This is a genomic window from Pseudomonas sp. I2, from assembly GCF_040984075.1.
Classification (GTDB): Bacteria; Pseudomonadota; Gammaproteobacteria; order Pseudomonadales; family Pseudomonadaceae; genus Aquipseudomonas; species Aquipseudomonas guariconensis_B.
Window position 1 is genome coordinate 1 of the sequence record NZ_JBCGFQ010000026.1, and the last position, 55,332, is coordinate 55,332.

General features: G+C 64.4%; 55 protein-coding genes (1 of these 55 only partly in view). 29 read left to right on the forward strand and 26 right to left on the reverse strand.

Translation table 11 applies throughout. The annotated features are described in order from the left end of the window. The first annotated feature begins 153 nt into the window (after positions 1–153). The gene (locus WCE05_RS14810) at positions 154–399 is read left to right on the forward strand and encodes a hypothetical protein (protein WP_368816110.1); all 246 of its coding nucleotides are present in this window, start codon (positions 154–156) and stop codon (positions 397–399) included. A 264-nt stretch (positions 400–663) separates the two neighbouring features. On the opposite strand, the gene WCE05_RS14815 is transcribed toward WCE05_RS14810, so the two are convergent. Further along, a complete protein-coding gene (locus WCE05_RS14815; RefSeq protein WP_368816111.1) occupies positions 664–1,461 on the reverse strand; it encodes a thiazole synthase in 798 nt (265 codons plus the stop codon). A gap of 28 nt (positions 1,462–1,489) precedes the next feature. Continuing rightward, entirely contained in the window at positions 1,490–1,690 is a 201-nt protein-coding gene (thiS, locus tag WCE05_RS14820) for a sulfur carrier protein ThiS (RefSeq protein WP_253079914.1), read from the reverse strand. Between the two features lie 299 nt (positions 1,691–1,989). On the opposite strand from thiS, the gene WCE05_RS14825 reads away from it, so the two are divergent. From WCE05_RS14825 to WCE05_RS14845, 5 genes are all read left to right on the forward strand, one after another. Continuing rightward, the gene (locus WCE05_RS14825; RefSeq protein ID WP_253091533.1) at positions 1,990–3,372 is read left to right on the forward strand and encodes an aspartate aminotransferase family protein; all 1,383 of its coding nucleotides are present in this window, start codon (positions 1,990–1,992) and stop codon (positions 3,370–3,372) included. Positions 3,373–3,598: 226 nt separating this feature from the next. Beyond that, complete coding sequence (locus WCE05_RS14830; protein ID WP_225788754.1) at positions 3,599–5,065, forward strand: PLP-dependent aminotransferase family protein; 1,467 nt, start codon at positions 3,599–3,601, stop codon at positions 5,063–5,065. A 372-nt stretch (positions 5,066–5,437) separates the two neighbouring features. Then, the gene (xsc, locus tag WCE05_RS14835; RefSeq protein WP_225788753.1) at positions 5,438–7,198 is read left to right on the forward strand and encodes a sulfoacetaldehyde acetyltransferase; all 1,761 of its coding nucleotides are present in this window, start codon (positions 5,438–5,440) and stop codon (positions 7,196–7,198) included. 118 nt (positions 7,199–7,316) lie between these two features. Continuing rightward, entirely contained in the window at positions 7,317–8,261 is a 945-nt protein-coding gene (locus tag WCE05_RS14840; protein ID WP_253079889.1) for a bifunctional enoyl-CoA hydratase/phosphate acetyltransferase, read from the forward strand. A gap of 37 nt (positions 8,262–8,298) precedes the next feature. After that, positions 8,299–8,598: a DUF6506 family protein gene (locus WCE05_RS14845; protein ID WP_225788751.1), complete on the forward strand. Its 300-nt coding sequence runs from the start codon at positions 8,299–8,301 to the stop codon at positions 8,596–8,598. Between the two features lie 230 nt (positions 8,599–8,828). Here WCE05_RS14845 and WCE05_RS14850 read toward each other — a convergent pair whose 3' ends face one another. Next, a complete protein-coding gene (locus tag WCE05_RS14850) occupies positions 8,829–9,494 on the reverse strand; it encodes a hypothetical protein (protein WP_368816112.1) in 666 nt (221 codons plus the stop codon). Between the two features lie 231 nt (positions 9,495–9,725). On the opposite strand from WCE05_RS14850, the gene WCE05_RS14855 reads away from it, so the two are divergent. Together WCE05_RS14855 and WCE05_RS14860 are read left to right on the forward strand one after the other, a co-directional pair. After that, a complete protein-coding gene (locus WCE05_RS14855; protein ID WP_368816113.1) occupies positions 9,726–10,796 on the forward strand; it encodes a YeiH family protein in 1,071 nt (356 codons plus the stop codon). Positions 10,797–10,913: 117 nt separating this feature from the next. Continuing rightward, positions 10,914–11,675 (forward strand): TSUP family transporter, encoded by a 762-nt coding sequence (locus WCE05_RS14860; protein WP_253102398.1) that lies wholly within the window; start codon positions 10,914–10,916, stop codon positions 11,673–11,675. A 19-nt stretch (positions 11,676–11,694) separates the two neighbouring features. On the opposite strand, the gene WCE05_RS14865 is transcribed toward WCE05_RS14860, so the two are convergent. The 4 genes from WCE05_RS14865 to WCE05_RS14880 all read right to left on the reverse strand — a co-directional run bounded on the left by WCE05_RS14865 (position 11,695) and on the right by WCE05_RS14880 (position 16,588). After that, positions 11,695–12,333 (reverse strand): c-type cytochrome, encoded by a 639-nt coding sequence (locus WCE05_RS14865; RefSeq protein WP_253102396.1) that lies wholly within the window; start codon positions 12,331–12,333, stop codon positions 11,695–11,697. Positions 12,334–12,342: 9 nt separating this feature from the next. Beyond that, entirely contained in the window at positions 12,343–13,602 is a 1,260-nt protein-coding gene (locus WCE05_RS14870) for a molybdopterin-dependent oxidoreductase (protein ID WP_225788746.1), read from the reverse strand. A gap of 262 nt (positions 13,603–13,864) precedes the next feature. Then, positions 13,865–14,752: a copper resistance protein B gene (locus WCE05_RS14875; RefSeq protein ID WP_368816114.1), complete on the reverse strand. Its 888-nt coding sequence runs from the start codon at positions 14,750–14,752 to the stop codon at positions 13,865–13,867. Between the two features lie 126 nt (positions 14,753–14,878). Then, positions 14,879–16,588 (reverse strand): copper resistance system multicopper oxidase, encoded by a 1,710-nt coding sequence (locus tag WCE05_RS14880; RefSeq protein ID WP_368816115.1) that lies wholly within the window; start codon positions 16,586–16,588, stop codon positions 14,879–14,881. Between the two features lie 301 nt (positions 16,589–16,889). On the opposite strand from WCE05_RS14880, the gene WCE05_RS14885 reads away from it, so the two are divergent. Next, entirely contained in the window at positions 16,890–17,159 is a 270-nt protein-coding gene (locus WCE05_RS14885; RefSeq protein WP_225788823.1) for a type II toxin-antitoxin system mRNA interferase toxin, RelE/StbE family, read from the forward strand. Positions 17,160–17,384: 225 nt separating this feature from the next. Here WCE05_RS14885 and WCE05_RS14890 read toward each other — a convergent pair whose 3' ends face one another. From WCE05_RS14890 to WCE05_RS14930, 9 genes are all read right to left on the reverse strand, one after another. Continuing rightward, positions 17,385–18,071, reverse strand: coding sequence for a helix-turn-helix transcriptional regulator (locus WCE05_RS14890; RefSeq protein ID WP_225788723.1), 687 nt, complete (start codon positions 18,069–18,071; stop codon positions 17,385–17,387). A 180-nt stretch (positions 18,072–18,251) separates the two neighbouring features. Then, a complete protein-coding gene (ppa, locus tag WCE05_RS14895) occupies positions 18,252–18,779 on the reverse strand; it encodes an inorganic diphosphatase (RefSeq protein ID WP_225788722.1) in 528 nt (175 codons plus the stop codon). A 93-nt stretch (positions 18,780–18,872) separates the two neighbouring features. Further along, positions 18,873–19,688, reverse strand: a complete 816-nt coding sequence (locus WCE05_RS14900; protein WP_225788721.1) for a zinc-dependent peptidase — start codon at positions 19,686–19,688, stop codon at positions 18,873–18,875. 8 nt (positions 19,689–19,696) lie between these two features. Further along, entirely contained in the window at positions 19,697–20,344 is a 648-nt protein-coding gene (locus WCE05_RS14905) for a DedA family protein (RefSeq protein ID WP_225788720.1), read from the reverse strand. Between the two features lie 330 nt (positions 20,345–20,674). Further along, positions 20,675–21,133 carry a GNAT family N-acetyltransferase gene (locus tag WCE05_RS14910; protein WP_225788719.1) on the reverse strand — a complete coding sequence of 153 codons (459 nt, stop codon included), beginning with the start codon at positions 21,131–21,133 and terminating at the stop codon, positions 20,675–20,677. 103 nt (positions 21,134–21,236) lie between these two features. Further along, complete coding sequence (gene eutC / locus WCE05_RS14915) at positions 21,237–22,055, reverse strand: ethanolamine ammonia-lyase subunit EutC (protein WP_225788718.1); 819 nt, start codon at positions 22,053–22,055, stop codon at positions 21,237–21,239. Positions 22,056–22,064: 9 nt separating this feature from the next. Beyond that, positions 22,065–23,459 carry an ethanolamine ammonia-lyase subunit EutB gene (locus WCE05_RS14920; protein WP_368816116.1) on the reverse strand — a complete coding sequence of 465 codons (1,395 nt, stop codon included), beginning with the start codon at positions 23,457–23,459 and terminating at the stop codon, positions 22,065–22,067. A gap of 49 nt (positions 23,460–23,508) precedes the next feature. Further along, positions 23,509–24,960 (reverse strand): ethanolamine permease, encoded by a 1,452-nt coding sequence (eat, locus tag WCE05_RS14925; protein ID WP_225788716.1) that lies wholly within the window; start codon positions 24,958–24,960, stop codon positions 23,509–23,511. Between the two features lie 183 nt (positions 24,961–25,143). Further along, positions 25,144–26,664, reverse strand: a complete 1,521-nt coding sequence (locus tag WCE05_RS14930) for an aldehyde dehydrogenase family protein (protein WP_225788715.1) — start codon at positions 26,662–26,664, stop codon at positions 25,144–25,146. A gap of 267 nt (positions 26,665–26,931) precedes the next feature. Between WCE05_RS14930 and WCE05_RS14935 the strand changes: the two genes are divergently transcribed. The 4 genes from WCE05_RS14935 to WCE05_RS14950 all read left to right on the forward strand — a co-directional run bounded on the left by WCE05_RS14935 (position 26,932) and on the right by WCE05_RS14950 (position 31,210). Continuing rightward, positions 26,932–28,884, forward strand: a complete 1,953-nt coding sequence (locus tag WCE05_RS14935) for a sigma-54-dependent Fis family transcriptional regulator (RefSeq protein ID WP_368816117.1) — start codon at positions 26,932–26,934, stop codon at positions 28,882–28,884. Positions 28,885–28,950: 66 nt separating this feature from the next. Continuing rightward, on the forward strand, positions 28,951–30,300 hold the full coding sequence (gene mpl, locus WCE05_RS14940; RefSeq protein ID WP_225788713.1) for a UDP-N-acetylmuramate:L-alanyl-gamma-D-glutamyl-meso-diaminopimelate ligase: 1,350 nt from the start codon (positions 28,951–28,953) through the stop codon (positions 30,298–30,300). Continuing rightward, positions 30,297–30,926 (forward strand): flavin prenyltransferase UbiX, encoded by a 630-nt coding sequence (gene ubiX, locus WCE05_RS14945; protein ID WP_225788712.1) that lies wholly within the window; start codon positions 30,297–30,299, stop codon positions 30,924–30,926. Before mpl ends, ubiX begins: the two co-directional genes overlap by 4 nt. Beyond that, positions 30,923–31,210, forward strand: coding sequence for a YceK/YidQ family lipoprotein (locus WCE05_RS14950; protein WP_225788711.1), 288 nt, complete (start codon positions 30,923–30,925; stop codon positions 31,208–31,210). The genes ubiX and WCE05_RS14950 overlap by 4 nt, the downstream gene beginning before the upstream one ends. Positions 31,211–31,376: 166 nt before the next feature. On the opposite strand, the gene WCE05_RS14955 is transcribed toward WCE05_RS14950, so the two are convergent. The 3 genes from WCE05_RS14955 to WCE05_RS14965 all read right to left on the reverse strand — a co-directional run bounded on the left by WCE05_RS14955 (position 31,377) and on the right by WCE05_RS14965 (position 34,376). Next, entirely contained in the window at positions 31,377–32,021 is a 645-nt protein-coding gene (locus WCE05_RS14955) for an oxidoreductase (RefSeq protein WP_225788710.1), read from the reverse strand. A 26-nt stretch (positions 32,022–32,047) separates the two neighbouring features. Continuing rightward, positions 32,048–33,781, reverse strand: coding sequence for a C13 family peptidase (locus tag WCE05_RS14960; RefSeq protein WP_368816118.1), 1,734 nt, complete (start codon positions 33,779–33,781; stop codon positions 32,048–32,050). A 139-nt stretch (positions 33,782–33,920) separates the two neighbouring features. Further along, on the reverse strand, positions 33,921–34,376 hold the full coding sequence (locus WCE05_RS14965; RefSeq protein WP_225788708.1) for a MaoC family dehydratase: 456 nt from the start codon (positions 34,374–34,376) through the stop codon (positions 33,921–33,923). Positions 34,377–34,543: 167 nt separating this feature from the next. Here WCE05_RS14965 and WCE05_RS14970 point away from each other — a divergent pair, with 167 nt between their 5' ends. From WCE05_RS14970 to WCE05_RS14980, 3 genes are read left to right on the forward strand one after another with little or no spacing between them, the layout of a single operon-like run. After that, positions 34,544–34,906: a CidA/LrgA family protein gene (locus WCE05_RS14970; protein ID WP_225788707.1), complete on the forward strand. Its 363-nt coding sequence runs from the start codon at positions 34,544–34,546 to the stop codon at positions 34,904–34,906. Further along, positions 34,903–35,619, forward strand: coding sequence for an LrgB family protein (locus WCE05_RS14975; protein WP_225788706.1), 717 nt, complete (start codon positions 34,903–34,905; stop codon positions 35,617–35,619). The genes WCE05_RS14970 and WCE05_RS14975 overlap by 4 nt, the downstream gene beginning before the upstream one ends. A gap of 9 nt (positions 35,620–35,628) precedes the next feature. After that, positions 35,629–36,219, forward strand: coding sequence for an LON peptidase substrate-binding domain-containing protein (locus tag WCE05_RS14980; RefSeq protein WP_225788705.1), 591 nt, complete (start codon positions 35,629–35,631; stop codon positions 36,217–36,219). 117 nt (positions 36,220–36,336) lie between these two features. On the opposite strand, the gene WCE05_RS14985 is transcribed toward WCE05_RS14980, so the two are convergent. Both WCE05_RS14985 and WCE05_RS14990 read right to left on the reverse strand, forming a co-directional pair. Then, on the reverse strand, positions 36,337–37,653 hold the full coding sequence (locus WCE05_RS14985; RefSeq protein ID WP_225788704.1) for a bifunctional DedA family/phosphatase PAP2 family protein: 1,317 nt from the start codon (positions 37,651–37,653) through the stop codon (positions 36,337–36,339). A 4-nt stretch (positions 37,654–37,657) separates the two neighbouring features. Beyond that, positions 37,658–38,350: a DNA-3-methyladenine glycosylase gene (locus WCE05_RS14990; RefSeq protein WP_225788703.1), complete on the reverse strand. Its 693-nt coding sequence runs from the start codon at positions 38,348–38,350 to the stop codon at positions 37,658–37,660. Between the two features lie 260 nt (positions 38,351–38,610). Between WCE05_RS14990 and WCE05_RS14995 the strand changes: the two genes are divergently transcribed. The 13 genes from WCE05_RS14995 to WCE05_RS15055 all read left to right on the forward strand — a co-directional run bounded on the left by WCE05_RS14995 (position 38,611) and on the right by WCE05_RS15055 (position 51,004). Continuing rightward, positions 38,611–39,882 (forward strand): glutamate-5-semialdehyde dehydrogenase, encoded by a 1,272-nt coding sequence (locus WCE05_RS14995; RefSeq protein WP_368816119.1) that lies wholly within the window; start codon positions 38,611–38,613, stop codon positions 39,880–39,882. A gap of 1 nt (position 39,883) precedes the next feature. Then, on the forward strand, positions 39,884–40,543 hold the full coding sequence (nadD, locus tag WCE05_RS15000; protein ID WP_225788701.1) for a nicotinate-nucleotide adenylyltransferase: 660 nt from the start codon (positions 39,884–39,886) through the stop codon (positions 40,541–40,543). 42 nt (positions 40,544–40,585) lie between these two features. Further along, entirely contained in the window at positions 40,586–41,005 is a 420-nt protein-coding gene (rsfS, locus tag WCE05_RS15005; protein WP_225788700.1) for a ribosome silencing factor, read from the forward strand. Positions 41,006–41,014: 9 nt separating this feature from the next. Further along, entirely contained in the window at positions 41,015–41,482 is a 468-nt protein-coding gene (rlmH, locus tag WCE05_RS15010; protein ID WP_368816120.1) for a 23S rRNA (pseudouridine(1915)-N(3))-methyltransferase RlmH, read from the forward strand. 17 nt (positions 41,483–41,499) lie between these two features. Continuing rightward, positions 41,500–43,389 (forward strand): penicillin-binding protein 2, encoded by a 1,890-nt coding sequence (gene mrdA, locus WCE05_RS15015; protein WP_225788698.1) that lies wholly within the window; start codon positions 41,500–41,502, stop codon positions 43,387–43,389. A 38-nt stretch (positions 43,390–43,427) separates the two neighbouring features. After that, positions 43,428–44,531, forward strand: coding sequence for a rod shape-determining protein RodA (gene rodA, locus WCE05_RS15020; protein WP_225788822.1), 1,104 nt, complete (start codon positions 43,428–43,430; stop codon positions 44,529–44,531). 17 nt (positions 44,532–44,548) lie between these two features. Beyond that, positions 44,549–45,559: a lytic murein transglycosylase B gene (gene mltB, locus WCE05_RS15025; protein WP_225788697.1), complete on the forward strand. Its 1,011-nt coding sequence runs from the start codon at positions 44,549–44,551 to the stop codon at positions 45,557–45,559. After that, a complete protein-coding gene (locus WCE05_RS15030) occupies positions 45,559–46,557 on the forward strand; it encodes a septal ring lytic transglycosylase RlpA family protein (RefSeq protein WP_368816133.1) in 999 nt (332 codons plus the stop codon). The genes mltB and WCE05_RS15030 overlap by 1 nt, the downstream gene beginning before the upstream one ends. A gap of 219 nt (positions 46,558–46,776) precedes the next feature. Then, entirely contained in the window at positions 46,777–47,937 is a 1,161-nt protein-coding gene (locus WCE05_RS15035) for a D-alanyl-D-alanine carboxypeptidase family protein (RefSeq protein WP_225788696.1), read from the forward strand. Positions 47,938–48,011: 74 nt separating this feature from the next. After that, a complete protein-coding gene (locus tag WCE05_RS15040) occupies positions 48,012–48,290 on the forward strand; it encodes a DUF493 domain-containing protein (RefSeq protein WP_225788695.1) in 279 nt (92 codons plus the stop codon). After that, entirely contained in the window at positions 48,290–48,937 is a 648-nt protein-coding gene (gene lipB, locus WCE05_RS15045; RefSeq protein ID WP_368816121.1) for a lipoyl(octanoyl) transferase LipB, read from the forward strand. Before WCE05_RS15040 ends, lipB begins: the two co-directional genes overlap by 1 nt. Positions 48,938–48,939: 2 nt before the next feature. Continuing rightward, positions 48,940–49,956: a lipoyl synthase gene (gene lipA / locus WCE05_RS15050; protein WP_225788693.1), complete on the forward strand. Its 1,017-nt coding sequence runs from the start codon at positions 48,940–48,942 to the stop codon at positions 49,954–49,956. Positions 49,957–50,065: 109 nt separating this feature from the next. Then, entirely contained in the window at positions 50,066–51,004 is a 939-nt protein-coding gene (locus tag WCE05_RS15055; protein WP_368816122.1) for an LD-carboxypeptidase, read from the forward strand. A gap of 48 nt (positions 51,005–51,052) precedes the next feature. Here the strand turns inward: WCE05_RS15055 and WCE05_RS15060 are convergent, their stop codons facing one another. The 5 genes from WCE05_RS15060 to leuS all read right to left on the reverse strand — a co-directional run. After that, entirely contained in the window at positions 51,053–52,369 is a 1,317-nt protein-coding gene (locus WCE05_RS15060; protein WP_368816123.1) for a lytic murein transglycosylase, read from the reverse strand. 60 nt (positions 52,370–52,429) lie between these two features. Further along, positions 52,430–52,594, reverse strand: a complete 165-nt coding sequence (gene arfA, locus WCE05_RS15065) for an alternative ribosome rescue factor ArfA (protein ID WP_196146209.1) — start codon at positions 52,592–52,594, stop codon at positions 52,430–52,432. 126 nt (positions 52,595–52,720) lie between these two features. After that, complete coding sequence (gene holA / locus WCE05_RS15070; protein WP_368816124.1) at positions 52,721–53,758, reverse strand: DNA polymerase III subunit delta; 1,038 nt, start codon at positions 53,756–53,758, stop codon at positions 52,721–52,723. A 38-nt stretch (positions 53,759–53,796) separates the two neighbouring features. After that, positions 53,797–54,402, reverse strand: coding sequence for an LPS assembly lipoprotein LptE (gene lptE, locus WCE05_RS15075; RefSeq protein WP_368816125.1), 606 nt, complete (start codon positions 54,400–54,402; stop codon positions 53,797–53,799). A 61-nt stretch (positions 54,403–54,463) separates the two neighbouring features. Further along, positions 54,464–55,332, reverse strand: partial view of a leucine--tRNA ligase gene (leuS, locus tag WCE05_RS15080; RefSeq protein ID WP_253091417.1) — the 3' portion only. Its footprint extends 1,738 nt past the window's final position; 869 of the gene's 2,607 nt are visible here — the last part of the coding sequence; its start codon lies off the right edge, out of view; it ends in the stop codon at positions 54,464–54,466.

Genomic DNA, 55,332 nt, shown 5'->3' on the forward strand with positions numbered 1-55,332 from the left:
GGCCAGTTACGGGGGGGCGATGCGGCCAGTGGCGGCTGGCACTACGCTCGGGCGAAAACTGGCTCTATGGCCTGGAAGCGATGGCGACCAAGGATGGCCAGGCTGGTAAAACGCCTGGCGATTGCCGCCGAACAACCTTGAGAGGTCAATCAGATGTCCGCCGATACCCTGACGATCACGCTGGACCCGGAGCTCCTTGCGCTCTTTAGCCGCTACGAGAAACATACGCAGGTCACTGCGGCGTATTACATCGACGAATTGCTGGCCAAGACCCGGCCGACCCTGCAGGCCGTGGTCGAGGCGCTGGACGAAGCCGCAGGCGACCCCGAGGCGCTGGCCCGGCTGTTCGGCAACAAGATGGCCAGCCTGATGCAGCCGACCGCTAAGGCCACGGCCTGAGTCCATCTGTTGGACAGTGAGCTGCGCCGATACTCTGTGTGAGCGGGCTTGCCCGCGAAGAATACGACGCGGTGCATGGCACCGGCTTCGCCGGTGTTCGCGGCGGTTCGACGCCTCGACAAGCCCGCTCCCACAGGGACCCTGCTAAATCCAGGAGATGTCCTGCCGGCGATGAGCTGCGTAGCAGCCCCAGCAAAGCCTGTAGAAACCTTACTGCCTGCCATTACGGCTGGCCGCGTCTTGGCTCTGCTGCAGGCCCATCATCTACAAGAACATGCCACCCAACGGCGAGGAGGCATCGGCGCTCAATCGGCGCGGCATGCGCCCTGCCAGGTAGGCTTGGCGACCGGCCTCGACCGCTTTGCGCATTGCCGTGGCCATGCGGATCGGCTCGCGGGCGCGGGCAATCGCGGTGTTCATCAGCACGCCGTCGCAGCCCAGCTCCATGGCGATGGCCGCATCGGAGGCGGTGCCGACACCGGCATCGACGATCACCGGAACCTTGGCGTTTTCCACGATCAAGCGGATGTTGTAGGGGTTGCGGATGCCCAGCCCGGAACCGATCGGCGCGCCCAAGGGCATCACCGCCACGCAGCCAAGCGCCTCCAGGCGTCGGGCCACCAGCGGGTCGTCGCTGGTGTAGGCCATCACCTTGAAGCCCAGCTCGACCAGTTGCTGGGCGGCAACCAGGGTTTCGCCGATGTCTGGGTAGAGGGTCTGGCTGTCCCCGAGCACTTCGAGCTTGACCAGGTCATGGCCATCCAGCAGTTCGCGTGCCAGCAGGCAGGTGCGCACGGCATCCTTGGCCGTGTAGCAGCCTGCGGTATTGGGCAGCAAGGTGTAGCGCTGCGGGGTGATCACCTCGAGCAGGTTGGGCTGGAGGGTATCCTGCCCAAGGTTGCTGCGGCGCACCGCAAAGGTGACGATCTGCGCCAGGCTGGCCTCCACTGCCGCGCCCGTCTCGGCCAGGTCGGCGTAGTGCCCGGTGCCGACCAGCAGGTGTGAGTCATAGGCTTGGCCAGCAATGATGAGCGGGTCGCAGGTTGTGTTCGCGATGGTCATAGGGGCTCCGGTGAGAGGGGCAGGGCGATCAGCCGCCGCCGATGGCATGCACGATTTCCAGGCGGTCGCCCTGCTGCAGGCGCAGCCCGGCATACTCGCTGCGCGGCACGATGCCGAGGTTGTGTTCGATGGCCACGCGCCGCGTTTGCAGCTGTAGCCGGGCGAGCAATTGCGCCAGGTCGATACCTGCCGGCAACAGCTGGGCCTCCCCGTTGATCGTGACTTCAATCATTCAGGTTCTCCTGTCGGTGGCGGCTTCGTGTTCGCAGGGTGAGGGCGCCGGCGCTGCGCTTGAAGAGCCAGTCGCGGCTGTGGCGTTAGTCCAGTGTGGCGATTGCACGGCTGGCATCATCCATGGGCGATAACTGGTTCTAACTGCGCGCGCTGCTTGTTCTTAGTTTCATCTCCAGGGGTGGATCGGGGAGTGCTGCATTGCGATGCCGAGTACTGCTCCTTCATGTATCGGCGCCTGGCGTTCGTCTCCTGCCCGGTGACCCATAACAAAAATGCACCAGTCGAGAGGTAAGCATGAAAACAACTGCGCACGAGTACGATGCAGCCCAGGCGTTGGCCAGCGACCGCGCCCACGTGTGGCATCACCTGTCCCAGCACAAACCGCTGGAGCAGAGCGATCCGTTGATGATCGTCGAAGGCAAGGGCATGCGGGTCTGGGATGCCAAGGGCAACGAATACCTGGATGCGGTCTCTGGCGGGGTATGGACCGTCAACGTCGGTTACGGCCGCGAGAGTATCGCTGACGCGGTGCGCGACCAGCTGGTGAAGGTGAACTTTTTCGCCAACTCCGCAGGCAACATTCCCGCGGCCTTGTTCGCCCAGAAACTGATCGAGAAGATGCCTGGCCTGAGCCGGGTGTACTACTCCAACTCCGGTTCCGAGGCCAACGAGAAGGCCTACAAGATCGTGCGACAGATTGCGCACAAGAAGTACGGTGGCAAGAAGCACAAGATCTTGTTCCGCGAGCGGGACTATCACGGCACGACCATCACCGCGTTGAGTTCGACCGGCCAGTTCGAGCGCAAGAACCAGTACGGCCCCTTCACCCCGGGGTTCGTCGAGTTTGCGCATTGCTGCCAATACCGCTCGCAGTTCGGTGACGTGCCTGACTATGGCGTGCGCGCCGCCATGGAGATGGAGCGTGTAATCCTCGCGGAAGGGCCGGATACCGTGGGTGCGGTGGTGCTCGAGCCGATTACCGCGGGCGGGGGCGTGATCACGCCGCCGGAGGGGTATTGGGAGACCATTCAGGCAATCTGCAAGAAGTACGACATCCTCCTGCACATCGACGAGGTGGTGTGTGGCCTGGGCCGCACTGGCAAGTGGTTCGGCTATCAGCACTACGGCATCAAGCCGGACATCGTCACCATGGCCAAGGGGGTGGCCAGCGGTTATGCGGCGATCTCCTGCACCGTGACCACCGAGGAGGTGTTCGAAGCGTTCAAGGGGGAGGCCGATGACCGCATGGGTTACTTCCGCGATATCAGCACCTTCGGCGGCTGCACCGCAGGCCCAGCGGCGGCGCTGGAGAACATGCGCATCATCGAGGACGAGGGCTTGCTGGAGAACGTCACCCACATGGGCGAGTACTTCATGGGCCGCCTGCGCGAGCTGCAGGACAAGTACCCAGTGATTGGCGATGTACGCGGCAAAGGCCTGTTCTGTGGCATGGAACTGGTCAAGGACCGCAAGACCAAGGAGCCGGTGCCGGAGAGCGTGGCGATTGCCATCGTCGCTGACTGCATGCGCCAAGGGGTGATGATCGGGCGCACCAACCGAAGCTTCGAGCAGTTCAACAACACGCTGTGCTTCAGCCCGGCGCTGATCGCCACGCAAAAGGAACTGGACGAGATCATCGTCGCCCTGGATGGCGCACTGGGTCGCGTTGCAATCTGATCGATAGGTTTCACCAGGGTTGACCGGTCCTTTGGCTTTGTCGAGGGTCCGGTCTTTTGTGTCTCTGCGACGTTAATATGTCGAGCGCTGGATAGTCTTGCCGAGGGGTTGTTGCTAGTCTGCTCGACGATCGCCGCGCTGGTGCTGGGCTGGCGAGAGCATTCTTGAGCGACTGGCCGAGTGCTGTGCGGTACCAGCGCTTATCGTTCGTTCAGTCGAGGCCGCTATGTTCCAGCTGTTCCATTTGTCTGCCGATAAATCCACCAATCTGCAACAGCAGCTGCGCGAGCAAATCGCCCAAGTGATACTCAACGGCAATATACCGCCGGACAGCCCGTTACCTTCCAGCCGCAAGCTGGCCAAGCAGCTCAACATCGCACGCAATACCGTGGTCCTGGCCTACGAGCACCTGCTCGACGATGGCTACCTGATCGCGCGTGAGCGCAGCGGCTACTACGTCAATCCCGATATCCTGGCACACAAGGTCGACGCGCCGCGTGCTGACCAGGACGAGGCCGTCGCCACCACGTTGGACTGGTCGCAACGGCTGGTGATGCAGCCCTCGCAGCAACGCAACATGAGAAAACCACGGGATTGGCAGAGCTACAAATACCCCTTTATCTACGGGCAATTCGACCCAGCCCTGTTTCCGACCGCCAACTGGCGTGGATGCTGTCGCGATGCGGTGAGCATCCCGGCGATCCGTGACTGGGCTTCGGACCGTTTCGACAACGACGACCCCTTGTTGATGGAGCAGATCAGGACGCGCCTGTTACCGCGTCGCGGTGTCTGGGCTTCGCCTGAACAGATCCTGGTCACGGTGGGTGCGCAGCATGCGTTGTACATGCTGGCGCGCCTGTTGTTGCGCCCCGACAGCCTGATGGGCATCGAAGAGCCGGGCTATGTCGATATCCGCAATATCGCCATGCTCAACCCTTCGCGCATTCAGCCGCTGCCGGTGGACAACCAGGGCCTGATACTGAGCGAGAAACTCAATGACTGCGACCTTATCTACACCACGCCCAGCCATCAGTGCCCGAGCACCGTGACCATGCCCCTGGAGCGCCGCTACGAACTGTTGCGGCGGGCCAAGGAGCACGATTTTCTGATCATCGAGGACGACTACGAAAGCGAGACCAACTTCAAGGGCAACCCGATCCCGGCGCTCAAGAGCCTGGACAAGAACGACCGGGTGCTTTACGTCGGCAGCCTGTCAAAGACCCTGGCTCCTGGCTTGCGAGTTGGCTACCTGGTCGGCCCCGAAGCCTTGATCCGTGAGGCACGGGCGTTGCGTCGACTGATGGTGCGTCATCCTGCGGCGAACAATCAGCGTTCGGTAGCGCTGTTCCTCGAGCGCGGTTACCACGATGCGTTGATCCTGAGCCTGATGCGCGCCTACGAGGAGCGTCATCAGCAGATGGGCGATGCCCTGCGCGAGTACCTGCCGGAGTCCTCCAGGGAGCCGAGCTTCGGCGGCTCCTGCTACTGGGTGAAGGGGCCGGATGGCCTGGATGCGCGTCGCTTGCAGGAGGAGGCCGCCAACCACGGCATCCTGATCGAGCCCGGCGATATTCATTTCTTCGGTGAGCAGCCACCGCTCAACTACTTCCGTCTGGGCTACTCGTCCATTCCGGCCGAGCGTATCCGTCCGGGAATCAAATTGCTTGCCGAGCTCATCGAGCGGCTTTGCTGACCACGCCCATCGAAAATCACCCCCTCGGGCAGGCAGTGTCGAGCACGCATTTCGGCGCTGCCTGCTGGCTTAACAGGTAGTCCCCAACTGGTTCTATCGGCCACTTCCCCCGCCCTCCTACTCTAGCCCCAAGGCAGCCAGCCCTCGCTTGCAAATGAACGAGGGACGGCTCGCTCGACTTGCCCCAAGACTCCATCAAAACAACAACAGGAGAGTTCGGCATGCGTAAAGACGCCGCACAGAGCAAGCACCACAAGTCCCCGCTCCGCCTCCCTGTACCTGTCCTGATGCGTATCCCCCTGTGCCCATGCTGCTGAAAGGCTGAGCCCGAGTAGTTGGCGGCATACCTTAAGTAACGAGAGGAGTATCGATATGCCACGCATGACCCCCAGCGAAGCAATGGTTGAAACACTGGTTGCCAATGGCGTGACCGACATCTTTGGCATCATGGGTTCGGCCTTCATGGATGCGATGGATATCTTCGCTCCGGCGGGTATCCGTTTTATCCCGGTGGTCCACGAGCAGGGCGCCGGCCACATGGCCGATGGTTACGCACGGGTCAGCGGCCGTCATGGCGTGTGCATCGCGCAGAATGGCCCTGGCATCACCAACTTCGTCACCGCCATCGCCGCTGCCTACTGGGCACACAGCCCGGTGGTGGTGATCACGCCGGAAACCGGCTCGATGAGCCAGGGCCTGGGTGGTTTCCAGGAAGCCCAGCAACTGCCGTTCTTCGAGACCATCACCAAGTACCAGGCCCATGTGCCTAACCCGGCGCGGATGGCCGAGCTGACCGGCCGTTGTTTCGACCGGGCGATGCAGGAAAACGGCCCGACCCAGTTGAACGTCCCGCGTGACTTCTTCTATGGCGATATCAACGTCGAGATTCCTGCACCGATTCGCATCGAGCGCAGCGCCGGTGGTGAGCAGAGCCTGGCCGAAGCCGCCCAGATCCTGGCGGCAGCGAAGAACCCGGTGATCATCTCCGGCGGCGGCGTGGTCATGGGCGACGCCGTCGAGGCCTGTAAAGCGCTGGCCGAATACCTCGGCGCGCCAGTGGTCAACAGCTACCTGCACAACGACTCGTTCCCGGCCAGCCACCCGCTGTGGTGTGGCCCACTGGGCTACCAAGGCTCCAAGGCGGCCATGAAGCTGCTGTCGCGTGCCGACGTGGTCCTGGCCCTGGGCACCCGCCTGGGCCCATTCGGTACCTTGCCACAACACGGCCTCGACTACTGGCCGAAGCAGGCGAAGGTCATCCAGGTCGATTGCGACTCGAAGATGCTCGGCCTGGTGAAGAAAATCACCGTCGGTATCTGCGGCGATGCCAAGGCCGCGGCGCTCAACCTGCTCGGCCGCCTGGAGAACCTCGAGGTGCAGTGCCTGGCAAGCAAGGGGGCGCGTGCCGAGGAAATCGCCAAGGAAAAAGCCGACTGGGAAACCGAGCTGGACGCCTGGATCCACGAGAAGGACGAATACTCCCTGGAGATGATCGAGGAGCAGAGCGGCGAGCCTGGCAACTACCTGCACCCGCGCCAGGTCCTGCGGGAACTGGAAAAAGCCATGCCTGCCGATGCCATGGTCTCCACCGACATCGGCAACATCAACTCGGTCTCCAACAGCTACCTGCGCTTCGAGAAACCCCGCTCGTTCTTCGCTGCCATGAGCTTCGGCAACTGCGGCTACGCGCTGCCGACCATTATCGGTGCCAAGGTCGCCGCGCCACACCGCACCGCCATCTCCTATGCCGGTGATGGCGCCTGGGGCATGTCGATGATGGAAATCATGACCTGCGTGCGCGAAAACATCCCGGTCACCTCGATCGTCTTCCATAACCGTCAGTGGGGCGCGGAGAAGAAGAATCAGGTGGACTTCTACAACCGCCGCTTCGTCGCAGGCGACCTGGAGAACCAGAGTTTTGCCGGCATTGCCCGCGCGATGGGGGCCGAGGGCGTCACCGTCGATCGCCTGGAGGACGTCGGCCCGGCGCTCATGGCGGCTTGCGAGGCACAGAAGGCAGGCAAGACCACGGTGATCGAGATCATGTGCACCCGCGAACTGGGCGATCCGTTCCGCCGCGATGCGCTTTCCAAGCCTGTGCGCTTCCTCGAGAAGTACAGGGACTACGTCTGAGGCACCTGGCGTCAATGCCTGTGTGGCGGGCCCAGCTCGCTGCACAGGCCATCAGGAATACGGCGATGGCGTCTTCGGGCGCCGTTGCGGCTTCGACCGTGAATACAGGAATCCAAGCATGTTGAGCACCCTTGCACCGGAATGTCCGGCGTTTTTGCTCGATCGGGCCAAGGCCCTGCCACGTGTGGTCACGGCGGTGGTCAACCCGGTCAACCTGCTGAGCCTGAGCAGTGCCAAGCGGGCGTGTGACGAAGGGCTTATCGAGCCTGTGCTGGTCGGTGATCAGATGAAGATCCGCACCCTGGCCGAAGAACTCGACTGGGACCTGCGCGACCTGCGCGTGCTGCACGCCAGTGATGAGCAACAGTGCGCCGAAGTCGCTTGCATGCAGGCTGGAGACGGTAGCGCAGCGGCCATCATGAAGGGGCACCTGCACACCGATACCTTGTTGCGTGCGGTGCTCAAGCGCGAAGTGGGGCTGCGTACTGCCAGCCGTCTCAGTCATGTGTTCCACATGACGCTGCCGGGGAGCGACAAGGCCTTGTCGATCACCGATGCGGTGATCAACGTGCAGCCTACGATCATCGACAAGATCCATATCGCCCGCAATGCCATCGAGATGATGCATGCCTTGGGCTATGAGAGGCCGCGCATGGCGGTGCTGTCTGGTACCGAGGAAGTGACGCGCAGCATGCCCTCGAGCCAGGATGCCGCCGAGCTGACCAAGCTGGCGGTGCTCGGTGTCCTGGGAGAGGCCTGCATCGAAGGCCCGCTGGCCTTCGACAACGCGGTGTCGCTGGAGGCGGCGCGCATCAAGGGCATTGGCGGTGAGGTCGCGGGCAATGCCGATATCCTGCTGGTGCCCAACCTGGAGGCGGGTAATTTTCTGTTCAAGCAGATGGTGTATTTCATGGGCGCCACGGCTGCTGGCCTGGTGCTGGGCGCACGGGTGCCGATCATGCTCACCTCGCGTGCCGACCCGGTGCAGGCGCGTCTGGCATCCTGCGCGCTGGCGTCCATCGTCATCGACCATCACCGGCAATCGCGCGGGCGCTTTGCGTAAAAAACCAAGCAATCCCGAGACCCCAAGGAAAATCACGATGGCTGTGCAACGTTATGGCTTTATCTTCAAGGCGCCTGGTATGCAGTTCCTCACCCACAACGGTAGCCTTGAATCGGACACCTTCACCGCGACCGTGTGCGGCGTAGCGAACGTCGGGGAAGCGCAGATCGTGGCCCAGGAATTGTTGACCCGGCATGTGCAATTGATCGAGCTGTGCGGCGCTTTCACCGAGGCCGAAGTCGAGCTGGTTCGCAGCGCCATTGGCGACCGGATTCCCGTGGCCGCCGTGCAGTACAACCCTGAGACTCGCCAACGCCTGCAGCAGTTGAGCGACTGAGCGATTTGGGGCCGCTTTGCGGCCCTTCGCGGGCAAGCCCGCTCCCACAGGGGCCGCGTAAAGCCACTATCAGTTCTCTGCGTGACAGCGCAGCCCAAAGGCTAGGTGATCTCCCACAGGGATCGCGCATTTCCTGAACCTTGTGGGAGCGCACCTTGCCCGCGAAAAGCTGCAAAGCAGCCCCAGTAAAGTCTGTAGAAGCCTTAACTGACTGGCATTAGGGCCTGTCTTCAGGGGGCGCAGCGTGCAGGAGCCATTTCAGCCTGCCTGGCGGACAACACCCGCCGCCCCCACCAATCACTCCCTTCAACCAGTTGGCGGATCAGCACCTGTTGCTGCGTACTGCCGGCAAACTGCTGCGGACGCGGTAGCGTTGGAAGCGAGCAGACCAGGGCCTGGTACTGTTCTGCACCTTGCGCAAGTTCCCCGAAGCCGGGCAAGAACGGTAAGTGCGGGCACAGATAGAACAACACCTGGTGGGTTGCCGCTTGCAGGCGTTCGCTGGCGAACAACGCCCTGTTGCATGCATCGAGTAGCTCGGACGCCAACGGCAAGCCTTCGCTGCCGCCGCTTCCAATGATTTGCCCCCAGCGTGGAGCCAACGCCTGGCGAATGAAACCGTCCAGCCGGGCTGCCAGTTCATCCTCGGCAAAGCCATGAAAATCCAGGCCGAAGCAGTCCTTCAGAATGCGCAGGTACGTCTTGTCGACCAGGGTGCGCCCTGCGTTCTGCCAGCCCAGGCCGGCGGCTTTGACCAGGCTGCCGTGGAACTGCAGGAGCAGGGCATTCTCGCTGCTACGCGCGTCCATGCCCGAGGCAAATGCCGGGTGCGGCCGTGACCAGGCCTGGCGCAGCTGTTCTGCGAGCTGGACGAGGCGCAGGCGATCCTGGGTCATAGGTGTTCTCCGCAAAGCAGGTCTTAATGCACAGCAAGGGCTTGGCATGCGCGCATGACTATAGGCGGGAACATTCCGGCTCATTAGCACCAGCCAGTGATTGTGCCCTGGGCCAGCGCACCGCTGTCGTCTGGCCCCTAAGAACGCCTTGACGTGGTTCTAATGGGGGAGCGGCGCTTTCTCTAGCATCTCAGTCCAGTGATTCCCCAACCACAGGCTGGAGCTGAGAACATGACAATAAAACAGCACCACACCATTCCTCCCGTACCTGGCCAGTCGCTCGACACGGCCAAGCCGTCGTCCTCCTGGTTGATACGTCGCCAGCAGAAACTCAATCTATTGTTGCCGGGCATCATCGCCGCGATGGTCGTCGCCGCCAGTGCGTCTTTTCTTTCCGAGCATTACGGCGCACCGGTGATGTTGATGGCCTTGTTGCTGGGCATGGCATTGGGCTTTCTCTCCGAGGAGGGGCGAGCGGTCGCGGGCATTCGCTTCACCTCCAGCACCGTCTTGCGCTGCGGCGTGGCGCTGCTGGGCATGCGCATCACCGTCGAGCAGATTCTCTCGTTGGGGGGAACGCTGATGGCGGTGGTGATCGGTGCGGTGTTCCTGACCATCAGTTTTGGCATCGTCCTGTCGCGGCTACTCGGCCAGTCACGGGGTTTCGGCATTCTCAGCGGCGGCAGCGTGGGCATTTGCGGGGCGTCTGCGGCGCTGGCCATTTCCGCGGTCCTGCCGCAAGACAAGGACAGCGAGCGCAACATCATTTTCACGGTGATCAGTGTGACGGCGTTGAGCACCATCGCGATGATCGCCTATCCGCCGATCGCCCAATGGATCGGCCTGGATGCCCAGCAAGCAGGGATATTCCTTGGCGCGACCATTCACGATGTGGCGCAGGTGGTCGGTGCCGGCTACAGCATGTCGGATGAAACCGGCGATACCGCGACCGTGGTCAAGCTGCTGCGTGTGGCCATGCTGGTGCCGATTGTCTTCAGCCTGTCGTTGCTGCTGCGCAAGCGTAAGGAGGGAGGCCCGCGCACGGCACTGCCATTGCCCTTGTTCATCATCTTCTTCGTGTTGTTCGTTGCCATCAACAGCAGCGGCATAGCGCCGCCACAGGTGCAGGCGCTGGCCGGCGATGTGTCGCGCTGGTGCCTGGTTACCGCGATCGCCGCCCTGGGCATGAAAACCTCGTTGAAGGCGCTGCTGGAGGTGGGGTGGCGCCCGGCGACCCTGTTGGTCAGCGAGACGGTGTTTCTCGCCGCATTGATTCTGATCGCGGTGCAATGCCTGGGGTAAGCCAGCACCATGGGGTGAGTCGTATCGCTCCCGCCCGATCGACCGACGGCTGCCGACACCTGGCGTGTGCGGCGGCCGTCTGGTTTAACCCGTAGCCGAGGTGGTATGAGCCTACAAGTGCATCTGATCTTTCTGGGGTGCGTGGCATTGGCAAGCGTCGCCCAGAGCCTCACCGGCTTTGCCTTCGGCCTGATCCTGATGGGCTTGATCGCGTCCCTGCACATGGTGCCGCTGAGTGAGGTCGCGGTGGTGATCAGTATCCTTACCCTGGGCAACGCCATGGGGACCCTGGGCGGGCCGAAACCGCAGTTGGATCGCGCGGTGCTGATGCCGGTGTTGCTCAGCAGTCTGTTGGGGGTCAGCCTCGGCGTGTGGGGGCTCGATGCGTTGAGCGGCGGCCTGATCATCTGGCTGCGCCTGCTGCTTGGCGTACTGATCGTCGCCGCCAGCCTCATGCTGGTGGTGCAGAACAAACCGAAAGCGCAGCTCTCCCGGCAGCCATCATTCTGGCTGGCCGGTGGTCTTTGCGGGCTGCTCAACGGCTTGTTCTCCAGCGGCGGGCCGCCGATCGCGTATCACCTGTATCGCCAGCCTCTGGGCTACGAGATCATCCGCAACACCCTGATCACGGTGTTTTCCGCCAATGCGGCGGCGCGCCTTGGACTGGTCGTCGCGCAAGGGCAGATGCAAGTGTCCACCTTGTTGTTGAGTGCCGAAGCCTTGCCGTTGGTGCTGCTGGTCAGTTGGCTGGTCCGTCGTTATCCGCCGAAGTTGTCACTGCGCACGGTACGTTGGCTGGTGTTCGTCCTGATGATGCTGGCCGGCGTGAGCTTGATCTGGGACTCAGTGCCGGGGCTTTTGGCTGCGACCTCGGCCTGAGTCCTGGCCGCATCAGTGGTTACTGCTGCAGTATGTACGTCGCCAGTGTTTGCAGCTCCTGCGAGTTCAACTGCGCGTATGGCGGCATAGGGATCGCTCCCCATTTCCCGGCGCCGCCGCTCTGAATGCTGGACGCCAGCTTGGCCGCTGCCTGCGGGTCGCTCCGATATTTGGCAGCGACATCGTGATAAGCCGGGCCTACCACCTGGTGATCGATCGCGTGGCAGGACAGGCAGGCATTGTTCTGAAGCAACGTCATGGCGTCGGCTTTCGCCGCAGGGGCCGCCGAGGCTTGGCTCGTTGCCAGGTTGGAGGCCGCTTGCACATCGGCATCGCTCGCCTGGGCACTGCCATAGGTCGCCGCCAGATAGGCGCCGATGATCTTCACATCCTGATCGCTGATCGGTGCGCCATACGCTTGCTGCATCTTGCTCGCCTCTGCAGTCCATTGCGCCAGGGACATCCCCGGAGGCTGAAAGTTGATGTAGTCGGCCGAATGGCAGGTGGAGCACTTCTGCAGGGCCAAGGTGTAGCCCGGCAGCGTGCTGGGCTTGAGCGCAGCCGTCTCAGGCGGCAGCGTGATCGACAGTGGCGCTGCACTGGCCAGGCTCGCCAAGCAGAATTGAGTCGCGCACAACAAGGTGGTCAACGGTTTCATGCGAGCCCCTCAGGCGACAGTCACGTGGGTGGTTTCGACGACGTGGCGACGGTAGCCCCCGGGATTCCAGTCGGCACGTAGCGGTTGTGTCTCGCCTGCGCGGTTGCTGGCGCGCACCATCAACTGGGTAGCCCCCTTGCTGGCGAAGGCGATCGCCAGTGTCCACTCACGGAATGAGAAACGCCCCAGATCCTGCCCGAGCTGGGCTTCGAGCCAGCGCTTGCCGCCGTCGATGGAAACTTCCACCTTGTTGACCCCAGCCCCACTGTCGAACGCTATGCCCTTGAGCACCACCTGTTCTTTCAGTGGCAGGACATCACCGTGCTTGACGCTGGTGATGAAGCTGCGCACGGGCAATTTGGAAATCGGCTGGGTCTTCGCTGCCGTGGTGCCGGGGGCGACGCAAAAGCAATCGTTGTCCGGGACACGGTAGCCTTTAGCCATGAAAAAGCCGTCATCGATTTGCTCGATGACTTCGATCTCACTCAGGTGCTTGACCCAATAGGTCCCGAAGTAGCCTGGCACCACCAGACGAATCGGGTAGCCATTGAGAAAGGGCAGGTCGGTGCCGTTCATCGACCAGGCGATCATGGGCTCGCCATCCATGGCGTGGCTGATGTCCAGGGCCTTGATGAACTCCGGTGTGCTCGACAGCACGGGCTTATCAAGCCCACGGAATGTCACCTGCCTGGCTTCGGCTTTGACGCCTGCCTTTTCCAGTACCGCTTTGAGCGGCACCCCAACCCAACGGGCATTCCCCATCGAGCCATTACCCAGTTGGGCGCCGAACACGCGGGGCATGAAAAAGCCACGGCTATTACCGGAGCACTGATTGACAGCCACCACTTCCACCGGGTCGGTGAGTGTCTTGAGTTCTGCAAGAGACAACGACAGCGGGGTGTTGACCGAACCCTTGATCGTCAATCGGTAGCTGTCTGGATCGATGCGGGTAGGGAAGTTGGCCAAATGGTAACGCACGAAAAAAGCATCGTTTGGCGTGATGGGGCCCTGGTCGAAGACCGAAAATGGCGTTTCCAGGTGTGGTGGACGAGTGGTCACCAGGGTCAACGGCCTTTTTTGCGGGTATTGCACCAGCGGGCGAGGGCCAGCAGCGAAGGTCACGTCATCGGCACTCGAGGTGGCTTCTTGGGGATCGGAGACGGCCTTGGCCAGGCTTGCCAATGGGGAGGCTGCAACCGCCAGTGTCAGGGCATCGCGTAGAACGCGGCGACGGCTCGGATGGCTGTTTTCCATAAAGCTGAATTTCATTCTGCACTCTCTATGTTTGTATTTGAGTGAGATGCAATTGACAGTTTCCCGTCAGGGGCGCGAGGCATGGATAATTCGCCCACGTTGATATTCAGCAGAAATTGACATCAGGCTATTAAGCCAACTTCTGTTTGGCGTGATGCCTCACAGGGCCATCTTCAAACGCTTGTGACGGCATGCATAGGTCCAGTTCATGCCGTAGTGTTGGGCCTCTGACTCGGTCGTTTGGGGCCGCTTCGCGCTTGATCGCCGCAAGCCGGCTTCAAAACCACATCCGAATGCCGGCAACGAAACGCGCTTCATCCACATCCCCGCCATCGTCACGAATCAGGTCTGCCGTCTTGCCGTAGGCGCGGCTCCAGGTGACGCCTATGTAGGGGGCGAATTGGCGCACGATCTCATACCGTAGACGCAGTCCGACTTCGGTGTTGGCGAGGCCGGAACCTACGCCGCGCTCAGGGTCATGCTTGCCGTAGAAATTAGCCTCAGCGGTGGGCTGCAGGATCAGGCGATTGGTCAGCAGGATGTCGTATTCGCCCTCCAGCCGAGCGGCAGTCTGGCCATTCTCGCCAATGAAGGCGGTGGCCTGGGCTTCGAAGTCGTACAGCGCCATGCCTTGAATACCGAAGGCCGCCCATGTCTGCGCAGACGCTGGCTTGAAGTCCTGGCGAACCCCTGCAACCACATCCCACCAAGGGCCAATGGCGCGGCCGTACAGAAGCTGCAATTCGGCGTCTTCGGTAACGCCGTTCGTGCGCTCGCCTTCGGAACGGATCCAGAGCCGGTTTATATCGCCCCCGACCCATCCCGAGGCATCCCAGGCCAGCGTGCTGCCTTCGTCGGTATCCTGATACTCAAGCTGATCCAGCAAGAAGAAGCTGTTGATACCGCTATCGTGAATCTCATGACCGCCCAATGGGGGAAATGCCGCTTCGCGGTCCGCATCGGTCAGGATGGGAATCGGCGTGCGACTGGTCGTCGTGGGGGCATTGGCAGGGCCATGGTTCATCTTCGAGTGGTCCATGGCGCCGTGATCCATGCTCATCGCCGAATGATCCATCGCTTCAGCCGCAAAGCTGGGCGCCCCACCCAGTGTGCCGAGGGACACCGCCAATGCCAGGAGCGAGGGGCGTGCCAGCCTATTGCTCATCGTTGCCTGCCTCATGATGTTCACCGGACCACGAGGAAGGGGCATGCGCCGCCAGAAGGCCTACCAGGGAGGCAAAATAGAAAACGGCGCTACGTTTCATGGGTTTGCTCATCTCGGATTTCCAGTTCATTCGTCCACACGGACTTCTCGGAACATGCCCATTTCCATGTGGAACAGCAGGTGGCAGTGATAGGCCCAACGGCCCAACGCATCGGCCGTTACGCGATAGCTGCGTTTTGAGCCAGGCGGCATGTCGAGGGTGTGTTTTCGCACCATGAAGTTTCCATGCTCGTCCTCCAGGTCGCTCCACATGCCGTGGAGATGGATGGGATGAGTCATCATGGTGTCGTTGACCAAGGTGATGCGAAGACGCTCGCCATATTTGAGGCGCAGGGGCTCGGCATCGGAAAACTTGATCCCGTCAAAGGACCAGGCGAACTTTTCCATATGCCCCGTAAGATGCAGTTCGATCGTGCGACCAGGCTCACGGCCATCAGGGTCCATGAACGTGCTGCGCAGATCCGCATAGGTCAGGACACGGCGTCCGTTGTTGCGCAGGCCGATGCCTGGATCGCTCAACTTAGGTGTCGGCGACATCGTCTGCATGTCGACCAAGGGATTGTTGGTCTCCGAATCCGGGTGGCTCTGCATGGTTGCCATCTGGCCGTGGTCCATGCCGTGCATCGATCCATGATCCACCCCACCCATGCTGCCGTGATCCATACCCATATCGTTCATGGAGATGAGCGGGCGTGGGTCAACGGCTGGTACAGGCGCCTGCAGGCCTTCGCGGACGGCCAAGGTGCCTCGGGAGTAACCTGTGCGATCCATGGACTGCGCGAAAATGGTGTACGCCTGCGCGTCCTCCGGCTCGACGATGACATCGTAGGTTTCAGCGACTGCGATGCGCAATTCATCGACGCTAACGGGGTTGACGTGTTGCCCATCCGCGGCCACCACCGTCATCTTCAAGCCCGGGATTCGCACATCGAAGTACGTCATGGCTGAAGCATTGATAAAGCGCAGGCGGATCTTTTCGCCCGGCTTGAAGATGCCCGTCCAGTTACTGTCCGGTGCCTGGCCGTTCATCAGGTAGGTGTAGGTATACCCGCTCACGTCGGCAAGATCGGTTGGGCTCATCTTCATCTCTGCCCACATTTTTCGATCCGCCATGGCGGCCGACCACCCCATCTCGCTTACGTCGTCGATGAAGTCGCCAACCGTGCGCTTGTGGAAGTTGTAATAGTCCGACTGCTTCTTGAGCTTGGACAGGACCTTGGCAGGATCCTCATCGGTCCAGTCGCTAAGCAGGACCACGTAATCCCGCTCATAGGTGAACGGTTCAGGCGCTTTCGCATCGATGACCAATGCACCATAAACCCCGGCCTGTTCCTGCAGGCCCGAATGGCTGTGGTACCAGTAGGTGCCGTTCTGGCGGACCTCGAACTGGTATTCATACATGCCATCGGGGGCGATGCCATGGAAGCTCAGGCCTGGAACACCATCCATGTTCGCCGGCAGGATGATGCCGTGCCAATGGATGGACGTGTCTTGCTTCAAGCGGTTGCGAACACGGAGCGTGACAGTGTCACCTTCTCGCCAGCGAAGAATGGGCCCGGGCAGCGAACCGTTGATCGCCATGGCGGTACGGGCGGCTCCGGTGACGTTGACCGGTAGCTCACCGATGTAGAGATCGAAATCGGTGCCTGTCAGCACGTTGGGCTGGCCAGGGCTGGTCACGGCCCAGACCGGCGTGCGCCACATGCCTAGTCCACCCAGTAGTCCAGTAGCGGCCAGGCCTTTGACGAAGGATCGTCTCGTGGTTTTGCTGTGCATGCCGTCGTGTCCAGTCAGGTCATTCGCTGATATCCAGGCTGCTCGACGTCACAGCCTTCGGTTTCACAGGCCAGAGGCGATCATCGTCACGAGCGCTTCGAGCAAGCTCATCCGTTGTTCCGCAGCGGGTCACTGTCTTGGCTACGTTAGCGAGCCTGCGCTTTCAGGAAGCTGAGCCCGGCATTACAGATCTGTCAGGTTCGCGTGACGGTTCAACCCGGTCTGGACGCACCTGTCATGCAGGCTGAGGCGCAATGACAGGACTCAGCGATCGAGTAGGAGATGGGGCTTGCATGGCTGGATGGCCTATAGGCTGGAATTCTTCTCTTGCGCCATGAATACGGTGCGCGGGCGGATCACGAGGCTCAGGGAACGCCTGCAGACGCCTCGTGTGCAGGCCGACATACCGGGTCACTACAAGATCAAGCTGAAGGCTTTCGGCCACCGCCTGGTCTATCGCGTCGAGGATGAGCGGGTGGTGGTGTCGATGGGCAAAGGCGAGCGAGGCGAGGTCTCCAGTTTCTCGGGGGAAAGGTGTAAACCTTATTCAGGACGGGACAGGACAAATTAAAAAGCCGGCTTGTGGCCGGCTTCTCGGGGACGGTCTTGGCTAATTTTTGGTAAGCCGCAACCGCCTTAATCGGTATGGCCATCGAGGCCTGGAAAGATGGCGGACGGCTGTGTGAGGCGTCGCCAGGCCCTCTGGAGCGCGGCCTTTGGCCGGTCGGGGCAAAATGTGCCGCGTAGCATACTAGGGCTGGTGCAGGTTGCCCAGCAAAAAATGGCGTAAGGTGTTTCAGACAGGGCGCTGCTGGCTGAAGCACGACCAGTGGAACACCCAGCCGAGGATCACCATACCCTGCGCCTGACGTTGGGACGGTGTGTAGCGCTCCAGCGTGTGATTGTGCAGGTACAGGGTGTCGTGGTGGCCGAGGCTCAGGCGGTGGACCCGCAGTTTGCCGTTGTGCAGCAGGGCATAGGTTTCGCCATCGATGACCTGGGTCAGGCTGCGGTCGATGGCCAGGATGGCGTCCGAGGGGATGACGGGAGCCATGCTCGCGGAGGGTATGGCCAGGCCGATGACATTCTTGCGGGCGATGCCCAGGGCCTTGAGCGTCTGCGCAGGCAGGCGCAGGTGGCGTTTGCCCAGCGGTTCGAGGCGGCCGTCGCGCAGGGCATGCAGCGGGATGCGCAGTTGGCGCCCTTCCCGGAGGGACGAGAGAGGTGGGGCGTCGACCGGCGCCGGGCAGCGCAGTGGCTGGCGCAGGAGGGGGCTGGGGTGCTTGGCGCCTTCGCCGCTGCGCAGCCAGCGGCGCTGCACGCAGAACAGGTCGGCGATCTCTTCGAGGCGCGCCAGCGGTACCCCGCGCTTGAACCAATTGTTGACGTGCTGGGGCGTGACGCCACGCTGGGCGGCGAAATCGGAAGGGGTCAGGCCGCATTCCTGGAGCAGGGCCTTGAGACGGTCACCGGAGGTATTCATGGAGCCGAGTCTAGCGAGCGGCTGCCGGCGGGGAAATGAACCCGTGGTTGAGGCGTTACGTACGAAAACGGGGTGATTGTAGGAGTGCGCCTAGGACTGCGTAGGAGTTTTTACTGCTCACGCCGAAAACCCAAGGCCCACAAAAAAGCCCTGCCGAGGCAGGGCCTTGCGAGCCGGCGGTCAGCCCTTGTAGGCAGCGACCGACTTGGTGATCTCGGCGCGGGCGGCATCGGCGCCTTCCCAGCCCTTGACCTTGACCCACTTGCCTTTCTCGAGATCCTTGTAGTTCTCGAAGAAGTGCTTGATCTGCTCCAGCAGCAGGGCGGGCAGGTCGGTGTATTCCTTGACGTCGACGTACAGCTGGCTCAGCTTGTCGTGCGGAACGGCCAGGACCTTGGCGTCGCCACCGCTTTCGTCGTCCATGTGCAGGACGCCGACCGGGCGGGCGCGGATGACCGAACCCGGGGCGACCGGGTAGGGGGTCACGACCAGCACGTCCAGCGGGTCGCCGTCGTCAGCCAGGGTGTTGGGGATGTAGCCATAGTTGGCCGGGTAGAACATCGGGGTGGCCATGAAGCGGTCGACGAACAGGGCGTCGCTGTCCTTGTCGATCTCGTACTTGATCGGCGCGTGGTTGGCCGGGATCTCGATGGCGACGTAGATGTCGTTCGGCAGGTCTTTGCCAGCCGGAATCTTGCTGTAGCTCATTGGGCAGTGCCCCCATGTTTGACCAAAAAAGTGGCGGCGATTATAGGCACATTCCGACAGGGCATGCCACGCCCGGCCGGATGTGCGGGGGCCTCAGGCGTGGGTTTCGCGGTAGTCCGGGTGTTCGGCCTGCAGCCTGGCCAGGCGCGCGAGCGGATCCTGGCGGTAGAACAGCGACAGTTGCCCGTACACCTGGGGGTAGGCCTGGTGCAGCAGGTCGGGCGCGCTGAAGAAGTACTCGCTGGTGACGGCGAAGAATTCCGCGGGGTTTTCCGCCGCGTAGGGGTCGATGGCCGTCTCGGCGTCCGGGTTGGCATCCAGCTGGCGGTTGAGGTCGTCGTAGGCCTGCTGCATGGCCGTGGCCCAGTCTGCCACGCGCATGCTGCCGTGCAGGGGCGGCAGGCCGTTGGCGTCGCCGTTGAGCATGTCGAGCTTGTGCGCCAACTCGTGGATCACCAGGTTGTAGGCCTCCCAGCCGCCGCTGGCCAGCACCCCGGGCCAGGCCAGGATCACCGGCCCCTGCTGCCAGGCCTCGCCGCTGTGCTCGGCGTCCCAGGTATGCTCGACGCCGCTGCTGTCGCGGTGGCGCTGGGGGCTCTTGAAGTCATCGGGGTAGAGGATGATCTCGTGGAAGCCCTGGTACCAGTCCAGGTCCCCCAGGTGCAGCAGCGGCAACTGGGCCTGGGCGGCGAGGAACAGGCGCTGCTCGTCGTCCAGCTCCACGCCTGGCAGGGTGGTCAGGTGCTTGTCGTGCAGGAACAGGACGCAGGCCTCGCGCAGCCAGCGGTCTTCCTCGTCGCTGAGGCCGTCGAGCAGCGGCAGGCGTTCATGAACCACTTGCCACAGCTGCGGGTCGACCGGGTAACGGGCCAGGGTGCGTCGGCGGCGCCAGGCGCGAAGCGACCACATGGCGTGGATCAGTGGGCCTTGGCCGTGCGGCCCAGGCGTCCGCGCAGCAGGCCCAGGACCATCGGTACCAGCGACAGGAAGATGATGCCCAGGACCATCAGCGACAGGTGCTGCTTGATGAACGGTACGTTGCCGAAGAAGTAGCCCAGGGTCACCAGGCCCCCGACCCAGAGCAGCGAACCGGTCACGCTGAAGGCCAAAAAGCGTGGGTAGTGCATGTGGGCGATGCCGGCGACGAAGGGGGCGAAGGTGCGCAGGATCGGCAGGAAGCGTGCCATGGTCACGGTCTTGCCGCCGTGGCGTGCGTAGAAGTCGTGGGTGCGCTGCAGGTAGTCGCGGCGGAAGATCTTCGAGTTCGGGTCGCGGAACAGGCGCTCCCCAGCCGTGCGGCCGATCACGTAGTTGGTGCTGTCGCCCATGATCGCCGCCGCCATCAGCAGGCCAGAGAGCAGTACCGGGTCCATGCCGCCGCCAGCGGCCACGGCGCCAGCGATGAACAGCAGCGAATCACCCGGCAGGAAGGGCATCACCACCAGGCCGGTCTCGCAGAAGATCACCGTGAAGAGGATGGCGTAGATCCAGGGACCATAGTTGGTGACCAGCAGATCGAGATAGGCATCGAGATGCAGGATGAGGTCCAGCGGGTTGAATTCCATGTACAGCACCTGTGTTCTTGACCCGCAGCTACGGGCGCGCGATGACGGACAATGCCAAGGGCGTAGGTTTGTTTACCGGCGGGAGGTAAATTTTCACACATGACAGGAAGGGCATTATACGGCGATGCCAGGAATGTGCCCGGAGAGTTTGTAGCGGCGGATTACGGGGTTCAATGTCAGTCAGGCCCACTGGGGCTGCCTTGCAGCCCATCGCTGGCAAGCCAGCTCCCGCAGGGTTCGAGTCGATCACGCATGATGCGATTTGCAGGGCCGTGTGGGAGCGGCTTGCCGGCGATGGGGCGCGATGTGGCCCCAACTGCCCGTACCGCCTCAATCCTGGTTGATCGGCAGCACGTAGTTCTCGAACTCGGTGTCCTTGTGAAACCCCATCGACTCGTAGGTCTTCTTCGCCACCTCGTTGTCGCTGCTGGTGGATACGCGCATGCGCACGGCATTGGTTTCCTTGGCCATCTTCTTGGCTTCGCGCATCAGGTGGTCGGCGACCAGCATGCGGCGGGAGTCTTCGGCCACGTAGATGTCGTTGAGGATCCACACACGCTTGAGCGACAGCGACGAGAAGCTCGGGTAGAGCTGGCAGAACCCCAGCAGGCGGCCCTCTTCGTCATCCGGCAGGGCCAGGTAGATCACCGACTCACCACGCTTGAGGCGCTTTTCCAGGAAACTGCGCGAGCTGTCGGGGTAGGGCAGTTGCCCGTAGAACTCGCGATATTTCACGAACAACGGGGTCAGCAGGTCGAGGTGTTCCAGGGTTGCCTTGATGATGCGCATGTGCGGCCCTCAGAGTCCATGTGGGGAAACAGCGGATTGCCAGCCGCTTCAGATGCTGCCCAAAGCAGCCGGGAAGCGCAATCCGCCCGGCGTGACATGTTTTTTACTCTTCTCCAAGCAGGAAGTTGCCGCTTTTACCTGTGGCGCTTTCAGTCTCGAGGCTGTGCACCTCGGCCTCGTCCTTCAGGTTCACCCCCGACAACTGCCGGCGGCAGGCCTCGCGCATCAGGTACAGCAGGCGGTGGGCGGCCATGCCGTAGCTCAGCCCCTCCAGGCGTACATTGGAAATGCAGTTGCGATAGGCGTCGGTCAGGCCGACCTTGGGCGCGTAGGTGAAATACAGCCCCAGGCTGTCGGGCGAGCTCAGGCCGGGGCGTTCGCCGATCAGCATCACCGTCATGCGTGCGCCGAGCAACTCGCCGACTTCATCGCCCACCGCCACGCGGCCCTGTTCCACCAGCACCACCGGGGCGCTGGTCCAGCCGTCGGCGGCGGCCTGCTCCTCGAAGCGGGCGAGGAAGGGCAGGGTATGGCGATGCACGGCCAGGGCCGAGAGGCCGTCGGCGACCACGATCGCCAGGTCGACCCCACCAGGGTGGGCCTGGGCATGCTCGCGCAGGCGCTGGGCCGAGTCTTCGTTCAGGCGCCGGCCCAGGTCGGGGCGCTGCAGGTACTGGTGACGGTCGCTGGCGGCGCTGTGCAGCAGCAGGCTGTCGCGACCCCGGTCGGCGAGCTGGCTGCGCAGGCCAGCATGGTCGAAGGGCAGGTGCACGGCATCGCGGGCCTGGGCATGGGCGAACTGGAAGTCCAGCTGGGCGCCAGTCGGCAGGCTGATACCGGTACGGCCCAGGGCGATGCGCGCCGGGGTCAGGTTGCGCAGGGCCAGCCAGGGGTTGTCATGGGCGGGTGTGCGTGGGTCCATGGTCACTCCCTATGCAAGCTGTGCCAGGGCCTGGCGGAACGCCGGCGGCAGGTTGTCGCCAAAGCGTATCCGGCCATCGGCCTGGGTGAAGATGCCGGTACGTTCCAGCCAGGCCTCGAACTCCGGGCCAGGCTTAAGGCCCAGGGTCTGGCGCGCGTAGAGCGCGTCGTGGAACGAGGTGGTCTGGTAGTTGAGCATGATGTCGTCGGAGCCGGGGATGCCCATGATGAAGTTGATCCCGGCCACGCCCAGCAGGGTCAGCAGGGTATCCATGTCGTCCTGGTCGGCTTCGGCATGGTTGGTGTAGCAGATGTCGCAGCCCATGGGGACGCCGAGCAGCTTGCCGCAGAAGTGATCCTCCAGGCCCGCGCGGATGATCTGCTTGCCGTTGTACAGGTATTCCGGGCCGATGAAGCCGACCACGGTGTTGACCAGGAACGGTTTGAAGTGCCGGGCCACGGCGTAGGCGCGGGTTTCGCAGGTCTGCTGGTCGACGCCGTGGTGGGCGTTGGCCGACAGGGCGCTGCCCTGGCCGGTCTCGAAGTACATCAGGTTCTGCCCCATGGTACCGCGCTTTAGGGACAGCCCGGCCTCGTAGCCTTCCTGGAGCACGTTGAGGTTGATGCCGAAGCCCGCGTTGGCGGCCTCGGTGCCGGCGATGGACTGGAACACCAGGTCCAGCGGCACACCCCGGTTGATCGCCTCGATCGAGGTGGTGACGTGGGTCAGTACGCAGGCCTGGGTGGGGATCTGGTAGCGCTGGATGATGGCGTCGAGCATCTCCAGCAGGGCGCAGATCGAGGCGATGCTGTCGGTGGCCGGGTTGATGCCGATCATGGCATCGCCGTTGCCGTACAGCAGGCCGTCGAGGATGCTGGCGGCGATACCGGCGGGCTCGTCGGTCGGGTGGTTGGGCTGCAGGCGGGTCGACAGCCGCCCACGCAGGCCCATGGTGCCGCGAAAGCGCGTGACCACACGGATCTTCTGCGCCACCAGGACCAGGTCCTGGACGCGCATGATCTTCGACACCGCGGCGGCCATCTCTGGCGTCAGGCCTGGGGCCAGGGCGCGCAGGCTGTCCTCGTCGGCCGCCTCGCTCAGCAGCCAGTCGCGCAGCCCACCGACCGTCAGTTGGCTGACCGGGGCGAAGGCCTCGGCGTCGTGGCTGTCGATGATCAGCCGGGTGACTTCATCGTCTTCGTAGGGGATCAGCGCCTCGTTGAGGAAGTGCTTGAGCGGGATGTCGGCCAGTGCCATCTGCGCGGCGACCCGCTCGCCGTCGTTGCTGGCCGCGACACCGGCCAGGTAGTCGCCCGAGCGTGCCGGGCTGGCCTTGGCCATGACTTCCTTGAGGCTGTCGAAGCGGTAGACCTGGTTGCCCACCGTGTGTACGAAACTTGCCATACAGAATCTCCAGGGCGCCGCGGGGCTGGCCCGCGGCGTAAGACGGCGATCAGTGCAGGGCCTCTTCGGCTTTCTGGATCGCGGCGAATTCCTCTTCCGGTGTCCCGGCCACCAGGTGGTGGCGGCTGTAGAAGGCGAAGTAGGCAATTAATACTCCATAGATTACCGCGGCGCCAATCACCACCCGAGGGTCGACCAGGAAGCCCGCGACCACCGCCAGGCAGGCCAGCACCAGGGCCAGGCCCGAGGTGAAGATGCCGCCTGGGGTGCGGTACGGACGCTCCATCCGGGGGCGACGGATGCGCAGGGTGATGTGCGCGGCCATCATCAGCACGTAGGACAGCGTGGCACCGAACACCGCCACCAGGATCAGCAGGTCGCCCTGGCCGGTCAGGGACAGGCAGAAACCGATGATCCCCGGGATGACGAGGGCCAGTACTGGCGCCTTGCTCTTGTTGGTCTCCGAGAGTTTGCGCGGCAGGTAGCCTGCGCGGGAAAGGGCGAAGATCTGCCGCGAATAGGCGTAGATGATCGAGAAAAAGCTAGCGATCAGGCCAGCCAGGCCGACCAGGTTGACGAAGCCGCCCATCCAGGTGGAACCACCGTAGGCCTTGGCCAGCGCCTCGACCAGCGGGTTGCCGGAGGCTTTCAGGGCCTCGGAACCGGCACCGCCAGGCCCGACCACCAGGATCAGCAGGGCGAAGGCTAGCAGCACCAGCATGGCGCCGATCAGGCCGCGTGGCAGGTCGCGCCGTGGGTTCTTGGTTTCCTCGGCGGCCAGTGGCACGCCTTCGACGGCGAGGAAGAACCAGATCGCGTAGGGGATCGCCGCCCAGATGCCGACATAGCCGAAGGGCAGGAAGGCGCTGGCGCCAGCGGCGTCGGTCTGGGCGATGTCGAACAGGTTGGCTGCATCGAAATGGGGCACCATGCCCACCAGGAACACGGCCAGGGCGATCGCGGCGACGGCGGTGATGATGAACATCAGCTTGAGCGCTTCACCGACACCGAAGATATGGATGCCGATGAAGACGATATAGAACGCCAGGTAGACCATCCAGCCGCCGATGCCGAACAGCGACTGGCAGTAGGCGCCGATGAACGTGGCGATGGCGGCCGGGGCGATGGCGTACTCGATGAGGATCGCGGTACCGGTCAAAAAGCCGCCCCAGGGCCCGAAGGCGCTGCGGGCGAAACCGTAGCCGCCGCCGGCGGTGGGGATCATCGACGACAGTTCGGCCAGGGAAAAGCACATGCACAGGTACATGGTGGCCATCAGCAAGGTGGCGAGGAACATGCCGCCCCAGCCGCCCTGGGCCAGGCCGAAGTTCCAGCCGGCATAGTCGCCGGAAATCACGTAGGCCACGCCCAGGCCCACCAGCAGGATCCAGCCCGCCGCGCCTTTTTTCAGCTGGCGGTGCTGGAAATAGTCCGCATCGACTTTTTCGAAATCGACGGAAGCGCTCACCGGCGTGCCGGTGGCGGAATGATCGCTTGGCATAGTGTTCACCTGTTGTTTTTCTTGATGGCCGGAGGGACTTCCAGCCCATGGTGATTGGTCGTGCAGGAAGCGGGCCATTCAGCTGCGAACTGCGAGCCGCAAGCTTCAAGCTGCAAGCTTCAAGAAAAAGCAGGCCTGTGCACGGTCCGCTTTTTCTTGTCGTTTGCAGCTCGAGGCTGTTCGTTAGAAGAAGCCCAGCGGGTTGATGTCGTAGCTCACCAGCAGGTTCTTGGTCTGCTGGTAATGGTCGAGCATCATCTTGTGGGTTTCGCGGCCGACACCGGACTTCTTGTAGCCCCCGAACGCGGCATGCGCCGGGTACAGGTGGTAGCAGTTGGTCCATACGCGACCAGCCTTGATGCCACGGCCCATGCGGTAGGCGCGGTTGATGTCGCGGGTCCAGACGCCGGCGCCAAGGCCGAACTCGGTGTCGTTGGCGATCGCCAGAGCCTCGGCTTCATCCTTGAAGGTGGTGACACTGACCACCGGGCCGAAGATCTCTTCCTGGAACACGCGCATGCGGTTGTTGCCCTTGAGCAGGGTCGGCTGGATGTAGTAGCCGGTGGCCAGGCTGCCTTCGAGTTTTTCCACCTTGCCGCCGGTCAGCAACTCGGCGCCTTCCTTCTCGGCGATCTCCAGGTAGGAGAGGATCTTCTCGAACTGCTGCTGGGACGCCTGGGCACCTACCATGGTCTCGGTGTCCAGCGGGTCGCCACGCTTGATCTGCTGGACCTTCTTCATCACCGCTTCCATGAACTGCGGGTATATCGACTCCTGCACCAGCGCTCGCGACGGGCAGGTGCACACCTCGCCCTGGTTGAAGAAGGCCAGCACCATGCCCTCGGCGGCCTTCTCGATGAAGCTCGGCTCGGCCTGCATGATGTCTTCGAAGTAGATGTTCGGCGACTTGCCGCCCAGCTCCACGGTGGACGGGATGATGTTCTCGGCGGCGCACTTCATGATGTGCGAGCCGACCGGGGTGGAGCCGGTGAAGGCGATCTTGGCGATGCGCTTGCTGGTGGCCAGGGCTTCACCGGCCTCGCGGCCATAGCCTTGCACCACGTTGAGCACGCCCTTGGGCAGCAGGTCGCCGATCAGCTCGAGCAGCACGGTAATGCCCAGTGGGGTCTGTTCGGCCGGCTTGAGCACCACGCAGTTGCCCGCGGCCAGGGCCGGCGCCAGCTTCCAGGCGGCCATCAGCAGTGGGAAGTTCCACGGGATGATCTGCCCGACCACGCCCAGTGGTTCGTGGATGTGATAGGCCACGGTGCTTTCGTTGATCTCGGCGGCGCCGCCTTCCTGGGCGCGGATGCAGCCGGCGAAGTAGCGGAAATGATCGACCGCCAGGGGGATGTCGGCGTTGAGGGTCTCGCGAATCGGCTTGCCGTTGTCCCAGGTCTCGGTGATGGCCAGGACTTCCAGGTTCTGCTCGATGCGGTCGGCGATCCTCAGCAGGACGTTCGAGCGTTCTTGCACCGAGGTGCGGCCCCAGGCGTCGGCGGCGGCATGGGCGGCGTCCAGCGCCTTGTCGATGTCCTCGGCGGTGGAGCGGGGGAATTCGGCGATCGGCTGGCCGTTCACCGGCGAGGTGTTGGTGAAGTACTCACCCTTGACCGGAGGAACGAACTCACCACCGATGTAGTTACCGTAGCGGCTCTTGAAGGAAATCTTCGCGCCTTCGGTACCGGGATGTGCGTAACGCATGGTGTGTCTCCTGGCTATTGTGTTTGTGATGGAGTTGAAAAGCGTAGAGCAAAGGTCGGGCCAGCGCTCAGAGCCCTTTTATAATCAATGAGTTATGCGAAATTGGTGATGAGACTGACAGACCGTTGTGCCTACCCTGGTACGCTCGCCGTGACACTTTGTACCGTTTCCGACACAGCGCATGACTCAGCGGTCAGTGCGCCATTGCAAAGCCTTCCCAGGTAGAGGATGCTGGCAGGACGCTCTATCTGCGGAGAACAACAACTAATGCAGAGCAACCCTTTCAGCCGCCATGCCCACCAGGTGCTCACGGTCGCCCGCGGCCAGGCCAGCGGGCCGGGCAGCGACCCATCGATCGCCCGCTCCTGGCTGCGCTGCCTGGAGGACTATCACCTCGACCCAGCCTTGGCCCAGGCCCCCGTGGTGCTGGAACACGGCCGCCTGCTGGAGAGCCGCGAGCGCCTGCGCCAGGTGCTGCAGATCGCCGACAGCGAGATGAACAGCCTGCACCAGCAGCTTTCCGGCTCTGGCCATGCGGTACTGCTGACCGATGCCCGCGGGGTGATCCTCAACTGTGTCACCGCGCCCACCGAGCGGCGCATCTTCGAGCGTGCCGGGCTGTGGCTGGGCGCCGATTGGAGCGAGGCCCGCGAGGGCACCAATGGCATCGGCACCTGCCTGGTCGAGCGCCAGGCCCTGACCATCCACCAGGACGAGCATTTTCGCGGCCGCCACACCGGCCTGACCTGCTCGGCGAGCCCGGTGTTCGACCCCCACGGCGAGCTGCTGGCGGTGCTCGATGTTTCCTCGGCGCGGCCAGACGTGTCGCGCCAGAGCCAGTTCCATACCATGGCCCTGGTCAACCTCTCGGCGAAGATGATCGAAGGCTGCTATTTCCTGCGCCATTTCGAACACCAGTGGCTGTTGCGCTTTCACCTGCAGGCCGAATCGGTCGGGTTGTTCAGCGAGGGTTTGCTGGCGTTCGACGGCGACGGGCGGATCTGCGCGGTCAACCAGGGCGCCCTGAACCTGCTGGGCACCATCCGTGGCGGTGTGCTGGGCAAGCCGGTGGACATGTTCTTCGCCTGCAGCCACGACGAACTGTTCAGCCGCGCCACGCCCCAGGGCTGCGCGGCCTGGCCATTGCACACCCGCGATGGCCGGCGGGTATTCGCCAGCCTGCGCGGCCAGGCGCACACGCCGGCGTGGTCGGTACCGCCTGCCGCGCCGTTGGCCAAGGCTGTGCCGCAGCCCGCCCTGTGCTTGCTCGACCCGGCCCTGCAGAACGATTTCCGCCGTGCCGTGCGGGTCTTCGAGCGAGACGTGCCGCTGCTGCTGCGTGGCGAGACCGGCTGTGGCAAGGAGGCGTTCGCCCAGGCGGTGCACCAGGCCAGTGATCGCCGGGACAAGGCCTTCGTGGCGATCAACTGTGCCTCGATCCCCGAGAGCCTGATCGAGAGCGAGCTGTTCGGCTATCGCGGCGGCAGTTTCACCGGGGCACGCAAGGAGGGCATGCGCGGCAAGCTGCTCCAGGCCGATGGCGGCACGCTGCTGCTGGACGAGATCGGCGACATGCCCCTGGCCTTGCAGACCCGCCTGCTGCGGGTGCTGGAGGAGCGCCGGGTGGTGCCCATCGGCGGTGAGCCGCAAGCGGTGGATGTACGGATCATCAGTGCCACCCACCGCGACCTGCTGGAGCGGGTGGAGCAGGGGAGTTTCCGCGAAGACCTGTATTACCGCCTCAATGGCCTGGAGGTGGCGCTCCCGGCCTTGCGCGAGCGCAGCGACAAGGCGCAGTTGCTGGACTTTCTCCTGGCGCAGGAGGCAGACGGGCTGCCTATCGGGATCGCGCCGGCCGCGCGCCAGGCCCTGCTGGACTTCGCCTGGCCGGGGAACGTGCGACAGATGCGCAATGTGCTGCGCACCCTGGTGGCGTTGTGCGAAGACCATCGCATCGAGCATGCCGACCTGCCGCCGATCGTGAAACACGGCGCCACGCCCGTGGCAGCGGGCTTGCCCGCGAACGAGGGCGAGCCCCTTGTCATGGCTGGCCAGCCCCACGGTGGCCCAGTAACCCTCGAGGACGTCGAGCGGGACGCGCTGCTGGCCGTGCTCGAGGCAAAACGCTGGCACATGACCCACGTCGCCGAACACCTGGGCATCAGCCGCAATACCTTGTATCGGAAACTGCGCAAGCACGGCATCGCCAGGGCCGGGTAAGCGAAACAGCGGGTGCGATTTCCCTCGCCCTGGGCTACCCTGCCTCGATGTTTTGCGAGGTCGACCATGCACATTCACATTCTCGGTATTTGCGGCACTTTCATGGGTTCGCTGGCGGTGCTGGCCAAGGAGCTGGGCCATCGGGTCACTGGCTCCGACGCCAACGTCTATCCGCCGATGAGCACGCAACTGCAGGCCCAGGGCATCGAACTGACCCAAGGCTATGACCCGGCCCAACTGCAGCCGGCGCCGGACCTGGTGGTGATCGGCAACGCCATGTCGCGGGGCAACCCGGCCGTGGAATACGTGCTGAACAAGGGCCTGCCCTATGTCTCCGGCCCCCAGTGGCTGGCCGATCACGTGCTGCAGGGGCGCTGGGTGCTGGCCGTGGCCGGCACCCATGGCAAGACCACCACCAGCAGCATGCTGGCCTGGGTCCTGGAGCATGCCGGCATGAGCCCGGGCTTTTTGATCGGCGGCGTGCCGCAGAACTTCTCGGTGTCGGCGCGCCTGGGCGAGACACCGTTCTTCGTGGTCGAGGCAGACGAATACGACAGTGCTTTCTTCGACAAGCGCTCGAAGTTCGTGCATTACCATCCACGCACCGCGATCCTCAACAACCTTGAGTTCGATCATGCGGACATCTTCCCTGACCTGGCGTCCATCGAGCGGCAGTTCCACCACTTGGTACGGACGATTCCCAGCGAGGGCCTGATCATCCACCCGACCACCGAACCGGCTCTGGAACGGGTGATCGGCATGGGCTGCTGGACCCCGGTGCAGACCACCGGCGAGGGCGGCCAGTGGCAGGCGCGCTTGCTCAGCGCCGATGGCTCGCGCTTCGAGGTGCTGTTCGAAGGCGAGGCCCAGGGCGTGGTCGAGTGGGAACTGACCGGCCAGCACAACGTGGCCAATGCCCTGGCCACCCTGGCCGCCGCCCGCCACGTGGGCGTGGCGCCGGCCATGGGCATCGAGGGGTTGAGTGCGTTCAAGAGCGTCAAGCGGCGTATGGAGAAGGTGGCCGAGGTCCAGGGCGTGACCATCTACGACGATTTCGCCCATCATCCGACCGCCATCGCCACCACCCTCGACGGCCTGCGCAAGCGTGTCGGCGAAGCGCCGGTGATCGCCGTGATCGAGCCGCGTTCCAACTCCATGAAGCTTGGTGCCCACCGCGAAGGGCTGCCAGAAAGCGTCGAGGCGGCCGACCAGGTGATCTGGTACGCCCCGCCCAACCTGGGCTGGGACCTGGCCAGCACTGCCGCCCAGTGCAAGGTGCCGGCGGTGGTGGCCGACAGCCTCGAGGCGATCATCGAGCGCATCAAGGGCCAGGCCCGCCCAGGCACCCATGTGGTGATCATGAGCAACGGCGGTTTTGGCGGCCTGCACGGCAAGCTGGCCGAGGCCCTGGCATGAGTGGGCCGGAGCGCATCACCCTGGCCATGACCGGTGCCTCGGGGGCGCAGTATGGGCTGCGCCTGCTCGACTGCCTGGTGCGCGAGGACCGTGAGGTGCATTTCCTCATCTCCAAGGCTGCGCAACTGGTGATGTCCACCGAGACTGATGTATTGCTGCCGGCCAAGCCCCAGGCGATGCAGGCGTTCCTGACCGAATACACCGGTGCCGCCGACGGGCAGATCCGTGTCTATGGCAAGGAGGACTGGATGTCGCCCGTGGCTTCAGGGTCTGGCGCGCCGGCGGCCATGGTGGTGGTGCCGTGTTCCACCGGGACCTTGTCGGCCATCGCCACGGGGGCCTGCAACAACCTGATCGAACGGGCGGCCGACGTCACCTTGAAAGAGCGTCGGCAGTTGATCCTGGTTCCGCGCGAGGCGCCGTTGTCGACCATTCACCTGGAGAACATGCTCAAGCTGTCGCAGATGGGCGCGGTGATCCTGCCGGCGGCGCCGGGCTTCTATCACCAGCCGCAGACCATCGACGACCTGGTCGATTTCGTCGTGGCGCGCATCCTCAACCTGCTGAACATCCCCCAGGACATGCTGCCGCGCTGGGGTGAGCACCACCTCGGGATCGACGATTGAGGCGGGCGCTGGCAGGGCTGCTGGTGCTGGCCCTGCTCGGTGGCTGCGCGACCGTGCGCACGCTGGATGCCAACAAGCCGGGAACGCCGGTGGTGTATGCCGGGACGCGGCTGGACCTGTATGCACTCAAGGGTGGGTGTTGCCCCGAGGACCGCTTCGGGGCGCAGGCACCGGCGTATCCTGGGTGGGACCTGCCGGGGAGCCTGTTGCTCGACACCTTGTTGTTGCCATTGTCGTTGCTGACGGCGTTGGGGATTGGCTTTCAGGCTACTGGCGGGCTTTGAGCCCATCAGCCAAGTGTTGCAGCTGTCACTTGGGGCCGCTTCGCGCCCTATCGCCGGCAAGCTGCTCCCATAGAGACTGCGCCGCTCCTGAGGTCGGCGCAGAACCTTGTGGGAGTTCAGTTTACTGGCGATGGGCTGCAAAGCGGCCCCAATACGTGTAACTGACTTATTTCCTGCCCAGCTTGCGCAACTCATCCGACTCGACGATGCGCACCCCGTCTTCTTCCTCCAGCGCCAGGCGCCACAGCGCTCGGGCCAGGGTGCAGGCCTCGATCCCCCGGTACTTGCCCGGTATCAATCGCGACAGCGGTGCGGCCAGGCGTTCGCCCAGCCGTGGCTCCAGGCGCTCGCCCAGCAACAGCGAGGGCCGGACGATGGTCAGTTGTGGCCAATCCTGGGCCTTGAGCGCTTCTTCCATCTCGCCCTTGACCCGGTTATAGAAGATCGACGACTTGGGATCGGCACCGATGGCGCTGACCACCAGCAGATGGCGAGCCCCCAGCTCCCGCGCGCGCTTGCTGAAGGCCACCACCATGTCCAGGTCGACGGCGCGGAAGGCCGACTCGGAGCCGGCTTGCTTGAGCGTGGTGCCCAGGCAGCAGAAGGCGATGTCGACACGCCCGGCCAACTGTGGGAGAAACACGGCCGGGTCGCCCACGGGGTTTTCCAGGTGCGGGTGCTCGGCCAGTGGCCGGCGGGTAGGTGCCAGCACCCGGCTGATGGTGGGTTCGTTGAGCAGGCGGTCGAGCAGGTGTTCACCCGTCAGGCCCGTGGCTCCGGCAAGCAGGACATGCTGAGGCGTCAAGTACATGATGTCTCTCCCCTTTTACACACAGCTTAGTGGGTGCCCGGCGTTTTCGCCTGCCCACCCGCGGTTGGCTGTGCCTTGTTGCGCAAGGCTTCCTCGGCTTGCTGCTGGCGCAATCGCTGCCAGTGCGCAAGGACCGTTGGCGGCGCCCAGAGCTGCGGCTCCGAGGCCTCGAAGCCTTCCCTCCTTTCACGTTCGGCAACGCTGCGGCGGGCCAGTTCGAACGCCTGTTTCAGGTCGTCCGTCTGGTTCAGCGCCTCGGCGAACAGGGCGTCGCCGAAATAGGTGAAGTCGGCCTCTTCCGAGCAGCCGAAGGACACCCGGTCGGGGCGTGCCGCAGTCATGATCAGGGTCCGGTCGTCCTTGAGCGGGGCGATGTAGCCCCCTGAATAGCAGGCGGAGATGACGATTATCTTGTCGCGGCCCTTCAGTGGTGCCAGGGCGCCGGCCAGTTCGTCGGCGGAGAGGTCGGCCAGTTGCAGGCGCGGCTGGTCGAGCACCAACTGGTGATCCGGGCTGCCGTGGCTGGTCAGGTAGATGAACACCAGGTCTTCCGGGCCGCTGCGCTCGGCCAGGGTCTGGGCGGCGCGGGTGAGGTTCTCGCGGGTGGCCATGGGCCGGTCGCTCAGGTGGTCGCGATGGTTGACCAGCGTCACCTGGCCGCGAGCCCCGAAGCGTACCCGGAGCATGTTGCTGACGTAGTCGGCCTCGCGCAGGAACACGCTCTGCTGCCCATCGCCGGCCACGACCAGGCTGTACAACTGGATCGGCGGGACCGAGCTCGGCACCTTGGCCAGGGCCTCCTGCAGCAGCCGGCCCTGGTTGAGCAGGGCCAGGTCGAGCGGGTCGGGCAGCAGCCTGCCCTTTTCGTCGCGCACGCGCACGCCGTTGACCCAGTAGCCGCTTTCGACCCGCCCACCCGGGAGGGTCAGGCGTCCACGGCCCTGGTAGGCGTCGTTGGCGAAACCGCCGATGTACTGGGTGCCGTCGGCCAGTAGCAGGTGGCCCTTGCCGGAAAAGCGCCAGTCACGGAAGTGGCCCTTGTAGCGGCTGCCGTCGCTGCCGAGCAATTCGCCCTCGCCATCGAGCGAGCCGTCCTTGAAGTTGCCGATCCACACATCGCCGTCGGCGTTCTCGTAGCGGCCCCGGCCTTCCAGGCGGTTGTCCTTGAACTCGCCGATGTACTGCTCGCCCTCGACGCTGTCGTAGGTGCCGCTGCCTTGCAGCAGGCCATCGACGAAACGGCCGCTGAACTGGTTGCCGCTGGCGTCGCTGCGCACGCCGGCGCCGTTGGGCTTGCCCTTGGCGAACAGGCCCTGGTAGCGGCTGCCGTCGGCCAGTTCCAGCTGGCCGGCGCCTTCGTACTGGTCGTCCTTGAACTGGCCGCGATAGGTCTGGTCGTTCTGCCGGAGGGTGCCTTCGCCATCGCGCCGGCCATGCTTGAAGGTGCCGGCATAATGGCTGCCGGGGGTGGTCAGGTCGCCCAGCCCATGGAACAGCCCCTCGGCGAACTGGCCCCGATAGACCTCGCCGTTGCTGCCGTGCCACTCGCCCTGGCCGTGCCACTGGCCATCCTTGAAGGTCCCGGCGTACCAGCTGCCATTGGGATAGTCGATGCGCCCTTCGCCCTGCAACAGGCCATCGATCACCTCGCCGCGGTAGCGGCCGCCATCGGGCAGGCGGGCATCCGGCGGCGACAGGGGTTCGCCGTCGCCGCAGGCGGCGAGCAGCAGTAACAGCGCGAGGGGCAGCAGTGGACGCATGGCGGGATCCAGGCAAAAGATCTGCCGAGTATGCCGCAGAACAGGTGGTTGGAGACAGGCAGTGAGCAATTAGGGCCGCTTCGCGCCCCTTTCGCGACGCGGCCCTCACATCACAACACCTCGCTCGACTGACCCACCACTAGACAAAGCAGAGCGACAGGGACTCGGCGATATAGGCCGGTTTCTCCTCGCTCTCGATCTCCAGGGTGGCGATGGCCTTGAGCAGCCATTGCCCCGGTTTCTTTTCGCTGGCATCGCTCAGCTCGACCTTGAGCCGCACCTTGCTGTCCACCTTCACCGGCTGGATGAAGCGCACGCTGTCCAGGCCGTAGTTGACCACCATCTTCAGGCCTTCGGGCAGTACCAGGATGTCCTCCATCAGCTTGGGGATCAGCGACAGGGTCAGGAAACCATGGGCGATGGTGGTGCCGAACGGGGTTTGCGCCGCCTTCTCGGGATCGACATGGATGAACTGGAAATCGCCAGTGGCTTCGGCGAACAGGTCGATACGCTGCTGATCGATCGTCAGCCAGTCGGAACGTCCCAGTTCCTTGCCGACATACTGCGATAGCGCTGCAACGGGTACATAGGGCATCGCGACTCTCCAGGTTGTCTTGCTGTTCGAAAAGCTTGATCTGGTACGAAAGTGCAAGATCAGCACGGCGAACCGTTTCAGTCAAGCTGACCGCTTTTCGCTGTATATCGGCTTATAGGCGTGGTTTAGCGTGCTTATAATGGCGGCAACGCTCGAAGGAGATCCCTATGCTGTTGCGCGGTTTGACCTGGCTGGTGTTGTTTCAACTGCTGGGCACGGCGATCAATCATCTGCTGCTGCCGATCCTGCCAGGGCCGATCATCGGCCTGCTGCTGTTGCTGGTGTTCCTGATGCTGCGTGGCGAGGTCGGCAAGCCACTGAACGAGGCGTCCACCAGCCTGTTGCGCTACCTGCCGCTGCTGCTGGTGCCACCGGCGGTCGGTGTGATGGTCTACGCCAGGGACATCGCCGCGGACTTCTGGGCCATCGTCGGTGCCCTGGTGATCTCTTGCCTGGTGACCCTGGTCTTCGTCGGGGTGCTGATGCAAAGGCTCATGCAGCGCCATGGCAAGCGCAAGGAGCAGCCATGATGCTCGACTGGCAGGGCGCGCTCGATGCGGTCATCCACCATCCGCTGTTCGGCATCGGTATCACCCTGGGCGCCTACCAGGTGGTGCTGGCCGCCTACGAGAAGACCCGCTGGATCTTCCTGCAGCCGGTGCTGGTGTCGATGCTGCTGGTCATCGGTGTGTTGCTGGGCTGTGGCATCGACTACGCCGAATATCGCAAAAGCACCGAGATCCTCAACATCCTCCTGGGCCCCGCCACGGTGGCCCTGGCCGTGCCGCTCTACCTCAACCTGCGGCGGATCCGCCAACTGTTCTGGCCGACATTTACTACGCTGGTAGTCGGAGGTCTGTTCGCCACCGTGGCCTGCCTGTTGCTGGGTGCGTGGTTCGGTGCCGAACACATGATCCTGATGACCATGGCGCCGAAGTCGGTGACATCGCCGATCGCCATGCTGGTGGCCGAGCAGATCGGCGGGGTGGCGGCCCTGGCGGCGGTGTTCGTGCTGATCACCGGGGTGATCGGGGCGATCTTCGGGCCGGCGCTGCTGACTCGCTTCGGTGTGCTCAGCCCCGAGGCGCGCGGCATGTCGCTGGGCGTGACCGCCCATGCGGTGGGCACGTCGGTGGCCTTGCAGGAAAGTGACGAATGCGGCGCCTTCGCCGCGTTGGCGATGAGCCTGATGGGGGTGGCCACGGCGGTATTCCTGCCGTTGGCGGTCAGCCTGGTGGCTTGAGGAATCGAGATGATGCTACCGCTGTTTCCCCTCAATACCGTGTTGTTTCCCGGCTGCATGCTCGACCTGCAGATCTTCGAAGCGCGCTACCTGGACATGATCGGCCGCTGCATGAAGCAGGGCGGCGGCTTCGGCGTGGTGTGCATCCTCGAAGGCGAGCAGGTGGGCAAGGCGCCGCCAGCGGTGGCTTCGGTCGGTTGCGAAGCGTTGATCCGCGATTTCGAGCAGCAGGACAACGGCCTGCTGGGTATTCGCGTGGAAGGTGTGCGGCGTTTCCGGGTGGAGCGCACCGAAGTGCAAAAGGACCAGCTCGTGGTCGGCGAGGTGCACTGGCTGCCGGAGCTGGCGGACAGCGCCCTGGCCGAACAGGACCACGACCTGCTGGCGTTGCTCCAGGCCTTGGGTGAGCACCCCATGGTGGCGGCGCTGGACATGCCACGGCCAGTGGAGGGTAGGCAATCCCTGGCCAACCAGTTGGCCTACCTGTTGCCGTTCATGGAAGAGGACAAGCTCGACCTGCTGGCGATCGACTCGCCGCAGCAGCGACTGGAGGCGATCCAGACCCTGCTCGAGCGCATCCAGGGTGAATTGTTCGCCTGAGTGTTTTGCGTCGCACCTTTCGCGGGCAAGCCCGCTCCCACAGGTTCACCGCAGCCCTTGAAAGCGGCGCTGTACTTGTGGGAGCGGGCTTGCCCGCGAAAAGAGCGACGCTGACCTTCAGTACTGGTAGCGCAACAGTGCCTGGGGCAGGGCGTACAAGGCGAAGAACGCCATCAGGGCGATACAGGCCGGCAACACCAGCCACCACACCCGTGGCGGCAAGGCACCCAGCGGCTGGCGGTGCTGCACCAGGGTCAGGCTGAGCGCGCACACGCAGCAGGCCAGCAGCCCCCCGGCCAGGATGTCGGTGGGCCAGTGCGCACCCAGGTAGACCCGCGACAGGGCGATCGCCAAGGCCGGCAGGCTGCCCAGCAGCACCCAGGTCAGGCGCATGCGTGGCGGTTGGCCACGACCGGCCAGCAATGCCATCACCAGGAAGAACGCGAACGATGCCGAACTGTGCCCGCTGGGCATGCTGTAGCTGGTCAGCGGATCGCTCAGCACTTCTGGACGAGCCCGGGCGAACAGCCATTTCAGCGTGCCATTGGCGATCGCCGTGCCCATCAGCGCGCTGCCAGCGAGCAAGGCATGACGCCATTGCCGTGCTAGCAGCAGAAGGCCAGTGAGCAGGGCGCCAAGGAACAACTGGGTGCGGAAGTCGCCCAGCCGGGTGACCAGCACCACGGCGCTGTCGATGGCCTGGCTGCGATGCTCCTGGACCAGGGTCATCACGCCCTGGTCGAACTCGTGCAGGTGGGGCCAGCCGAGGAACAAGGCCACCAGGGCGATCAGGCTCAGGCCGGCGATCAGCCGGGTGCCATGGCGCTGGTCGCGCAGGCTGCTGCCCAGGCTCAGGCCGATCACCACGGCCAGGGTGCCGGCGATGATACCGGCATCCAGCCAGAACCCCTCCGGCAAGGGCAGACGCATGGCCGCTCCGGTGGCCCAGCCGGGCAGCAGGTAGGCCACCGACCAGCCGGCGCCGGCCACCAGGCTGACGGCGATGAAGCGCGGCAGCGGCATGTCGAACATGCCGGCGACCATCGGCAGCATCGGCCGCAGCGGGCCGATGAAACGCCCCACCAGCAGGCTGGCGATGCCATAGCGGTGGAAATAGGCCTCGGCGCTGCCGATCCACTCCGGATGATGGCGCAGCAATGGCAGGCGCCGGATGTTCTGGTGGAAATACTTGCCGAGCCCATACGACAAGGCGTCCCCCAACAGGCCGCCGAGCAGCCCCAGCAGCAGGGTTTCGCCCAGGCTGAAGCCGCCGCTGCCGGCGAGCATGGCGACAGCGAACAGCAGGACGGTACCTGGTACGATGATGCCGGCGATGGCCAGGCACTCCACGCAGGCGATCAGGAAAATTGCCAGGCCAAGCCACTGCGGGTTGGCGCTGAGCCAGCCGGTCAGGCTGTCGAGCCATTGGCCCATGGTGTCAGCTTCCTTGTTCGAGGATGAAGAAGTCGCGTCCTTCGACCTGGCCCCGGCGCAGCGGGTTGCGCGTGCAGAAGCGGGCGAACTCGGCATCCACGAAGCGGTAGGGCAGGTGTTCGTCGCGGCCGTGGGGGATGCCCAGGCGGGTGGTCTGGACCACGCGCGGTACCGGGATGCCGCAGTCCTCGACGTACAGGTGCTCGGGGTCGAAGCGCCTGGCGTCCCAGTTCGGCACCTTCAGGCCCATGGCCCGGCACAGCAGGGTCTGGCCGGCGCACAGGCGCTCGGCCGGGCGCAGGTTGCCACTGGCGTCGGGGTTGTTCAACTGCATCTGCGCCAGGCTGTTGGCATCGGAGATGGCGTCCACCCAGGGGTAGGCGGACTTGATCAGCACCGCGTTGCCCGGGCCTTGGGCGCTGAAGTTCAGCGAGTCGCCGCCACGGGCGTAGTACATGTAGATGTGGCCACCGTCGAGGAACAGGGCCTTGCGTTTTTCCGTATAGCCGAGCGAGGCGTGGCTGCCCTTGTCGGTCAGGTAGTAGGCTTCGGTCTCGATGATCCGCGCGGCCAGCCAGAGGTCGCCGTGGCGGTGGCGGATGACCTTGCCCAGCAGGGCCTTGGCCAGGGTCTGGGCGTCGCGGTCGAAGAAGCTGTCGGGCAGGGCACGGGCCGGGCAGGGGGCTGGATCTTGCATACTGTCGGTTCGTGGTGGTGAAGCTGGGGATGATAGCAACTATTGGCTGGCGCGCGGCTGAACCGATGGGGTCGCTTCGCGCCCCCAGCATTGGCCAAATCCTGCAGGGGGCCCGCGAAGGAGCGATTTCGATAAGGCCGGTTACATCTTTCCTGCCTGTTCCCGTCGGCCATTTTCTACCATCCGCCTCCCGCCGCTGGGCGTACCCGAGCGTGCCAGTTATAATCAGCCGATTTCCCCTTTGCCAAGACACCGAGCCCATGACTGAGTCCGTTCTTGACTACATGACCCGCCTGGGTCGCGCCGCCCGCGCTGCCTCGCGCGTGATCGGTCGTGCCAGTACCGCGCAGAAGAACCGTGCCCTGCAGGCCGCCGCCGAGGCGCTGGACGCCGCCCGCGCCGAGCTCGGCGCAGCCAACGAACTGGACCTGGCGGCCGGCCGCGCCAATGGCCTGGAACCCGCCCTGCTCGACCGCCTGGCGCTGACCCCGGCTCGCATCGACGGCATGATCACCGGTCTGCGCCAGGTGGCTGGCCTGCCAGACCCGGTCGGTGCCATCCGCGACATGAGCTACCGCCCGTCGGGCATCCAGGTGGGCAAGATGCGCGTACCGCTCGGGGTGATCGGGATCATCTACGAGTCGCGGCCGAACGTGACCATCGACGCGGCCAGCCTGTGCCTGAAGTCCGGCAACGCCACCATCCTGCGCGGCGGTTCCGAGGCCATCCACTCCAACCGCGCCATCGCCGCCTGCATCCAGCGCGGCCTGGCCGAAGCCGGCTTGCCGGCCGCGGTAGTCCAGGTGGTCGAGACCACCGACCGCGAGGCGGTGGGGGCGCTGATCAGCATGCCAGAGTTCGTCGACGTCATCGTCCCGCGCGGTGGCCGTGGCCTGATCGAGCGCATCAGCCGCGATGCCCGGGTGCCGGTGATCAAGCACCTGGATGGTATCTGCCACGTGTATGTCGACCAGCATGCCGACCTGGACAAGGCCTGGAGCGTGGCCTTCAACGCCAAGACCTACCGCTACGGCATCTGCGGCGCCATGGAGACCCTGCTGGTCGATGCCAGCGTCGCCGAGGCCTTCCTCCCGGAAATGGCCCGTCGCTTCCAGGCGAAGGGCGTCGAGCTGCGCGGTTGCCCGCGCACCCAGGCGATCATCGAGGCCAAGCCTGCCAGCGAAGATGACTGGCACACCGAGTACCTGGCGGCGATCCTGTCGATCCGCGTGGTCGACGGCCTGGACCAGGCCATCGAGCACATCAACCACTACGGCTCGCACCACACCGATGCGATCATCACCGAGCACCAGGGCCAGGCCCGGCGCTTCATGGCCGAGGTCGACTCGGCGTCGGTGATGCTCAATGCGCCGACCTGCTTCGCCGACGGCTTCGAGTACGGCCTGGGCGCGGAAATCGGCATTTCCACCGACAAGCTGCACGCCCGTGGCCCGGTCGGCCTGGAAGGCCTGACCTGCGAGAAGTACCTGGTGATCGGCGACGGCCAATTGCGCGGCCAGGAGTCCTGCTGAGTTGAGCAAGGCCCAGGCAGTCCGGCGCATCGGCATTCTCGGTGGCACCTTCGACCCCGTGCACATCGGCCACCTGCGCAGCGCGCTGGAGGTGGCCGAGCTCATGGAACTGGACGAGCTGCGCCTGTTGCCCAACGCCCGGCCGCCACACCGCGACACTCCCCAGGTGCAGGCACAGGACCGCCTGGCCATGGTGCGCAGCGCGGTGCAGGGCGTCGGGCGGCTGAGCGTGGATGCCCGTGAGCTGGCCCGCGACAAGCCGTCGTACACCATCGATACGCTCGAGTCGATCCGCGCCGAACTGGACGCCGACGACCAGCTGTTCCTGGTGCTGGGCTGGGACGCGTTCTGCGGCCTGCCCGGCTGGCATCGCTGGGAGGAGCTGCTGCAACACTGTCACATCCTGGTGCTGCAACGCCCGGATGCCGATGTCGAACCCCCTGACGAGCTGCGCAACCTGCTGGCGGCGCGCTCGGAGAGCGATCCCACCGCCATGTCCGGCCCGGCGGGGCACATTTCGTTCGTCTGGCAGACGCCGCTCGCGGTGTCGGCCACACAGATCCGACAGCTGCTGGCCAGCGGCAAGTCGGTGCGGTTCCTGGTGCCGGACGCAGTACTGGCCTATATCGAGGCGCACGACCTTTACCGTGCGTCGCACTGACGGCGCCCAGGCGCCTCATTCAATGAGTTGAACGAGTTTCTTATGAGCAAGCAGAAAATCAACGGCGAAGAATTGGTCAACATGGCCAAATCGGCCCTGGAAGAAGTCAAGGCCCAGGACATCCAGGTCATCGACGTGCGCGACAAGCACAGCCTGACCGACTACATGATCATCGCCACCGGTACTTCCAACCGGCAGATCAACGCGATGGCCGAGAAGGTCCGCGAGATCGTCAAGCAACAGGGCGTGCAGCCCCTGGGCGAGGAAGGCAAGGGCGACAGCGACTGGGTCCTGCTGGACCTCAACGACGTCATCGTGCACATGATGACTGCCGCTGCGCGCCAGTTCTACGACCTCGAGCGCCTGTGGCTGGGGGCCGAGCAGAGCCGCTCCGCCGATGGCAAGCACCACAGCCCGGAGAACACCCACAGCTACGCCGAAAACCTCAAGGACCGGGGCTGAGGTCGCGCCGTGCGCCTGCGCCTGATCGCGGTCGGCTCGCGCATGCCCCGCTGGGTCGAGGACGGTTGGCATGAGTATGCCAAGCGCCTGCCCCCGGAGCTGCCGTTCGAGCTGGTGGAAATCCCGCTGAACACCCGTGGCAAGAACGCCGACGTCGCCCGTCTGATCCGCCAGGAGGGCGAGGCCATGCTGGCCAAGGTGCAGCCGGGGGAGCGCATCGTCACCCTCGAGGTCCATGGCAAGCCCTGGAGCACCGAGCAACTGGCGAGCGAGCTGGACCGCTGGCGCCTGGATGCGCGCACGGTCAACCTCATGGTGGGCGGCCCCGAGGGCCTGGCGCCGGAAGTCTGCGCGCGCAGCGAACAACGCTGGTCGCTGTCGCCGCTGACCCTGCCGCATCCGCTGGTAAGGATACTGATCGGCGAACAGATCTACCGCGCCTGGACCGTGCTGTCCGGGCACCCCTACCACAAATGAGCCTCTAAGCCCGCCCGATGTCGCAGCCGATTCGTCTCAAGGACCACGAGAAAGACGCCCGTTTGGTGCGCAACCGCGTCGTGGTCGGTGCGGTGGCGATCATGCTGCTGGTGTGCGTGCTGATCGCGCGGCTGTATTACCTGCAGGTCATCCAGTACGACTACCACTCCACCCTGTCGGAGAACAACCGGGTGCACGTGCAGCCGATCCCGCCGACCCGCGGGCTGATCTTCGACCGCAACGGGGTGATCATCGCCGACAACCGTCCCAGCTTCAGCCTGACCATGACCCGCGAGCGCGCCGGTGACTGGCACCAGGTGCTGGACACGATCGTCGAGGTCCTGGAACTGACCCCCGACGACCGCGCCCTGTTCGAGAAACGCATGAAGCAGGGGCGCCGGCCGTTCGAGCCGGTGCCGATCCTGTTCGAGCTGAACGAGGAGCAGATCGCCCGTATTGCGGTGAACCAGTTCCGCCTGCCGGGTGTGGACGTGGCCGCGCAACTGGTGCGCCATTACCCGCAGGGCGCGCATTTCGCCCACTCGGTCGGCTACGTCGGGCGGATCAACGAGAAGGAGCTCAAGGCCCTCGACCCGGTCAACTACAGCGGCACCCACCATATCGGCAAGACCGGCATCGAGCGCTTCTACGAAGACGAGCTGCACGGCCAGGTCGGCTATGAGGAGGTCGAGACCAATGCCCGCGGCCGGGTGTTGCGGGTGCTCAAGCGCACCGACCCGATCCCGGGCAAGGACATCGTCCTGAGCCTCGACATCAAGTTGCAGGAGGCTGCCGAGGCGGCCCTGGGCGGGCGTCGTGGGGCCGTGGTGGCCCTCGATCCGCGCACCGGCGAAGTGCTGGCGATGGTCAGCCAGCCGAGCTTCGACCCCAACCTGTTCGTCACCGGCATCAGCTTCAAGGCCTATGCCGAACTGCGTGACTCGATCGACCGGCCGCTGTTCAACCGTGTGTTGCGTGGCCTCTATCCGCCTGGCTCGACGATCAAACCGGCGGTGGCCATCGCCGGCCTGGACAGCGGCGTGGTCACCGCCAGCAGCCGGGTGTTCGACCCGGGCTACTACCAGTTGCCCAACTACGACCACAAGTACCGCAACTGGAACCGTAGCGGCGATGGCTGGGTCGACCTGGACACGGCGATCATGCGTTCCAACGATACCTACTTCTACGACCTGGCGCACAAGATGGGCATCGACCGCCTGTCCACCTACATGAACAAGTTCGGTATCGGTCGCCGGGTGTCGCTCGACATGTTCGAGGAGTCCTCCGGGCTGATGCCGTCCCGCGAGTGGAAGCGCGCGACCCGCCGCCAGGCCTGGTTCCCCGGCGAGACCCTGATCCTCGGCATCGGCCAGGGCTACATGCAGGCCACGCCCCTGCAACTGGCCCAGGCCACCGCGCTGATCGCCAACAAGGGCAAGTGGAACCGCCCGCACCTGGCCAAGACCATCGAAGGCAAGCCACCGGTGGACGAGAACCCGATGGAAGACATCGTCCTGCGCGACAAGTCCGACTGGGCCAAGGTCACCCACGGCATGGAGCAGGTGATGCACAACGCCCGTGGCACCGCGCGCAAAGCCGCGCTCGGTGCCCAGTACCGCATCGCCGGCAAGAGCGGCACCGCCCAGGTGGTGGCGATCAAGCAGGGCGAGAAATACGACCGCAACAAACTCCAGGAGCGTCACCGCGACCACGCTCTGTTCGTCGCCTTCGCCCCGGCCGAATCGCCGAAGATCGTGGTGGCGGTGATGGTCGAGAACGGCGAATCCGGCTCCGGCGTCGCCGCGCCAGTGGTCCGCCAGGTGATGGACGCCTGGCTGCTCGACGAGCACGGCCGGCTCAAGCCTGAATTCGCTCCCGCCACCGTCGCCCAGGAATCGGCCCCGTGAAGAACAATTTCGATCGCATGCTTTCCAGCGAGGACGTGATGCGTCGGCGCGCCAGCTTCCTGCAGCGCATCCACGTCGACGGCCCGCTGCTGGTAATCCTGCTGACCCTGGCGGCCGGCAGCCTGTTCGTCCTCTATTCGGCCAGCGGCAAGAACTGGGACCTGCTGATGAAGCAGGCCACTTCGTTCGGTATCGGCCTGGTGTCGATGTTCATCATCGCCCAGCTCGAGCCGCGCTTCATGGCGCGCTGGGTACCGCTGGCCTATGTGGGCGGGGTGCTGCTGTTGATCGTGGTGGACGTCATGGGCCACAACGCCATGGGGGCGACACGCTGGATCAATATCCCCGGGGTGATCCGCTTCCAGCCCTCGGAGTTCATGAAGATCATCATGCCGGCGACCCTCGCCTGGTACCTGTCCAAGCGCACCCTGCCGCCCGACCTCAAGCACGTGGCGATCAGCCTGGTGCTGATCGGCGTGCCGTTCATCCTCATCGTCCGCCAGCCAGACCTGGGCACGGCGCTGCTGATCCTCGCCTCGGGCGCCTTCGTGCTGTTCATGGGCGGCCTGCGCTGGCGCTGGATCATCAGCGTGGTCACCGCCGCGGTGCCGGTGGCGGTGGCCATGTGGTTCTTCGTCATGCACGACTACCAAAAGCAGCGCGTGCTGACCTTCCTCGATCCGGAGAGCGACCCGCTGGGCACCGGCTGGAACATCATCCAGTCCAAGGCGGCGATCGGCTCCGGTGGCGTGTTCGGCAAGGGCTGGCTGCTGGGCACCCAGTCGCACCTGGACTTCCTCCCGGAGAGCCATACCGACTTCATCATCGCCGTGCTCGGCGAGGAGTTCGGCTTGATCGGCATCTGCCTGCTGCTGTTGATCTACCTGCTGCTGATCGGCCGTGGCCTGGTGATCACGGCCCAGGCCCAGACCTTGTTCGGCAAGCTGCTGGCGGGCAGCCTGACCATGACCTTCTTTGTATACGTGTTCGTCAATATCGGTATGGTCAGCGGCCTTCTGCCCGTGGTGGGCGTGCCGCTGCCCTTCATCAGCTATGGCGGAACTTCGTTGGTGACGCTGCTGTCAGCGTTTGGCGTTCTGATGTCGATCCACACGCACCGCAAGTGGATCGCACAGGTTTGAATAAGGTGAAGAATTTCATGCAAGCAGTGCGTGGCTGGGCTGCCCGTTGTGTGCCGTGGATCGGCGCGGTGGGCCTGTTCGGCGCTGTCCAGCAGGCCAATGCCGGCGACTACGAAGGCTCGCCCCAGGTGGCCGAGTTCGTCGGCGAGATGACCCGCGACTATGGCTTCGCCGGTGAACAGTTGATGGATCTGTTCCGCGAGGTGCGGCGCAAGCAGTCGATCCTCGACGCGATTTCGCGGCCGGCCGAGCGGGTCAAACCGTGGAAGGAATACCGGCCGATGTTCATCAGCGATGCGCGCATCGCCCGTGGTGTGGACTTCTGGCGCCAGCACGAGGCGACCCTGGCCCGTGCCGAGCAGGAGTATGGCGTGCCGGCCCAGGTGATCGTGGCGATCATCGGCGTGGAGACCTTCTTCGGCCGCAACACCGGCAACTTCCGGGTCATCGACGCCCTCTCGACCCTGGGCTTCGACTATCCGCCACGGGCCGACTTCTTCCGCAAGGAGCTGCGCGAGTACCTGTTGCTGGCGCGTGAGGAGCAGCTCGACCCGCTCACCCTCAAGGGCTCCTACGCTGGCGCCATGGGCCTGCCGCAGTTCATGCCGAGCAGTTTCCGCAGCTACGCCGTGGATTTCGACGGCGACGGCCACATCAACATCTGGAACAACCCGGACGATGCCATCGGCAGTGTCGCCAGCTATTTCAAGCGCCATGGCTGGGTGGCCGGGGAGCCGGTGGTCAGCCGCGCCATGGTGCGCGGCGAGCGGGTCGACGAAGGCTTGACCAGCGGTATCGAGCCGGTGAAGACAGTCGGGGAGTTGCGAGCCCTGGGCTGGTCGAGTCATGATGCGCTGCGCGATGATCTGCCGGTCACGGCCTTCAGGCTCGAGGGCGACAATGGTCCGGAATATTGGATGGGCATGAAGAACTTCTATGCGATCACGCGCTACAACCGCAGCGTGATGTACGCCATGGCGGTGCATCAGCTCTCGGAACAGCTGGTTCTTGCACGGGGCGTCAAATGATGCGCGTATTCTTTTCTTCCCATTCGCTCAAGCTGCTGACCTGCGTGGCCGTCGGCCTGGTCCTGGCCAGCTGCTCCTCCAGCCGGCCCACCCAGCAGAGCGGCAATGTGGTCCGCTCGCAGCCGGGCCTGGACATCAACCGTGCCCACAAGGACGGTGCGCCCTGGTGGGACGTGGACGTGTCGAAGATCCCCGACGCGACGCCGACCGTGCACACCGGCGCGTACAAGGCCAACCCGTACACCGTGCTGGGCAAGACCTACTACCCGATCCAGGATTCGCGCAACTACCGCGCCGAAGGCATCGCCTCCTGGTACGGCACCAAGTTCCACGGCCAGAACACCGCCAACGGCGAGGTCTACGATCTCTACGGCATGAGCGCGGCGCACAAGACCCTGCCGCTGCCGGCCTACGTGCGGGTGACCAACCTGGACAACCAGCGCAGTGTGATCCTGCGGGTCAACGACCGTGGCCCGTTCTATTCGGACCGCATCATCGACCTGTCCTACGCCGCGGCCAAGAAGCTCGGCTACGCCGAGAGCGGCACCGCCCGGGTACGTGTCGAAGGCATCGACCCGCAGCAGTGGTGGGCCGCGCGCGGCCGCCCGGCACCGTTGGTGCTCAAGGAGCCGCAGGTGGCCCAGACCCAGGCGGTCCCGGCCAGCACCGGCAAGGTCGAGCAATGGACGCCGCCACCGCAGCAGCACGCTGCGGCGGTGGTGCCGGTGCAGGTCGGCGGCGGCAGCGTACCGAACAACAACGGTGGCATGTACCTGCAGGTAGGGGCGTTCGCCAACCCGGACGCCGCCGAGCTGCTGCGTGCCAAGCTCAGCACCATGGTCAGCGCGCCGGTATTCATCAGCTCCATCGTGCGCAACCAGCAGACCCTGCACCGGGTGCGCCTGGGGCCGATCAACAGCCAGGGCGAAGTCCAGCAGATGCAGGACAGCGTGCGCCTGGCCAATCTGGGCCAGGCCAAGCTGGTAACCGCGGACTAGCCGGGGCGCACAGCTTCAAGCCACAAGCGTCGAGCCGCAAGAAAAAGCAGCTTCCACACCGATCCGCTTTTCTCTTGCAGCTTGAAGCTCGCCGCTGAAGTAGGCTGTCGGTTTTGTCATGAATCGGCGGGCGCGGCCATGTACAATGGCCGTTTTTGCCGCTGGCCAGGGAACCCTTGCCCTTGGGGCATCAGACCATTAGCGATTTACGAGAGACGGATGAACATCACCAACCTTGCCAAACGACTTTGCCTGCCTGTACTGCTGATGATCACTCCCGCTGCCTTCGCGGCGGAGCAGATGATGCCGTCGCCGCCGCAGCTGGCTGCCAAGTCCTATGTACTCATGGATGCGTCCAGCGGCAGCGTGCTGGTCGAGAACAACGGTGACGAGCGCCTGCCGCCGGCCAGCCTGACCAAGCTGATGACCGCCTACATCGCCACCCTGGACATCCGTCGCGGCCAGATCGGCGAGAACGATCCGGTGACCGTCAGCGAAAACGCCTGGCGTACCGGCGGCTCGCGCATGTTCATCAAGGTCGGCAGCCAGGTCAGCGTCAGCGACCTGCTGCATGGCATCATCATCCAGTCGGGCAACGATGCCTCCGTCGCCCTGGCCGAGCACATCGCCGGCAGCGAAGATGCCTTCGCCGACATGATGAACAAGACCGCCGCCGACCTGGGCATGACCAACAGTCACTTCATGAACCCCACCGGCCTGCCGCACCCGGAGCACTACTCCTCGGCGCACGACATGGCGGTCCTGGCCCGCGCGATCATCGACGAAGACCCGGCCCACTACGCCATCTATTCGCAGAAGGAATTCTTCTGGAACAACATCAAGCAGCCCAACCGCAACCTGCTGCTGTGGCGTGACAAGACCGTCGATGGCCTGAAGACCGGCCACACCGAGGAAGCCGGCTACTGCATGGTCGCCTCGGCCGTGCGCGACGGCCAGCGCCTGATCGCCGTGGTGTTCGGCACCAACAGCGAGCAGTCCCGTGCCGCCGAGACCCAGAAGCTGCTGACCTACGGTTTCCGCTTCTTCGAAACCCAGACCTTCTACCAGAAGGGTACCGAGCTGACCCAGGCCCCGGTCTGGAAAGGCGCCACCGGCCAGGTGAAAGCGGGCCTTGCCAACGACCTGACCCTGACCCTGCCCAAGGGCCAGCTCAAGCGCCTGCAGGCTTCCATGACCATGAACCCGCAGCTGACCGCGCCTATCGCCAAAGGTGACGTGATCGGCAAAGTGGAAGTCAAACTGGACGAGAAAGTGGTCCACAGCGCCGACCTCATCGCCCTCGACGGCGTGGAGGAAGGTGGCTTCTTCCGCCGTATGTGGGATAGCATTCGTCTATTCTTCTACGGGTTGTTCAACTGATACGTGACCTGCATGCCCCTGCGCTCGATCGCGGGGGCATTGTTGTTGCCACGGCTTGCGAGGCCGTTTCCGCCATGAGCGAACAAGAAGACGTCAAGTCGCCAAAGATCGAATTTCCCTGCCCCGACTATGCCATCAAGGTAATCGGTGACACCGTCGTCAACTTCCGGGACACCGTCATCGAGATCCTCAAGAAACACGCACAGGTCGACATGAAGAGCCTGGCCGAGCGCCAGAGCAGCAATGGCAAGTACACCACCGTGCAACTGCACATCGTCGCCACCAGCGAAGACCAGTTGCGGGATATCAACAGCGCCCTGCGTGCCACCGGCATCGTGCACATGGTGCTGTGATGTCGACGTGCCTCGGTTTTCGCGATCTCGGCCTGCAGCCCTACGAACCGGTGCTGCACGCCATGCGTCGCTTCACCGAGCAGCGTACCCCGCAAAGCCCTGACGAAGTCTGGCTGGTGGAGCATCCACCGGTGTTCACCCAGGGCCAGGCCGGCAAGGCCGAGCACCTGTTGGTGCCCGGCCAGATCCCGGTGGTGCAGACCGACCGCGGCGGGCAGGTGACCTACCACGGCCCCGGGCAATTGGTGGCCTACCTGCTGCTGGATGTGCGTCGCCTGGGGTTTGGCGTGCGCGACCTGGTCAACCGCATCGAGCGGAGCCTGATCGACCTGCTCGCCAGCTACGATGTCCAGGCCGCGGCCAAGCCCGACGCGCCTGGGGTGTATGTCGACGGGGCGAAGATCGCCTCCCTCGGCCTGCGTATCCGCAACGGTCGTTCCTTCCACGGCCTTGCCTTGAACGTGGACATGGACCTGGCGCCATTCCGCCGAATCAACCCCTGCGGGTATGCGGGGCTGGCCATGACCCAGCTGCGCGACCTGGCAGGCCCGATCGAACTCTCCGAGGTCAGGACAAGGCTGCGCGGACAGCTGGTCAGGCACCTCGACTACGCTGAGCAGACGACCCTCACGGGCGGAATCGACTGAATATGACAACTGTGCAAGAAGCCGTGCCGAACCTGATACCCACCCAGGATGTCACCCCGCGCCCCGCGCCGAAGAAGGTGGAAGCGGGCGTGAAGCTGCGTGGCGCCGAGAAGGTGGCGCGCATCCCGGTGAAGATCATCCCCACCGAAGAACTGCCGAAAAAACCCGACTGGATCCGCGTGCGCATCCCGGTATCCCCAGAGGTCGACCGGATCAAGCAACTGCTGCGCAAGCACAAGCTGCACAGTGTGTGCGAGGAAGCGTCCTGCCCGAACCTGGGCGAATGCTTCTCCGGCGGCACCGCGACCTTCATGATCATGGGTGACATCTGCACCCGTCGTTGCCCGTTCTGCGATGTCGGCCATGGCCGACCGAAGCCGCTGGACCTCGACGAGCCGAAGAACCTGGCGATCGCCATCGCCGACCTGCGCCTGAAGTACGTGGTGATCACCTCGGTGGACCGCGACGACCTGCGTGACGGTGGTGCCCAGCACTTCGCCGACTGCATCCGCGAGATCCGTGCCTTGTCGCCCGGCATCCAGCTGGAAACCCTGGTGCCCGACTACCGTGGGCGCATGGACGTGGCCCTGGAGATCACCGCGAAGGAGCCGCCGGATGTGTTCAACCACAACCTCGAGACCGTCCCGCGCCTGTACAAGGCCGCGCGTCCGGGGTCGGACTACGACTGGTCGCTCGACCTGCTGCAGAAGTTCAAGCAGATGGTTCCGCACGTGCCGACCAAGTCCGGCATCATGCTGGGCCTGGGCGAGACCGACGACGAGGTCATCGAGGTGATGCACCGCATGCGCGAGCACGACATCGACATGCTGACCCTCGGCCAGTACCTGCAGCCGTCGCGCAACCACCTGCCGGTGCAGCGTTTCGTGCACCCGGACACCTTCGCCTGGTTCGCCGAGGAAGGTTATCGCCTGGGCTTCAAGAACGTCGCTTCTGGCCCGCTGGTGCGTTCTTCCTATCATGCCGACCAGCAGGCTCACGAAGCCAAGATCAAGCTCTGAGCGCGGCGGGAGTGACCGATGCCGATGTGGGCCGTGAGGCCGCATCGGCATTTTTGTTTTCGAGCGGCAAGCTTCAAGCTTCAAGCGACAAGCCATGAGGAGTCGTGTGATGAATTGCGTCGAGACCGTGGGACCACGGTTGCCTGTGGCCTTGCCGGGTAATGCCCGTTTCGCCATCGTCGCGCCGGCGGGGCCGGCGCGGTTGGATGCCGACAAGGCTTGCCAGTGGTTCGAGCGTCGGGGGTACCAGTGCCGGATTTATCCTGGGGTGTTGCAGGCGGATGGTTATCTGGCCGGTAGCGACGAGCAGCGCCTGCAAGACCTGCATGCTGCGTTCAGGGCGCCGGATATCGACGCCATCCTGTGCATGCGGGGTGGGTACGGCAGCATGCGGTTGCTGGATCGCCTCGATTTCGACTTGGTTCGTCGCCATCCCAAGCCGCTGGTGGGCTATAGCGACGTCACCGCGTTGCATACGGCGTTCAACCGGCATGCAGGGTTGATCACCTTCCATGGCGCGATGCTCAATGCCGATTTGCTGGGCGCCAAGCTCGAGCCGACCGAGAGTTCCCTGTTCGAGCAGCTCGGTGGGCAGCTGGGGGAGGGGGGCGACATCGTGCATCCGCCGGCCTATCCGCTGACCTGCGTGGTGCCGGGCCGTGCCCAGGGGCGACTGGTCGGTGGCAACCTGTCGTTGCTCGGTGCGACCCTCGGCACCCTGGCGGAGGTCGACACGCAGGGCGGCATCCTGTTCATCGAGGACGTCAACGAGCCGCTGTATCGGGTCGACCGCCTGCTTACCCAACTGCGTCTGGCGGGGAAGCTGGAGGGCGTGCGGGGTGTGCTGGTGGGGGATTTCGCCGGGATCACGGTGGCGGCGATGGCACCGCTGCTGAAGGGGATCTTCGGGCCCTTGGACGTGCCCGTGCTGGCCGGGTGGCGCAGTGGGCATTGTGACCCGAACCTGTGCCTGCCGCTGGGGGCCAGGGTAAGTCTGGACAGTGCGCAGCACAGGCTGGTGCTGGAGCAAGCGCTGTTCGAGTGTTGAGCGCAGCTTCGTAGCGCTTGGGGCCGCTTCGCGCGGCCCCCTGCTGCGTCAGCGACGGCGCAGGCTGTCCAGCAGCTTGTGCGTCGGATACCCGTCCGCCGGCCAGCCCAGCGTCTGCTGGGCATTGCGAATGGCCTTGCGGGTGTTGGCGCCGATGATGCCATCGGCATTGCCAGCCTCATGCCCGTTGGCATTGAGCAGCTTCTGCAACTCGATACGCTCGCTACGGCTCAGGGGCAGGTCTTGCTTGGGCCAGTTGCCGGCGATGAAGCCCCAGCCCGAGAAGCGATCGCCCAACAGGCTGACCGCCAGGGCATAGGACGAGGAATTGTTGTACCTGAGGATCGCGCGGAAGTTGTCCAGCACCAGGAACGCCGGGCCTCGGGCACCGGCGGGCAGCAGCAGGGCAGCGGAGAGCTGGTCGCTGCCGGCGGGCAGGCGGGTGCCCAAGGGCAGTTTCACGCCCAGTTGCAGCCATTCGCTGACACTCTTGCGCTGGGCGCCATCGGCCAGCCAATAATCGAAGCCCGCAGGTACCTGGACCTCGAAGCCCCAAGGCTGGCCACGCTTCCAGCCGGAGCTTTGCAGGTAGTGCGCGGTCGAGGCCAGGGCGTCGGCGGTGCTGTTCCAGATGTCGCGGCGACCATCGCCGTCGAAGTCCACCGCATGGGTGTTGTAGGTGGTCGGGATGAACTGGGTCTGGCCCATGGCGCCAGCCCATGAGCCGCGCATGGCCTCTGGCTGGATATCGCCGTTCTGCAGGATATGCAGGGCGGCGATCAACTGGTCCTGGGCGAACTGTGGGCGGCGGCCTTCATAGGCCAGGGTGGCCAGGGAGCGGATCACCGACTTGTTGCCCTGGAACTGGCCGAAGTTGCTTTCCATGCCCCAGACCGCAACCAGTACCTGGCGGTCCACGCCATAGCGCTGCTCGATGCGCGACAGCAGGTCGGCGTGCTGCTCGAGCAGCCGCTTGCCGTTGCGCACGCGCAGTGGCGACAGCGCGCCCTCCAGGTATTCCCAGACCGGCCGGGTGAATTCCGGCTGGCTGCGGTCGGCCTTGACCACGTCCATGTCTGGCGTGACGCCGAGGAAGGCGCGATCGAAGGTGCTGGCGCGGATACCGGCCTGCAGGGCTTGCTGGCGGAAGCCGGCCTGCCATTGTGCGAAGGTCTGCAGGGGTTGGATTTCGGTGCTGAGGTCAGGCGTGGTGCCGGGCAGGCTCACGGCGGGAGCGGGCTGGGCAGGCGCCAGCGGCAGGGCGTCGGCGGCGGTGGGTTTTTCCGCGCAGGCGACAAGCAGGATGAAGCTGGAGACCGCGATCAGCTGGCGATGGGGCCAGCGAAGGGAAAGACGGAGGGACATGCACAGATCCAGAATTGCAGTTCAGGTGCCGACCATACCATGCCTGGGCATTTCCTGCCTTCATGCGGCCAAAAAGCAAGAAGCCTCCCAATCTCTCGATTGGAAGGCTTCGCGGCGGTAGCTGCCCTTGCCCTTGTTCGGTCGTTCCTGGCGGCAGCGGAACAGTGGTTGGGCGACGATGGACTTGGCCTTGTTCGGGCCGTGTTTCTTCGGCTTCTTGCTCATGGTGGCATCCCGGTGGGTGGACTTCGGGGGCACTCTAAGGCGATGTGGGGGCGGGGGCCAATTGATTGTGTTTATGGTCGGATAGCGGCCCACGACCCTGTGGGAGCGGGCTTGCCCGCGAATGGCTCACTCAGGCGGCAAGGTCAGCCGCTGCCCGGCCATCAGCAGCGACAACCGCGCCAGGCTAGTCCACGGCGAGCCCTCGGCCTGGCCCTTGATCTGCGCATCGATCCTTTGGGCATCCTGCAGCAATTGCGCCCAACGTTGCGCCGAGAGGCGTTGCAGGGCCTTGCTCACCAGCGGTCGGCGCTTGTCCCACACCGGTGGGCGGGCCTGGCTGAACGCCTTGTCCAGCGGTACGCCCTGGCTGAACTGTTGGGCCAGGCCCGCCAGTTGGCGCAACTCGCGGGCCAGGGCCCAGAGGATGACCGGCGGCTCGACGCCTTCGCCGCGCAAACCTTCGAGCATGCGCAGGGCATGGGCCGCTTCGCCGTTGAGGATGGCATCGACCAGCCCGAAGACATCGAAGCGAGCGCTGTCGGCGACAGCGGCCTGGACGGTTTCCACGGTGATCTGGTTGCCTTCGGCCAGCAGCTTGAGCTTCTCGATCTCCTGGGCGGCAGCCAGCAGGTTGCCTTCGACCCGTGCGGCGATCAGGTCGACCGCGTCACGCTGGGCAGACAAGCCGGCCTGCGCCAGGCGCTGGTTGATCCACTGGGGTAGCTGCTGGGCGTCCACCGGCCAGATCTGGATGAACTGGCAATGCTCGCCCTCGATCAGCGCCTTGCCCCACTTGGTCTTCTGCGCACTGCCATCGAGCTTGGGCAGGCTGACCAGCAGCAGGGTGTCCTCGGCGGGGTTGGCGCAGTACTCCATCAGCGCGGCGGCCCCCTTGTCGCCGGGCTTGCCTGAGGGCAAACGCAGCTCCAGCAGGCGCCGCTGGGCGAACAGCGACAGGCTGGCTCCGGCCTGGAGCAGGCTGCCCCAGTCGAAGTTGGCATCGGCACTGAAGACCTGGCGCTCGTCGAAACCCTGCTGGCGCGCAGCCGTGCGGATGGCATCGGCGGCCTCCTGGCAGAGCAGCGGGTCATCGCCGCTGACCACGTAGACCGGGGCCAGGTTGCCTTGCAGGTGTTTGTTGAGCTGGGCGGGGGAGAGCTTCATGGGAATAGGCGAGGCACCCGCAGGTGCCTCGTGCAGGCTCAGTTGCCCGGTACTTCCAGGGGCGACTGCTGCGGCGTCTCGTCCTGCAGGCGACGCGCCGCCTCCAGGGCCTCGGCTTCGGCCTTGGCACGCTCGTCGGCTTCACGCTGCAGCTCGTCCAGTTGGGCCGGCGTCAGCATTTGCAGGCGAACCACCATGCCCTGGACCAGGTCGCGGCGCATTTCTTCACGTGCCTGGGCGCCTTCCTGGTCGGAGCCGGTGATGTTGTCGCCGTCGTGTACGTAGATCTTGCGGGCTTCCAGCTTGTCGCTGAGCAGCTGGGTGTCGTTCAGGCCCAGGATGCTGTAGCTGAGCACGGTGGTGAGTTCGTATTCGGCCGAACGGCTGCCGCCGCTGTAGGTGGCGGCACGCTGGGTTTCCCGTTCGTCGGTCAGCACCAGGCGGTAGGGGGCGCCGGCGTGCACGTTGACGCCGCTGCGCTGCAGTACCTGGCGCAACTGGGTCACGGTGTCGCCGTAGGCGTTGCGGGCGCTGACGTCCAGCTCCTTGATGGCCAGTTCGGTGGTGCCGGTGCCGCGCAGCTGGAAACCACAGGCGCTGAGCACGATGGCCAGGCCCATTACCAGCAGATTGCGTTTGATCATGTTGTAGCTCCCTCGTGGGCCTGTTCCGCCCGCCCACGGCACACGTGGGCGGGCGTTGCCATCAATTGGCGACGATGTTGACCAGTTTGCCCGGTACCACGATGACCTTGCGGATGGTCAGGCCATCGGTGAAACGCAGGACGTTCTCGTTGTTGCGAGCGGCCGCCTCGATCTCCTCGCGGCTGGCCGAGGCGGGCATTTCCACCTGGCCACGCAGCTTGCCATTGACCTGCACCACCAGGGTGATGCTGTCCTGCACCAGGGCGCTTTCGTCGACGGCCGGCCATGGCGCGTCGATCACCGCCTGGTCGTGACCCAGGTGCTGCCACAGCGCATGGCTGATGTGCGGGGTGATCGGGGCCAGCAGCAGGGTCACGGCCTCCAGGCCTTCCTGCAGCAGCGCACGGTCCTGAGCGGTGGCCTGCGGGGCCTTCTCCAGCACGTTCATCACGGTCATCACCTGGGCGATGGCGGTGTTGAACTTGTGGAACTGGCCCACGTCGGTGCTGGCCTGCTTGATCGCGGTGTGGATGGCACGGCGGATCGTCTTCTGGGCGTCGTCCAGCGCGGCGACATCCAGCGTGCCCGGCAGGCCCTGGGCCACATGGGCCTGGGCCAGGCGCCAGACACGACGCAGGAAGCGGCTGGCGCCCTCGACACCGGAGTCGGACCATTCCAGGCTCATGTCGGGCGGCGAGGCGAACATCATGAACAGGCGGCAGGTGTCGGCGCCATAGGCGTCGATCATCGCTTGCGGGTCGACGCCGTTGTTCTTCGACTTGGACATCTTCTCGGTGCCGCCGATCTCCACCGGCAGGCCGTCGGTCTTCAGGCGGGCGCCGGTGACCTTGGCCTTGGCGTCGCGCTCGACCTCGACATCGGCCGGGTTGAACCAGTCCTTACCGCCGTTGCTGGCGGTGCGGTAGTAGG

What these genes read in the sequence shown, in the direction of transcription:
- WCE05_RS14810 (WP_368816110.1), top strand. Translation starts at nt 154, where the DNA reads ATGTCCGCCGATACCCTGACGATCACGCTGGACCCGGAGCTCCTTGCG.
- WCE05_RS14815 (WP_368816111.1), bottom strand. Translation starts at nt 1,461, where the DNA reads ATGACCATCGCGAACACAACCTGCGACCCGCTCATCATTGCTGGCCAA.
- WCE05_RS14825 (WP_253091533.1), top strand. Translation starts at nt 1,990, where the DNA reads ATGAAAACAACTGCGCACGAGTACGATGCAGCCCAGGCGTTGGCCAGC.
- WCE05_RS14830 (WP_225788754.1), top strand. Translation starts at nt 3,599, where the DNA reads ATGTTCCAGCTGTTCCATTTGTCTGCCGATAAATCCACCAATCTGCAA.
- xsc (WP_225788753.1), top strand. Translation starts at nt 5,438, where the DNA reads ATGCCACGCATGACCCCCAGCGAAGCAATGGTTGAAACACTGGTTGCC.
- WCE05_RS14840 (WP_253079889.1), top strand. Translation starts at nt 7,317, where the DNA reads ATGTTGAGCACCCTTGCACCGGAATGTCCGGCGTTTTTGCTCGATCGG.
- WCE05_RS14845 (WP_225788751.1), top strand. Translation starts at nt 8,299, where the DNA reads ATGGCTGTGCAACGTTATGGCTTTATCTTCAAGGCGCCTGGTATGCAG.
- WCE05_RS14850 (WP_368816112.1), bottom strand. Translation starts at nt 9,494, where the DNA reads ATGACCCAGGATCGCCTGCGCCTCGTCCAGCTCGCAGAACAGCTGCGC.
- WCE05_RS14855 (WP_368816113.1), top strand. Translation starts at nt 9,726, where the DNA reads ATGACAATAAAACAGCACCACACCATTCCTCCCGTACCTGGCCAGTCG.
- WCE05_RS14865 (WP_253102396.1), bottom strand. Translation starts at nt 12,333, where the DNA reads ATGAAACCGTTGACCACCTTGTTGTGCGCGACTCAATTCTGCTTGGCG.
- WCE05_RS14870 (WP_225788746.1), bottom strand. Translation starts at nt 13,602, where the DNA reads ATGAAATTCAGCTTTATGGAAAACAGCCATCCGAGCCGTCGCCGCGTT.
- WCE05_RS14875 (WP_368816114.1), bottom strand. Translation starts at nt 14,752, where the DNA reads ATGAGCAATAGGCTGGCACGCCCCTCGCTCCTGGCATTGGCGGTGTCC.
- WCE05_RS14880 (WP_368816115.1), bottom strand. Translation starts at nt 16,588, where the DNA reads ATGCACAGCAAAACCACGAGACGATCCTTCGTCAAAGGCCTGGCCGCT.
- WCE05_RS14885 (WP_225788823.1), top strand. Translation starts at nt 16,890, where the DNA reads ATGGCCTATAGGCTGGAATTCTTCTCTTGCGCCATGAATACGGTGCGC.
- WCE05_RS14890 (WP_225788723.1), bottom strand. Translation starts at nt 18,071, where the DNA reads ATGAATACCTCCGGTGACCGTCTCAAGGCCCTGCTCCAGGAATGCGGC.
- ppa (WP_225788722.1), bottom strand. Translation starts at nt 18,779, where the DNA reads ATGAGCTACAGCAAGATTCCGGCTGGCAAAGACCTGCCGAACGACATC.
- WCE05_RS14900 (WP_225788721.1), bottom strand. Translation starts at nt 19,688, where the DNA reads ATGTGGTCGCTTCGCGCCTGGCGCCGCCGACGCACCCTGGCCCGTTAC.
- WCE05_RS14905 (WP_225788720.1), bottom strand. Translation starts at nt 20,344, where the DNA reads ATGGAATTCAACCCGCTGGACCTCATCCTGCATCTCGATGCCTATCTC.
- WCE05_RS14910 (WP_225788719.1), bottom strand. Translation starts at nt 21,133, where the DNA reads ATGCGCATCATCAAGGCAACCCTGGAACACCTCGACCTGCTGACCCCG.
- eutC (WP_225788718.1), bottom strand. Translation starts at nt 22,055, where the DNA reads ATGGACCCACGCACACCCGCCCATGACAACCCCTGGCTGGCCCTGCGC.
- WCE05_RS14920 (WP_368816116.1), bottom strand. Translation starts at nt 23,459, where the DNA reads ATGGCAAGTTTCGTACACACGGTGGGCAACCAGGTCTACCGCTTCGAC.
- eat (WP_225788716.1), bottom strand. Translation starts at nt 24,960, where the DNA reads ATGCCAAGCGATCATTCCGCCACCGGCACGCCGGTGAGCGCTTCCGTC.
- WCE05_RS14930 (WP_225788715.1), bottom strand. Translation starts at nt 26,664, where the DNA reads ATGCGTTACGCACATCCCGGTACCGAAGGCGCGAAGATTTCCTTCAAG.
- WCE05_RS14935 (WP_368816117.1), top strand. Translation starts at nt 26,932, where the DNA reads ATGCAGAGCAACCCTTTCAGCCGCCATGCCCACCAGGTGCTCACGGTC.
- mpl (WP_225788713.1), top strand. Translation starts at nt 28,951, where the DNA reads ATGCACATTCACATTCTCGGTATTTGCGGCACTTTCATGGGTTCGCTG.
- ubiX (WP_225788712.1), top strand. Translation starts at nt 30,297, where the DNA reads ATGAGTGGGCCGGAGCGCATCACCCTGGCCATGACCGGTGCCTCGGGG.
- WCE05_RS14955 (WP_225788710.1), bottom strand. Translation starts at nt 32,021, where the DNA reads ATGTACTTGACGCCTCAGCATGTCCTGCTTGCCGGAGCCACGGGCCTG.
- WCE05_RS14960 (WP_368816118.1), bottom strand. Translation starts at nt 33,781, where the DNA reads ATGCGTCCACTGCTGCCCCTCGCGCTGTTACTGCTGCTCGCCGCCTGC.
- WCE05_RS14965 (WP_225788708.1), bottom strand. Translation starts at nt 34,376, where the DNA reads ATGCCCTATGTACCCGTTGCAGCGCTATCGCAGTATGTCGGCAAGGAA.
- WCE05_RS14970 (WP_225788707.1), top strand. Translation starts at nt 34,544, where the DNA reads ATGCTGTTGCGCGGTTTGACCTGGCTGGTGTTGTTTCAACTGCTGGGC.
- WCE05_RS14975 (WP_225788706.1), top strand. Translation starts at nt 34,903, where the DNA reads ATGATGCTCGACTGGCAGGGCGCGCTCGATGCGGTCATCCACCATCCG.
- WCE05_RS14980 (WP_225788705.1), top strand. Translation starts at nt 35,629, where the DNA reads ATGATGCTACCGCTGTTTCCCCTCAATACCGTGTTGTTTCCCGGCTGC.
- WCE05_RS14985 (WP_225788704.1), bottom strand. Translation starts at nt 37,653, where the DNA reads ATGGGCCAATGGCTCGACAGCCTGACCGGCTGGCTCAGCGCCAACCCG.
- WCE05_RS14990 (WP_225788703.1), bottom strand. Translation starts at nt 38,350, where the DNA reads ATGCAAGATCCAGCCCCCTGCCCGGCCCGTGCCCTGCCCGACAGCTTC.
- WCE05_RS14995 (WP_368816119.1), top strand. Translation starts at nt 38,611, where the DNA reads ATGACTGAGTCCGTTCTTGACTACATGACCCGCCTGGGTCGCGCCGCC.
- rsfS (WP_225788700.1), top strand. Translation starts at nt 40,586, where the DNA reads ATGAGCAAGCAGAAAATCAACGGCGAAGAATTGGTCAACATGGCCAAA.
- mrdA (WP_225788698.1), top strand. Translation starts at nt 41,500, where the DNA reads ATGTCGCAGCCGATTCGTCTCAAGGACCACGAGAAAGACGCCCGTTTG.
- rodA (WP_225788822.1), top strand. Translation starts at nt 43,428, where the DNA reads ATGCGTCGGCGCGCCAGCTTCCTGCAGCGCATCCACGTCGACGGCCCG.
- mltB (WP_225788697.1), top strand. Translation starts at nt 44,549, where the DNA reads ATGCAAGCAGTGCGTGGCTGGGCTGCCCGTTGTGTGCCGTGGATCGGC.
- WCE05_RS15030 (WP_368816133.1), top strand. Translation starts at nt 45,559, where the DNA reads ATGCGCGTATTCTTTTCTTCCCATTCGCTCAAGCTGCTGACCTGCGTG.
- WCE05_RS15035 (WP_225788696.1), top strand. Translation starts at nt 46,777, where the DNA reads ATGAACATCACCAACCTTGCCAAACGACTTTGCCTGCCTGTACTGCTG.
- WCE05_RS15040 (WP_225788695.1), top strand. Translation starts at nt 48,012, where the DNA reads ATGAGCGAACAAGAAGACGTCAAGTCGCCAAAGATCGAATTTCCCTGC.
- lipB (WP_368816121.1), top strand. Translation starts at nt 48,290, where the DNA reads ATGTCGACGTGCCTCGGTTTTCGCGATCTCGGCCTGCAGCCCTACGAA.
- lipA (WP_225788693.1), top strand. Translation starts at nt 48,940, where the DNA reads ATGACAACTGTGCAAGAAGCCGTGCCGAACCTGATACCCACCCAGGAT.
- WCE05_RS15055 (WP_368816122.1), top strand. Translation starts at nt 50,066, where the DNA reads ATGAATTGCGTCGAGACCGTGGGACCACGGTTGCCTGTGGCCTTGCCG.
- WCE05_RS15060 (WP_368816123.1), bottom strand. Translation starts at nt 52,369, where the DNA reads ATGTCCCTCCGTCTTTCCCTTCGCTGGCCCCATCGCCAGCTGATCGCG.
- arfA (WP_196146209.1), bottom strand. Translation starts at nt 52,594, where the DNA reads ATGAGCAAGAAGCCGAAGAAACACGGCCCGAACAAGGCCAAGTCCATC.
- holA (WP_368816124.1), bottom strand. Translation starts at nt 53,758, where the DNA reads ATGAAGCTCTCCCCCGCCCAGCTCAACAAACACCTGCAAGGCAACCTG.
- lptE (WP_368816125.1), bottom strand. Translation starts at nt 54,402, where the DNA reads ATGATCAAACGCAATCTGCTGGTAATGGGCCTGGCCATCGTGCTCAGC.